This window comes from Rhizobium sp. CG5 (assembly GCF_023701945.1).
Taxonomy (GTDB): Bacteria; Pseudomonadota; Alphaproteobacteria; order Rhizobiales; family Rhizobiaceae; genus Allorhizobium.
Genome location: NZ_JABAEF010000001.1, coordinates 446951 through 504621 on the forward strand (window position 1 = coordinate 446951; position 57671 = coordinate 504621).

The window sequence follows — 57671 nt, forward strand, 5'->3', positions numbered from 1 at the left end:
CATTCTCCCAGTCGGCCGGCGGAATGCCGGGGCCATCGTCCTCCACCTCGACCCGGCCGAAGGCACCGTCGCTCGACACCCGGACCTCCAGGCGCGACAGAGTGCCGTGGCGCAGCGAATTGTCGATGACGTTGACGATCGCCTCGCGCAGGCTGAGCATGTCGCCGAGCACCATCACATCCTCATCCGGCGCCTCGAAGGAGACGATGATATCTGGATCGATGGTGATCGGGATCGCGGCGCGGTAGGCCTTGCGGGTGACGGAGGTCAGGCTGAGGGGCAGCAGTTGCGCCGAATCGAAGCGATGGATCACCATGGCATGGTTCAAGAGCTGGTTGGTAAAGCGGGCAAGCTCGGCGGTGCGGTTGCGCACCCGCGCCAGATGCCGTCGATCCTCCGGTGCCAGGCGCTCCTCGTCGATCAGGCTGACCTGTGCCGAAAGCGCCGTCAGCGGCGTGCGGATCTGGTGAGCGCTGTCGGCGATATAGCGCTGCAGCAGTTTTACCCGCTCGTCCAGGCGGTTCATGAAGTGATTGATCGACGAGACGAAGGGCGACAGCTCGCGGGGCACGGCGACGGTGAGCGGCGTCAGGTCATGGGGCTCGCGCAGCCTGAGCGCCCGCCCCAGTTCCGCCACCGGCTTCAGCGAATAGCGCACGGCCAATATCGTGCCGATCATGGCCAGCGCGCTCATCGCCGCCACCAGGATTGAGGCGCGGGTCGTCAGTTCGGAGGCGAGCGCCTGCCGCGCTTCGGTCGTCTGGGCAATGATCACATAGGCCCAGCCGGACAGAGCGGGATCGGACAGAGCCCGGCCGGTGGCCGCAACGCGCACCGGAACGCCGCGATAATTGGCCGACAGCAGGACCGGGCCGGCGCGGGCGACGGACAGATCCATATCGACCTGCAGGTCGTCATAGCCGGTCAGCGTCAGGCCTGCAGGATCGACGACCCGATAGAAGATCCGGTCGCGGCCGGCCAGTCCCAAAAGCTCGAAGGCTGAGGAGGGCAGGCTGACGGCCAGCCGACCGTCATCGACCACAAGGCTCTCGCGCATCTGGAATGCGGCGCCCAGCAGCAGGCGGTCATAGGCATCGTCGGCGGCGGTGCGGGCATAGAACCAGGCGCCGCTGACCAGCACGGCCGCACCCAGCGCCAGGACCAGCGCCATGCGCAGCACCAGCCGGGAGAAGAGCGAGGATTCACGGCGTTGCATCGGACACCAGTTGGTAGCCGATACCGCGCACCGTGACGATGCGTGCCTTGGCGCCCTCGAGCTTCTTGCGCAGCCGTCCGACATAGAGCTCGATGGCGTTTGGGCCTGCGGCCTCTTCGAAACCGAACAGCTGGTCCAGAAGTTCCTCCTTGCTGAAGACGCGGCCGGGCCTGGATGCAAGGATCTCCAGCAGGGTCATCTCGCGGCGCTTCAGCGTTATCTCCCGCTTGCCGACCCGCACATTGCGGTTGGCGCGGTCGAGGGTCACGTCGCCGCAGGCAATGATATTGGTCGCCTCGCCGCCGGCGCGGCGGCGCATCAGCACCCGGGCGCGGGCCTCCAACTCGCGGAAATCGAAGGGTTTGACCAGGTAATCATCGGCGCCGAGATCGAGCGCGCCGACCCGGTCGTCGATCTCCGAGCGGGCCGTCAGCACCAGGACCGGCACGGTGTTGCGCGCCTGGCGCAGGCGCTTGAGGATCTCGAACCCGTCCATTCCGGGCAGCATGACGTCGAGAATGACCAGGTCGTAGTCGGTAAAATCGAGAATCTCCGATGCCGCCCGGCCGTCCGTCTGCCAGTCGACCGTGTGCCCGATTGTCTCAAATCGGCGAGAGATCGCCTCGCCGACATCGTGAGTATCTTCCACCAGCAATATGCGCATGGGCGGAAGGTGGCACGGAAGATGACGGCAATCAAGCGCTGAGCCGCCCATTGTCGACCGCCGGCTCGACCCATGCGCTTTGTCGGTGCTCGCACCGATTTGCACGGAGAGGCAATTTTCCTGCACGCATCGTCATTTGCACTTAAGCACTTGACGAATTAAGCTGCCACGCGGGGCCGGCGACTTTGACCCGCGTTGACCCTGGCGTGCTTTTTTCGAGGTTTCACAGGTCAATGGCGGGAATTGCTCATGTCCAGGAACGGCGAAACCAACATGCTGTCAAAGGCCCTCTGTCCGTCCGAGACGGTGATCCGCGTCGAGCGCTACCCGGCGACGTCGCGCCTGCTGCACTGGTTGGTTGCCGCCCTCGTTCTTATCACATGGCCGCTCGGCTTCTTCATCCAGTTCACCAAGAAGGAAGTGTCGCTGGATTTCTACCTGATCCACGAGAGCTTCGGATTCCTGGTGCTGTGGCTGATGCTTTTGCGCGTCGGCAACAGGCTGATGGCCCGGCCGCCGCAGCCGCAGGGACCAGCGATCGAGCGCCTGGCGGCCTCCACCGTGCACGGCCTGCTCTATGTCTTCCTGATCGTCATGCCGGTCAGCGGTTTCCTTGCGACCAACGCCCACGGCTTTCCGCTCGTCTGGTTCGGCCTGGTGCCGGTGTGGAGCCCGCTGGACAAGGCGCCCGACATTGCCTGGAGCCTGTCGGCGATCCATGCCTGGAGCGCATGGATCCTTTTGCTGCTCTTTGCGTTGCATATCGGGGCTGTGCTGCTTCATCATGTGATCAAGCGCGACAACACCCTGTACCGGATCGTGTAGGGCTTACAATGCAAAGCATGGTGATGACAGAGACGATATGGCAGCGGTTGCTGGCCCTTCGGCAGGGAGCATCCAGCCTGGCCTCCAGCAGTGCGGCCGAAGACCTTTATGGGCCGATCGCCGGCGCGCGCGGTGCCTTCGTGCTGGCGCAGGTCGGGCAGTCGCTGGACGGTCGCATTGCCACGCCCGCGGGCGATGCGCGCGATGTATCGGGGCCGGACGGCCTTTCGCATCTGCATCGCTGCCGGGCACTGGTCGATGCGGTGATCGTCGGTGTCGGAACCGTGCGAGCCGACGATCCGAAACTGTCGGTCAGAATGGTCGAGGGGCCCGCGCCGGTGCGCGTCGTTGTCGACTGCCACGCGGTGCTGGAGGGTGATGAAAGCCTGTTCCACGACGGCGGGGCACCGGTCATCGTGCTGCGCAGCGCCAATGCGAAGGGCCGGCCGCTGCCGAAGGCGGAAGTGATCCGTCTGCAGCTCAAAGCTTGCGGACTCGACCCCAAGGACATGCTCGATGCCCTGGCGGAGCGCCACCTGCATCGGGTGCTTGTCGAAGGTGGGGCCCGCACTATCGCGCGCTTCATCGATGCCGGTCTCGTCGACCGGCTGCATGTAGCGATTTCTCCGATCATCATCGGCTCAGGTCCGAGCGGCATCACATTGCCGCCGATCGAGCGGCTGGCCGGCGCACACCGCCCGGTCACCGATGTCTACAGTCTCGGCAGCGATATCCTGTTCGACTGCCGGCTGGAACGGCGCCGCGCCTCAGAGCGGCAGAGCGAGCAGGTCCGCATGGCCCACCAGGCATAGGCTGCCGGCTTCGCCGACCATGTCCCGGCGGTAGCCAAGCCATTCGTCGATCTTGGCCTCAGGCAGATCTTTCATCTCCAGGAGCGGTTGGCGCAATCCGTTCAGCAATTCGATCTGCAGGGCGCGCGAATTGGCGTCCAGCCGCCAGGGACTGTCTTCAATCTTGACGCGGAAACCGCGCGCCGTCAGAACGCGGGTCAGGCAATCCGTGGCATCCGGGCCGAGCGCCGTCCCAAGCCCCTTGTCGGTGCGCTGATGCCGGTTGAACAGGTCGACGATCTCACCATCGAGCGGATGGGGCAGTGACCAGTGCATCAACCCATTATAGTTCAAAGCCGCATAAAGACCGATCCGCGCCGATGCGAGCCGGTCGGCAAGGTCGGTACACAGTTGCTCCGAACACAGATCGAACAGGGCAGATGCGGTGACGACGTCCACGCCGTCCAAAGGAAGGGCTGCGATGTCGTTCAGATCGTGCTGGAGGAACCCGACTTTGCTGTTTAAGCCAATCTGGCGCGCCGCCTCTTGCAGCAGGGTGGGATCGTAGTCGAGCAAGTGCCAGTTCACGTCTCCCGGGAGCCGATCGCTGAGGCTGCGCCAGGTCGAGCCCGTGCCACACCCGATGTCGAGAATGCGCGCATTCTCCAAACTGGCGAGATGGCCGGCCAGATCCTGCACCAGAGCGCCGTGCCGGGCCGCGATATCGGCCGGCTCGCGCAGCGCCAGCCAGGTCTTGTCAAATCCGCTCATGCCTGTGCTCTCAACGTGGACGCGATAATCTCTGTCGTTGTGTCCCAGCCTGGCAACGCCAACCCGGCGCGCCGTGCCGCTGCGGCCTTGGCGCGACGCAGGGGCTTGTCGGTCAGCAGGCTTTCAAGCGCCTTGGCAAAGGCGTCGATATCGTCGACCGGGACCAGGATTCCGGCGTCTTCCGGCACGACGTCGGGAATGGCACCGGTCCGGCAGGCGACGATCGGCAGGCCCTGCGACAGGGCTTCGGCGAAAACCATGCCATAGCCTTCGAAGCGGCTGGCCAGGGCGAAGATGTCGGCATCCGCCAGCAGTGCGCGCGGTTGATCGCATTCGCCGGCCAGCGAAATCCGATCGGCCAAGCCCAGGGCATCGACCTGCTGGCGCAGGCTCGCGGCGACCTCCGGGTTGAGGGTCTTGCTGCCGACGATCGTCGCCCGCCAGGCCAGATGCTTGACCTGCTTCAGCGCCGATATCAGCACGTCATGGCCCTTGCGCTGTATCAAGGTGCCGATCGACAGAATATGTGGCGGATCGTTGTCACCGGTGGCAGCCGCTGCCGGATCGGTGCCCGGAATAGCCACCGTGATGCGGTGCGGCTCCACGCCGAAATGGGTCTGCAGCTCGCGGGCCGTCATCGGCGAGGTCACGATGATATGGCGGGCGAAGGATAACGCGCGGCGTTCGCAGTCGTGAAGCAGGCTCTGCTGGCGCAGGTCAAGACCGGTCTCGAGCGCCAGCGGATGATGGACGAGCGCGACTATGCGCAGGCGTGCTGCTTCACGCTCGGCCCATTCGTCGAGCACGCCATAGGCAAGGCCGTCGATGACAACGAGCGCACCATCCGGCAGTGCCGACAGCCGGCGCTCCGCCTCCTGCTTTATCTTAAGGGAGGGAGCGGGAAAGCCTTCCCCTAACGGCAGGGCCTCGACCGTCCAGCCGCCTCTGCCGAGACCGTCGATCACCCGGCGATCATAGGCGTAGCCGCCGGTATTCAGAGCGAGGTCGCCGGGATAGGCAAAGGTCAGGCCAGCGCTCAAAGGTCGGCCTCGTACCAGCCGCGGGCAGCATGGGATTCGTGCAGGGTCACTTTGAGCCGGCAGATGCGGTGGCTTCCCGGTCCGAGCCGCTTGTCGGCAACGGCCTGGGCCAGTTCGTCGAAAATATGCTTGGCGATCACCTCCGTCGTGGTGATCTTGCCGGTGAAGACAGTGACCTCGTCGAGATTTTTATAGTTGAGCGGCTTCAGCACCTCGCCCAGAACCGTGGTGGCGGCGCCAATGTCGACCGCCAGCCCGTCCTCGTCGACATCGCGGGTGAAAAAGGCGGCATCGACCACGAAGGTGGCGCCATGCATGCCCTGGGCGGGCCCGAAAACCGGGCGGGCCAGACTGTGGGCAATCATGATGTGATCTCGGACTTCAACGGCAAACATGGTGTCTCACTCTTCGCTATGACTGTCAGTAACGGATACGATGACAAAGGGTTTCCGGATCGGCCAGGATGGCCGGATAGGCGTTCTCAAGCTCGTTAAAGACGGTTTCGCCGGAGATCAGGGTATCGAGGCAGGCGTCACGCAACAGGTCGAGCGCCTTGGCAAGCCGTCTGGCATAGGTCCAGCGGGCCCGCCTTGCCGGCGGCACGGAGCCCACCTGCGAGCTGACGATGGTCAGCCGGCGGGCATGAAAGGCGCCGCCGAGCGGCAGGCTGACGGGCCTGTCGCCGTGCCAGCTTGCCTCGACGATCCGCGCCTCCTGCCCGGCCAGCTCAATGGCCTGGGCCAGCGCTTCGGCGGATCCGGACGCATTGATGGCCACGTCGAATTCGCCAGCCACCTGTTCGCCATAGGAAAAGCCGATGCCGAGCCGATCGGCCAGGGTTTGTCTCTCCGGGTTGGGATCCATCAGCAGGACGTCGGTGCCGACGATCCGCGATGCGAGATAGGCCACCAGCGCACCAACCACGCCGGCGCCGAAGACGGCCACCCGGTCTCCCGGCAGAATATCGGCGTCCCAGACAATGTTCAGCGCCGTCTCCATATTGGCGGCCAGCACGGCCCGGGCGGGCGGCAAACCGTCGGGCAGGGCGGTCACGCTAGCCTCACCGACGGTAAACAAATCTTGATGGGGATGGAGGCAGAATACGGTCTTGCCAATCAGCGCTGCACTGCCGGCCTCGACCCGCCCGACGGCCGAATAGCCGTATTTTACCGGAAAGGGGAATTGTCCGGCCATATGGGGGCCGCGCATGCGCTCGAATTCGCTCGGGGGAACGCGGCCGTTGAACACGAGGTTCTCCGTGCCCCGGCTGATGCCGCTGTACAGCATGCGCACCAGCACCTCGCCTTCTTTCAGCGGCGGCAGGCCCTCCTCCTGCACTTGGCACGTGCCGGCGGCCGGAAACCACAAGGCGCGTGCGCTTTGCGCCTGCGCCATGCCGGCTGCCTTTGTGTCGAGGTTCATCGGTCGTCTCCTTGGGCATGCGGATACGAGGCCTCGCATTCGCACATGGCGCTACGGCTGTCGCGCCGGCCGCTGGGATTAGGTATCACGGCCTACCGGGTCGGCAGTTGGGTATCCGTGCATATGTCTTGTCATTTCGTGCAGGGATCGAGATTGTCCATAGCAGTCGGCCGTAAAAAATCCGACATGTAAGACGCAACTTAAATGATCCGGCAGGGGTTTCCCCTCGTAAGGCTTCGTGCTGGACATTTTGGAGGATATGAATGACACCGCCTGACGATTATGGTTTTGGGTTTGTCTCGCCTGCAATGCAGGTCGAACGCGCCGTTGCCGAGTTGCGGTTCGGGCGACCGGTCATCTTACGGGATGGCTCAAAGCATTTGGCTGTGCTGGCGCTCGATAGCGCTGCACCGTCGCTCTACGATCAATTCGCCGCCGCAGTCGGTGGCACGCATTCGCTGTTTCTCACATCGCACCGCGCCGCCCGGCTGTTGCCGGCGGCGCGCGGCGACATATCGGTACCGCTCGACGGGGTTTCGTTTGCGCAGGCGTCGCGGCTCGCCTACGGGCTTCGGGCTCGGGCTCCCGCCGTCTGGCATGAGGCCGGCCCTTTGATGGGCGCCTCGGCCGAACTGGCGCGGCAGGCCCTGCTGCTGCCGGCCATGGTCTGCGCCGAAATCGACGGTCTCGACAGCCGCTTTGCAGCCTGCTGCACGCTGGACAGGCAGCACCTTGCCGCCACCGATACCGCCCGCCAGACCTTCAACATCGTCGTGCGCACCCGCGTGCCGCTGCGCGATCTCGGCGATGCCGAATTCGTCGTCTTCCGCGGTGGCCTGGCGCAGAAGGACCAGGTCGCCATCGTGGTCGGACAACCCGATTTCAGCGCCCCGGTGCCGATCCGCGTGCATTCGTCGTGCATCACGGGCGACCTTTGCGGCTCGCTGAAATGCGATTGCGGCGATCAGTTGCGCAACGGGCTTGCGGACATGAAGGCACTGGGCGGCGGCGTGCTGCTTTATCTCGATCAGGAAGGTCGCGGCACCGGTATCGGCGCCAAGATGCGGGCCTATGGATACCAGCATCTCGGGCTGGATACGATCGATGCCGATGCGGAACTTGGCTATGGCAGCGATCACCGCCGCTACGAGGCGGCAATCGCCATGCTGCGCTTGCTCGGCATCGAAAAAACCATCATCTTCACCAACAATCCGGCCAAGATCGCAGCGCTTGCCGAGGGCGGTATCGAGGTGCACAGCCGCATGGCGGTGACCGGCGAGGTCACGGTTGAAAATGCCGGTTACTTGGCGACCAAGCGGGCGCGCGCCGGTCATATGCTGGAGATCGAGAAGCTTCTGGCCGCGGAATAGGACATAAGGATGCTGTCGAACAAACGATCCGCCGCGCGTGCCGCTGTGATGGCGCGTGCACCATCGCCAGCGCTCAAGGCCAGTGCGCTGATCGTTCTCGGCAGCATCTTTGCCGCGGCCTGCGTCAGCTATCTTGTGGCCGCGACCCAGCTTTCGCTTGGCAGCAAGGCGGTCGTCGCCGCTCTGGCGCTTCTTCTGCTGATCTTTGCACTGGTCATCAAGGGTCTGCATCTCCACCGCTTTGAACGCTTCGGTCTTGCCAATGCGATCACGGCGATCCGCGCCGCGCTGGTCTGCATGGTCGCGGCGGCGGTGTGCTTTGCCGGCCTGCCGCAGAGTGCCGAATCGACGCTCTGGGCCTTCATGTTCATCGTGCTCGCGGCCTTTGCGCTCGATGGGGTCGACGGTTACCTGGCCCGCCGCTATGGCCAGGAATCCGAGCTCGGGGCGCGGTTCGACATGGAAGTGGACGCGCTGCTGATCCTCTGCCTGTCGGCGGCGGCGTGTCTGCTCGGCAAGGCAGGATCCTGGGTGCTGCTGATCGGATTGATGCGCTACGGTTTCGTGCTGATGCAGGTCGTGCTGCCGCATCTCAATGCACCTTTGCCGCCGTCGTTTCGTCGCAAGCTTGTCTGCGTCATCCAGGTCGGCGTCCTGTGCCTGGTCCTTGTTCCGGGCATCGCTCCCCCGGTCTCGTCATGGTTTGCCGCCATGGCACTGCTTCTGCTCGGCTATTCTTTTCTCGTCGATGGCCTCTACCTGCTGAAAACCGCGAATGCGCGCCGCTGAGCGGCCTTGCCGGAGCGAGGCCATGAGGCCGCTATTTGCGCCGTTGCCGCCCACCGATCAACGAGACCGCCAGCACACACAGGCCGGGAAGGGCGGTGCCGGCGAGCGAGAAGATTCCATAGAGCAGACTTGCGGCGAGGCCCTGAGCAGCGGTGAAACCGAAGAGCGGCCAGAGGGCGGCAGCGGCCGCTTCACGGCCTCCCCAACCGCCGATGCCGATCGGGATCAGCATGGTCAGCAGGCAGAGCGGCACCGCGGTGACGGCAGCGATCGCCGGCAGCGGCGCGCCGACCGCATCGGAGGCAATCAGGAACGTGCAGACATAGCTGGCGACGATCAGGGTGCTGAGGCCTGCCTGAACAACGAAGGCACCGTCTTTCCAGAAGGCTGCCTCGAGGTCGGGACCAAACTTGGCAATGCGGTTTTTCAGCGGCGCGCGGAACCAGGTGGCCGCGACGCCGAGCATCGCAAGGGCGACCAGCACCACCCACACCGCAGGCCAGGGATCCATCGGCAGTTGTCCCGGCAGAAAGACCAGCCAGGCAATCACGCCAAGGCCCGTCAGCGTAAAAAAGGCGAGCTGACCGGACAGCCGCTCCAGCACCACGGCGGTCGCCGCCCGTTTCCATCCGCCGGAACTGTCCTCTTTGATGCGGTAGACGCGTGCCGCATCGCCGGCGATGCCGCCCGGCAGGATCTGGTTCAGCACGCTGCCGAGATAATATTCGCGCACCGCAACCGCCACCGGGATGGCATGGCCAAGCCTGGTGGCGGTAAAGCGCCAGCGCAGCGCCGACAGCACGATCTGCACCTGGACCACCAGCATCGCGGCAAAAATGTGCCCCGGCGGCACCCGGCCGAGGGCGTCGATCACTCCGGCCGGATCGACGGCAAAAATCAGTCCAACCACCAGCAGCAGGCCGGCGATGATTGCCAAGGCTCTCAGCTTGCGCATGGCCGTCTCATCTCGGCATGGTCGGTCAACATGATTCTCCAGGCAAGACGGTGAGCTGAATGAGGCGGGATGGATTGAAAGATTGGCGCAAACCTGTCTCCGGCTGGAAGGGCGCGCTTTCGGTCGCCCTTTTCGCCGTCATCGGTTTTGCTTCCTGCACCATGCCCGACAATCCGGACGCCTTTCATCTCTTGGCGTTCTGGCGCCTGCCGATCGAACTGCCGCTGGTCGCACTGGCCTTGCTGCTGCTGCCGCGATGGTTGGCGGTTCCTCTCGCGGTTCTTGCCACGTTTGTGATCTTTTGTCTGCTGTTTCTGAAGCTTGGGGACATCGGCGTGCTGTCGGCATTCCAGCGGCGCTTCAATCCTTATCTCGACATGAAGATGCTGCTCGACGGCTGGAATGTGCTGTCCGGAGCGGTCGGCAAGCTCGGCGCCGGTCTGGCGATTGGCCTGGCCGCGGGCGCCATCGCAACGCTGATGGCCGCGTTCTGCTGGTCCTGCCTGCAGATGACGCGGCTCGGCCGGGGGGCACAGCGGGCAGCGGCTGCCGGATTTGCAATTCTACTCGCCCTGGGTTTCGGACTGGCGACGGCCGGATCGCGGGCCGGGCTGGCGGATATTGCCGAATTGCGGGTGGCACCTTATCTGCGAGAGCGTCTGTCGCTGGTCGCCCGCTCGATCGCCGATATAAGGGTCTTCGAGGCCGAACTCGCAGCCCGTCCCGGATATGCCGGCGGCGAGGGGCTGTTTGGCCGCATCAAGGGACGCGACGTGATCCTCGTCTTCATCGAATCCTATGGGCGCAGCGCTATCGAGGATCCGCGCTATGGCGGGCTGGTCAGGCCGCGCCTTGAGACCCTGGAGCGTCAGCTCCAATCGGCGGGTTACTCCACCGCCAGCGGCTGGGCACGTTCGCCAACCGTCGGCGGGCTGAGCTGGCTTGCGCACGGAACGCTGCTGTCGGGCCTGTGGGTCGATAGCCAGGCGCGCTATGATCTCCTGATGAAAAGCCAGCGGACAAGCCTCAACCGCTTGTTTGGCGATGCCGGATGGCAGACGGCGGCAATCATGCCGGCCATCACCATGGATTGGCCGGAGTCTGCCTATTTCGGCTATGACCGGGTCCTTGCGGCCAAAGACCTCGGCTATCGCGGCAAATCCTTCAACTGGGTGACCATGCCGGACCAGTATACGCTGTCGGCCTTTGAGCGCCTGGCCCTTGAGCCGGCTCGCAAGGATGGCAAGCCCGTGATGGCCGAGATCGCCCTGATTTCCAGCCACGCGCCCTGGACGCCGGTGCCGAAGCTGATCGATTGGCAAACCGTCGGCGACGGCACCGTTTTCAACGTCCAGGCCGATAGCGGCGATCCGCCCGAAGTGGTCTGGGCCGATCCCGACCGAGTCCGCCGGCACTATGCCGAAACCATCGATTACACGTTGCAGACCCTGGGCGATTATATCGCCCGTTTCGGCCGCGACGCTGTTTTCGTGGTGCTCGGCGATCACCAGCCCGCGGCGCTGGTCACCGGACCAGATGCTTCGCGCGCCGTGCCGATCCATATTGTCAGCCGCGATGCGGCGCTGGTCGAAGGTTTCGTCACGGAGGGTTTTGCCACCGGCATGATCCCGGATCCGGCCGCTCCCGAACCTTCGATGGCCGACATGCGCGAAAGCCTGATCCGGGGCTTCAGCGCACGGTGAGGCCTCATCGAGGCGCGAGATGTCAACGGGTGGTCCGCTCCATAGACCACGTTCTGTTCCTTCATTGTGACGCGCATGACAGCGCGGACGGCCTCGCTTGCGGTTTTATGGGCTCTCACGCCGCGAAGTCGGCAAGCCGGACGGAACAGAGGGAGCCATGATCATGGGAGCGCTGCAAACAAGGGGCCAGGACGTCGATTTGCCGATCAAGGACCGCTTCACCCCCTTCGTCCGACGAGACCATTCCGTCAGCCGGATCGAGACGGCCTGCCACTACATCGATGCGCATCTTGCCGCTGCGGATCTCGGGGCGGAGCGGCTCTGCCGGGTCCTGGCCGTGTCGCGCCGCAAGCTCTATTATCTGTTCGAACCCTTCGGCGGTGTGTCGAGGTTCATCCGTGAGCGGCGCCTGGCCGCCTGTCATCGTATCCTCAGGCAAGGAGAAGACGCGCGGCTGATCAGCACGCTTGCCTATGATCACGGATTTTCCGATCCGGCCCATTTCAGCCGGCTGTTTCGGGCGCGCTACGGCTATAGTCCAAAAGAGGCGCGCAGGACGACAGCTTAAACAGACCGGGCATCGGACGCTGACCAGACTGCGACCTCGATCGATTGCACGCGCCCCCTGATCTCGACCCGCTCGAACTGACGTCCTCCCGACAACAGTTCCGCCTCCAGCCCTGCGGCCCGAACCAGATCCGATGACAGCGCGACCGAGGCGGCGCGGGAGCGCGCGACCTCCATCAAGCGGCTCGCCACGTTGACGCAATCGCCGGTCGCGGCGATCTGCTGGTGGTTTTCATGGCCAAGACGCGACAGCACGACCGGTCCATAGTGGACGCCGACGCGAACGGTGCTGATGTCAGGGTCCATTGCGGTCGTGGCCAGCCATAAGCCGACCGCCCGAACGAGGCCAAACGCTGTCGACACGGCATTGGCTGCATCCTCAGCAGTCTGGTCCGGGATGCCGAAGCCGATCATGATGCCGTCGCCCATGAAATCCATCACCAGCCCATGGCGCCGCTCGGTCTCTTCAACGACGATGGTGTGGAAGGCCTTCAGCACATCGCGGGTTCGTCTCGGGCCGAGGCGTTCGCTGAGGCCGGTATAGCCGACGAGATCGATGAACAGGATCGCGGCAGGCTGTTCCCGCGGTTCGACAAGAAACGTCGGATCTCCGGCGATGCGCTTCGACAGGGTTCCCGCCTGGAAGCGTCCAAGCGCCGCCCGGCTGGATGCCAGTTGCCGCATTTCGGTGCGATCGAAGATCTGCCGGAGGACAGCCAAAGCGGCGACCGGCGGAAGGCTTGCGGCCAGGGGCAGGGCGGCGCTTAGCCAGTAGAACTGCCCGAAGGCCAGGGTGATGGCGGCAAACCAACTGACCAGAAGGCTGGCAAACACCATCGACGCGCCCGCCAGCGGCAGAAAGGCCACGACGGCGACACCGACAAGCGTGATCAGCATGGCGGTTGCCGCGTCGATCCGGCGAACCGTCCGGTCGCGCACCAGTGCCGATCCGTCGATGAGGTTCGAGACCCCCGTTGCCAGCACTTCGACACCCGGCAGGATCGGATCGAAGGGCGTCGAGAAGCGGTCTCCGACGCCGGTGGCCGTGACGCCCAGCAGCACCAGCCGGTTCTTCAGGCTTTGCCCGGCGTCCGGGTCGTTCATCAGGTCGAGCGCGCTGATGGTTCGGATCGTCCCGCTGCCGCCATAATAATTGAGTGGCAGATGCCAGCCGAGATCGAGCGCCATCGCGCGCTGGCGAAATCGCAAACCTTCTGCGGTCACGCTCGGCATCTGGCCCTCGTAGAGGCCGGCAGCGCGCAGGACAAGCGAGGGTTCTGGGCCTTCTGCCGTTTGAAACAGCATGGGAACATGGCGCGGCGTGCCGCCGGCGTCGGCCACGACATTGGCCAGACCGGCTGCCGCGGCATTGCTCAAGAGCGGCAGCGGTTTCAACACCTCGGTCGGGGCGGGGACATACAGGGTGTGGCTGTTCGCGTCGGAAAATTGCCCAGCCCCGGCCAATACGGCCGGCAGGCGGCTCAGGGCCGTGGCGAGCGCCGTATCGGCCTGGCCGTCCGTTGCGCCGACCAATAGCATGTCGACGGCCAGGGCCCGCGCCCCGGCAAGCCTGATCCTGTCGATCAGTGCGGCCAATTGCCGGCGGTCGAGCGGATAGCGTCCGGCATCGGCCACCATGGCATCGTCGACGGTGACGATCGCAACCGCGTCCGGCGCCGCGCGGCGGCCGGTCAGGGCGATCCGGGCGTCCAGGAAAATGGTTTCGGCCCGGTCCATGAGGCTCGCTCGGCCGGAAAGATGCACCATGGCCAGCAGCCCGGCCCAGACGCCTGCGGCGACAAATGCCGCAAGAATGACGCCGAGCGGCAGGCTGCTTTTCATCGCGCGAAGCGGGCAAGCAGACCGGCCACCCGTGGCTGACCCCAGACCCTCACCTGCAAGGGCTGTGCTGCCGATACATCCACGCCCTCGCCGGGGCTAAGGGAGACCGCCTGCGAACCGTCGGCGCGGGACACCGCAACCTCGCCACGCAGGACGAAGACCGACGTTGCCTCCCCCGTCACATCGACGGCATAGATTGTGCCGCGCACGGCGGCGATCGCATGGGGTGTCAGGATCTGGAACGGGCCACTGCCGGGCGCGACTTCGATCAGCACCGCCTTGCCCGACAGGCTGGCGGCGGCAGGGCCGGTGCTGCCAGGTTGCTGTTGCAGTTCGAGGTCGGCGGCGGCTTCCGCCTCGAGCACGAGGCCATTTGGGCAGCGATAGACGATGCGGGGCGGATCGAGCACATCTTCACGCTGGCAAGACGCGTCCTGGGCCATGGACGTGGCGGGCACCGAAAGGCAGGAGAATATCAACAATGCCAGCAGATTTGCACAGGACACGGTTCTCACGAGATTTCCTCAAAGTTGCCTGAAACGATCAGATGGTTATCGTGTTGCAATTCTGGAATGTCAATTTACGTGTAGGGAGGGCCGGTCCTTCGGCCGGCATCGATGGGGCGGATAAGACACGGATGAGCGATCTCGGCATCAACAAGGAAAAGCTGCTCGGCCAGAGCCTGGTGTTCAAGGCGCTGGATCCGCAGGCGCGGCGGGACCTTGCCGCTTTCGCGCTTGTCAAAACCCATGCGGCGGGCGAGGTGATCTTCAGCATGGGATCGCCTGGCCACAGCATGATGGCCATTGCCGAAGGTGTCGTCCGCGTGGAAATGGTAACGCCCGCCGGCCGCGATGTCATCCTCAGCGAATTGCGGGCCGGCGATGTGTTCGGCGAAATTGCCCTGCTCGACGGCGGCGAGCGGTCGGCAACCGTCCGGGCGGCGAGCAATTGCACGCTGGTCGTCCTCGAACGCCGCAGCCTGCTAGATGTGTTGCAACGAAATCCGGCATTTTCCATCCAACTGATCGCGCTTCTGTGCCAGCGGGTCCGGCGTTCCGACGCACGCATGCTGGAAATTGCCTTCACGGACCTGCCGACGCGGCTGGCACGGCTGTTGCTGCGGCTGACGGTCACGCCGCCGGCGAGCCCGGAGACGCCTGCCAGGCGGCTCTCCCTGTCCCAGTCGGAGCTGGCGAAGATGATCGGCATCACCCGCGAAAACCTGAACCGCTGCCTGCGCAAATGGCAGGAGGCGAAGCTGATCGACCTCAAGGACGGCTGGCTCATCCTGCGCGACCGGGCAGGACTCGAGGCACTTGCCGGCGGGGAGTGACGACCGCGGGCCCAGTCGATGTCGTAGGTTGCGTTTCAGGTTGGCGACCTTTCGCGCTGCACCACCACGCTCAGCAAAGCCAGGACGCCCGATCCCAGCATCAACACCACCGACACGGCATCGATGTCGCGGTGAAGGCGATGGGCAGCGGAGAAATCGCGGGTATAGACCCCGGCGACCAGCCCATAGTCGTGCCGTTGGCGAGCGCCAGCGCCTCCTCCTCAGTCTCGAAGGACTGGACAACCAGAACAGGACCAAAAATCTCCTGCTGAACCACCGCATCATCTGCCGGTGCCGCATCGATGATGGTCGGCTCGAAGAACCAGCCCTTGCCGGTTTGCGGATCGGCGGTGAGCCTGCCGCCGGTCAGACACCGGCCGGCAGGCCGGCGCGGTGCAGCCGTTCGGCCAGCAGCCGCGGAAATCCGGGATGGGTTGCCTGCGCTTTATGGCTGTCTCCGCAGGGTCGTTGCCCCGATCCGGCGCAACTCCGCGACCCGATTTTTCGCATCTGATTAATTCGTGCGCATTTTTTCTGACGGTTCAAGATTTGAGCAAAAAACCATCCATCTTGCTTGACAGAGGCCAGGGGTGGGGGCAGGATCGGGCATCGATATATTGGTATATTGCTCACTCGATGTGTCGCAAAGTGACGTCCGCAGGCAAACCATAAATCCATAAGGGGAATTTCATGCGACGACTGCTTTCTTCATCTTTTGCCCTTTTCATGACCGCGACTGCGGCCATTGCCCAGGCCGTACCAGGTGGCAAACTTAACCTCATTGTTCAGCCCGAGCCGCCAAGCATCATGATCGGCACCACGACCAACGCCCCGGCTCTGCTCGTCGGCGGCAATATCTACGAGAGCCTGCTGCGCTACGACGAGAACCTCAAGCCTGAACCGTCACTCGCCAAATCCTGGGCGATTTCCGACGATGGCCTGACCTATACGTTCACGCTGCAGGATGGCGTGACGTGGCATGACGGCAAGCCGATGACTTCGGCCGATGTGCTGTTTTCCGCCAACGATTATCTCGTGAAGATGCAGCCGCGCCATCGCAACCTGATGACCCATGTGGAAAGCGTCACGGCGCCGGATGACAAGACCGTCGTGTTCAAGCTGAAGGAACCCTTCGAGGCCTTCATCCGCGGTCTGGCGTTCTATACGATGCCGGTCCTGCCGAAGCATATCTATGAAGGCACCGACTACGCCACCAATCCGGCCAACGACAAGCCGATCGGTACCGGTCCGTTCAAGTTCAACGAATGGAAGCGCGGCAGCTACATCCACCTGGTCAAGAACCCGGACTATTACATCAAGGGCAAGCCCCATCTCGACGAGCTCTATTACCAGGTCATTCCGGATGGCGCATCGCGGTCTGTCGCATTCGAGACCGGCACTGTCGATGTGCTGCCGGGCGGCTCGGTCGAAAACTTCGACATTCCGCGCCTGAAGGATTTGCCCGGTACCTGCACGACGGAAAAGGGATGGGAATATTTCGCGCCGCTGTCCTGGCTGTGGCTCAACAACCGAAAGCCGCCAATGGACAACGTCAAGTTCCGCCAGGCGGTGATGTATGCGCTCGACCGTGAATTTGCCAAGGTTGTGCTTTGGAACGGCTATGGCAAGGTTGCTACCGGGCCGCTGTCGTCGAAGCTTCCGTTCTACAAGGATGTCGAGCCCAAATACGCGCATGATCCGGACAAGGCCAAGCGACTGCTCAAGGAAATGGGCTATGATGGCAAGCCGCTGAAGCTGCTGCCGCTTCCCTATGGCGAGACCTGGCAGCGCTGGGCGGAAGCCGTCAAGCAGAACCTTGAGGAGGTCGGCATTCCGATCGAAATCGAAGCGGCTGACGTTGCCGGCTGGAACCAGCGCACGGCCAACTGGGAATACGACATCGCCTTTACCTATCTCTACCAGAATGGTGACCCGGCAATCGGCGTGGACCGCAACTACAAGACCTCGCAGATCGCCAAAGGCAATCCGTTTAACAATGTCGAGGGTTATTCCAATTCCGAACTCGACAAACTGTTCGACGAAGCTGCCGTAGCCTACCCAGCGGCGAAGCGCCAGGAACTCTACGATCAGGCCCAGAACAAGCTGCAGGAGGATGTTCCGGTCGCTTGGCTGCTCGAGCTCGGTTTCCCGACGATCTACAACTGCAAGGTTCAGGACATCGTGACGACGGCCTCCGGCCTGCCGGAATCCATGCGCGACGCCTGGGTTAAGCCGTAACCGGCATTCAGGCGGAGATCCGTCTCCGCCTGGGTCATCCTGGACCTGAAAAACCAGTCGGGGCTATCAATATGCTGAGATTCATCTCGGGGCGGTTGCTGAAGGCAGTCATGATCCTGATCTGCATTACCGTGCTCAATTTCTTTCTCATCCATGCAGCACCGGGCGACCCGGCGGCGGTGATGGCGGGGGAGGCCGGTGATGCCGATCCTGCCTTTGTGCAGCAGCTCAGAGAACGCTTCGGCCTCGACAAGCCGCTTTACGTGCAGCTCTGGATCTACGTTTCCTCGGTGGTCCAGCTCGATCTCGGTTACTCCTATCGCCAGCAGTTGCCGGTCATCCAGTTGATCGGCGAGCGGCTGCCGGCAACCCTGCTGCTCTCGCTCTCGGCTTTCGTCATCTCGCTGGGGCTTGGGGTTCTGGCCGGGGCCTTTGCGTCGGCCAGGCAGGGCAAATGGGCCGATACGATCATTTCCTTCGTGGCGTTGATCTTCTATGCCACGCCGCTGTTCTGGCTCGCCTTGATGGCCGTTCTGCTGTTTTCGGTACAACTGGGCTGGTTGCCCGGCTTCGGATACGAGACGGTCGGTGCAAACTACACGGGCGTCGCGCGTGCCCTTGATATCCTGCAGCATCTGATCCTGCCGGCCATGACGCTCGGGCTGTTCTTCATGGCCGTTTATGCCCGGATGACGCGGGCATCTATGCTGGAAGTCAGCCGGCTTGATTTTGTCAAAACGGCAAAAGCAAAGGGGCTGCGTCCGGGTGTGATCCAGCGCCGGCATGTCTTGCGCAACGCGCTGCTGCCGGTTGTCACGCTGGCCGGTCTCCAGGCCGGACAGCTTGTCGGAGGTGCCGTGCTGATCGAGACGGTCTTTGCCTGGCCGGGCATTGGCCGGCTGATGTTCGATGCGCTTTCACAACGCGACTACAACCTGCTTCTCGGCGTGTTCGTCGTCTCGGCCGCGATGGTGCTGTTGTTCAACCTCATCACAGACGTGCTCTACCGCCTCGTCGACCCCCGCATCAAGGTGACCTCATGACGGATTTCTGGACGCGCTTTTCGCAAAACCGCGGCGCCGTGGTCGGCCTTGTCATTCTGATCGCGGTGGTCATTCTCTCGTTCTCCGCTCCGTTCATCTTCACGCGCTCGCCCTGGGCCATGGTGCAGCGGCCGTTCATTCCGCCCTTCACCATGGATGCCTTCCTTCTGGGCACGGATCCGTTGGGCCGCGATCTGGCCGCGGGCCTTGCCCATGGAGCCGGCATTTCCCTGCTGGTCGGCCTCGTCTCCACCGTTGTCGCGCTGTTGATCGGCATCCCGATCGGTGCGGTCGCCGGCTATTTCGGCGGCTGGGTGGACGATGTGCTGATGCGCTTTACCGAGTTCTTCCAGAGTGTGCCGAGCTTTGCGCTGGCGGTGGTGCTGGTGGCGATCTTCCAGCCATCGATCACCTCGATCGTCATTGCCATTGCCGTCGTGTCGTGGCCACCCGTGGCACGACTGTTGCGCGGCGAAGTGATGTCGCTGCGATCGCGGGAATTCGTCGAGGCTGCCGTGCTGTCGGGGCAGACCCATGCGACGATCATCTGGCGCCAGATCCTGCCGAATACGCTGTCGCCGATCATCGTGCTGGCCTCGATGATGGTTGCCGCGGCAATCCTGATCGAAAGTTCTCTGTCCTTCCTCGGGCTTGGCGATCGCAACATCATGTCCTGGGGCTATATCATCGGGGCCGGACGCACCGTCATCCGCCAGGCCTGGTGGGTCAGTTTCTTTCCCGGACTGGCAATCCTGCTGACCGTTCTCGCGCTCAATCTGGTGGGAGAGGGGCTGAATGACGCCCTCAATCCACGCCTTGCCCGCAAGGGGAAATAGACCATGCCAGACGTGACAGCGGCAGATGCCGTCATTCATCCCGGGGCAGCCCGTGAACAGGATCGCGGCGCGCCGGTCGTTCATATCGACCGGCTCAGCGTCGCCTTGCCGCAGGGCGGCGACAGGCCGTACGCCATCGATCGGGTCAGCTTCAAGCTGTTCCCCGGCGAGTTGCTGTGTGTGGTTGGGGAGAGCGGTTCCGGAAAGTCGATGTCGGCCAATGCGCTGATGGGCTTGCTGCCCGAAGCCGTGCGTGTTGCCGAGGGCCGTATCCTGCTTGACGGCCAGGATCTCATCACCCTGCCGCCCGAGGCGCTTTATGCCATTCGCGGGCGCCGGGTCGCGATGATCTTCCAGGAACCGATGTCGGCGCTGAACCCGTTGATGAAGGTGTCCGCGCAGATCGAGGAGGTCTTCGAGGCGCACGGGCTCCTGACGCCCAGGGCACGCAAACAGAGGGCGCTGGCGCTGCTGACGGAGGTCGGTTTGCCGGATCCGTCGCGTGCCGCAGACAGCTACCCGTTCCAGCTGTCTGGAGGCCAGCGTCAGCGCGTGGTGATCGCCATGGCGCTGGCGCTCGAGCCCGAGGTTCTTGTCGCCGACGAGCCGACCACGGCCCTCGACGTGACCACCCAGGCGCAGATCCTGACGCTGATCAAGGGCCTGCAAACCAGGCGCAACATGGCGGTGATGTTCATCACTCACGACTTCGGTGTCGTGGCCGAAATTGCCGATTACGTGACCGTGATGCAGCTTGGCCGGATCGTCGAGCAAGGTACGGCCGACGAGGTGCTTTTCTCGCCGCAGCATCCCTACACGAAGAAACTGATCGCGGCCATTCCGCGGGTCGGGCAGGGGATGGCCGGCACGACACCCCGCGAACCTCTGCTGACCGTGGAAAACCTGTCAAAGACCTATCGCTCGGGCGGCGGACTGTTCTCCAGGGCGCGATCCGTGCAGGCCGTCAAGGATGTGTGGTTCCAGCTGTCGCGTGGCGAGACCCTGGGCATCGTCGGCGAGAGCGGCTCCGGCAAGTCCTCGGTGGGGCGGTGCCTGGTGCGACTGCAGGATCCGGACGCCGGCCGTGTTCTTCTGGGCGGCCATGACATGGCCCATCTGAAGGGTGCTGGACTGCGGGCCATGCGCCGCCGGATGCAGATGATCTTCCAGGATCCCTATTCGTCGCTCAATCCGCGCGAGAAGGTCGGGCGCATCATAGCGTCCGGGCCGATCGCCTATGGCGAAGACGAGAGAAAGGCGCTCGCCCGCGCTGCCGGCTTGCTGGAAATGGTCGGACTGGATGCCAAGAGTGTCGACCGTTTCCCCCATGAGTTTTCCGGCGGACAGCGGCAGCGCATCGGGATCGCCCGGGCATTGGCGCTCGAACCGGAGATCATCATCGCCGATGAGGCCGTCTCGGCCCTCGACGTGTCGATCCAGGCGCAGATCCTGGACCTCCTAGACCAGCTTAAGAAAGACCTCGACCTGTCTCTTGTCTTCATCACGCACGACCTGCGTGTCGCGGCGAAGATATGCGACCGGGTGCTGGTCATGCAGAAGGGGGAGGTCGTGGAATCGGGAACCGGCGCTGCGATATTCGGCGCACCCGAACATGCCTATACAAGAAGCCTGATCGAGGCCATTCCCGGTCGGGCGAAGGAAGCACTGATGACGGCGTGAGCCGTCGGTCACCATGATATCATCCCGGGGCTGAACGGCCCGACCTGCCAATGGAGAGACACCGATGACGATCGTCCCCAATTCGATGGAAGGCCGCGACATTGCCTACCAGATGCATCCGAACGTCAACCTGCGCAAATACGAGAAATCGGGCGGACTTGTGATCGAGAGCGGCGATGGGATCTACGTCACCGATATCAACGGCAAGCGCTACATCGAAGGTCTTGCCGGCCTGTGGTCGGTGGCACTCGGCTTCGGCGAGAAGCGGCTGGCGGAAGTCGCCAAGGCGCAGATGGAGAAGCTGCCCTACTATCATACCTTCTCCTACAAGACCCATGGCCCGTCGATCGAGCTTGCCGAGATGCTCATCAAGATGGCGCCGGTGCCGATGTCGAAGGTGCATTTCACCTCGTCCGGCTCCGAGGCCAACGACCTTGTCGTCAAGATGGTCTGGTACCGTTCCAACGCGCTCGGCCTGAAGGACAAGAAGAAGATCATCGGTCGCATCAAGGGATACCACGGCGTGACGATCGCCTCCGGCTCAATCACCGGCCTGTCGCGCAACCACGACAGCTTCGACTTGCCGCTCGACCGGATGATCCACACATCCTGCCCGTCCTATGTGCATTTTGCGCAGGACGGCGAGAGCGAGGCGGACTTTACCAAGCGCATCCTTCAGGATCTGGAAGATCTGATCCTCAAGGAAGGTCCGGAGACGATCGCCGCCTTCTGGGGCGAGCCGGTCATGGGGGCGGGCGGGGTGCTGGTTCCGCCGGACGGCTACTGGGCCGGCGTCCAGGAGATCCTCAAGAAATACGATATCCTGCTGGTGGCCGACGAAGTGATCTGCGGATTTGGCCGCACCGGCAAGATGTTTGCCTGCCAGACGCTGGGCATCGAGCCGGATGTGCTGGTTCTGTCGAAGCAGATTTCGTCGTCCTACATGCCGCTGTCGGCGATCCTGATGAACGATCGCTTCTATCAGCCGATTGCCGAGGAATCCGATCGTCTCGGCGTTTTCGGCCATGGCTACACGGCATCCGGCCATCCGGTGGCGACGGCTGTCGGGCTTGAAAACCTGAAGATTATCCAGGAGCGGGATCTGGTCGGTCACGTGGCGCGTCTCGAAGAGCAGTTCCTCGGCGGACTGGCGGAGCTTGCCAAGCATCCGCTGGTGCATTCCTCGCGTGGCCTGGGTCTGATCGGTGCGCTGGAGATCCACCCGAAAACCGACGGCAAGCCCGGCGATGCTGCCGCAGCCGTCGCGGCCGCCTGCGAGGAAGAGGGACTGATCATCCGCAACATTGCCGAGGCGATCTGCTTCTGCCCACCGCTGATCATCACCTCCGAGCAGGTCGACGAGATGTTTGCGGCGGTCAAGCGGGCACTGGACACGTTGCGGGCGGCGCAAGCCTAACCTTTGAGGACATGACATCATGAGCAGCATGGAAAAGACCGATCTCGGCGAAATGACCGCCGCACAGCTTTCGGACCTGTTTGCATCGGGCAGGGCCTCTCCGGTCGAGGCCGCCCGGGCATCGCTGGCGCGGATCGAGAGGTTCAACCCGAGCGTCAACGCTTTTGCCTATGTGGTGCCGGACCTGGCGCTAGCGGCGGCAAGGGAGTCCGAGGCCCGCTGGCAGAGGGGCGAGCCGCTCAGCCCGATCGACGGTGCGCCGACGACGATCAAGGAACTGACGCCGGTCAAGGGCATTCCCTGGCGCCGGGGTTCGGCGCTGGGCGCCAAGGAGCCATCGCAGGTCGAGTACCTGATCATGGAGCGGCTGCGGGCCGCGGGTGTCACCGTGCTCGGCACCACCGCCTCGCCCGAATTCGGCTGGAAGGGCGTGACCCATGGGCCGGCCTTCGGCAATACGCTCAACCCCTGGCGCACGGATCGTGCGTCGGGCGGCTCGTCTGGCGGCGCGGCGGTGGCCGCAGCGCTCAACATGGGCGTGCTCCACGAAGGTTCGGACGGGGCCGGATCGATCCGCATCCCGGCATCGTTCTCCGGCACGTTCGGGATCAAGCCGACCTATGGCTGGATCCCCTCCGATACGCCGACGCCGCTGTTCGAGCTGGCCCATCGCGGTCCGCTGACCCGCACGGTCGAGGATGCAGCCTTGTTCCTGAACGCCACGACCGGGCCGACGGCGCGCGCCATGTATGGCTATTGCCCGACGCCGGTGCCCGATTGGCGCGCGGCAATCCAGGGGGGCAGCGTCAAGGGCCTGAGGATCGGCTATAGCCGCAATCTGGGATATGCCGAGGTGCAGCCGGATGTCGCGTCGGCCATCGAGCGCGCCGCCCGTCGACTGTCCGACATGGGCGCCATCATCGAAGAGGTCGACCCCGGTTTCTCCAATCCTCAGGATGCCCTGCTCACTCTCTGGTATGCTGCGGAAGCCCGCACCGTGGAACTGGCGAACCCGACCGCGGAGCAGAAGACGCTGATGGATCCGGGTCTCATCCGCATCTATGAACAGGGATGTACCTATACCGCCCGCGATTATGTTGCAGCCGAGCAGGTCCGGGCCGATCTCAAGGTTACCATGGCGCTGTTCCATGAACGATACGATGCGCTGATGCTGCCGACCATGCCGGTGACGGCGATCGCGGCAGGTGTCGATTTCCCGGATGGCAAGCAGGGCAAGGACTGGTCCGACTGGTCGCCCTTTACCTATCCGTTCAACATGACCGGCCAGCCGGCGGTGTCGGTTCCTTGCGGTTTTGACGGCGGCGGGCTGCCGATCGGACTACAATTTGTCGGTCCGCGTTTTCGCGACGACATCGTGCTGACACTTGCTGCGGCCTATCAGAGTGCCTATCCGGAAGAGGTTCTGTCTTCACCGCGCTTGGCGTGAGACTGGGATAGCAGGCGGCAGGCGCTAAAACCTGGCGCCATGTCCGCGCAAATCAAAAAGACTGGCAGAGGGGGAAACAGGGCAATGACTGCAGGCAAAGCAAGAGGGGATGGCCTCGGCGCTGAACTCAAGACCGGCGTGGCCAGCGTTCCGCCGGAACAGGCGCAACGGATTGCACGGGACAGATACGGACTTGTCGGACAGGTCGAGTGGCTGTGGGGCGAGAAGGACAGCAATTACCGGCTGACCCTCGACGACGGCACCGCCTATCTGCTGAAGATCCTCAACCCGGCCGAACCTCCTTTGATGACCAGCATGCACAGCCAGGCGCTGCTGCATGTGGAGGCGGCAGACCCCGGTCTACCGGTCCAGAGGATCATCCGCACGCTGGACGGCGAAGCCGATTTCCGCATGACCGATGCGGACGGCGGAACGCGCGGCGTGCGCCTCGTCACCTTCGTTCCGGGCGCATCGCAGACATCGCAACCCCATTCGCCGCTGCAGCGCTATCGTGTCGGTGCGCTGCTTGGCCGTCTGCAGACGGCGCTTTCCGGATTTACCCACGAAGCGGCGCATCACCGCATCACCTGGGACATGACCCATGCCGCGGGGCTCCGGGATCTGCTCGGCGCCTTCACCGATCTTGCGCAGCGTACCCGGCTGGAGCAGGCCATGGAGGATTTCGAGGCCCATATCCTGCCCCGCCTGGATCATCTGCCAGCGCAGGTGGTTCACAACGATTTCAACATGGAGAATATTCTCGTCAGCGAGACGGCGCCGGATACCATCACCGGCATCATCGATTTCGGCGACATGGTGCATGCGCCGCGGCTGTTCGACGTTGCGGTCGGCGCCGCCTACCAGTTGGGTGTCGCTCAAGATCCGGTCGGGGCCATGGGTGATTTTCTGGAGGGGTATACAACGCAAAAGACCCTGAGTGCTCCGGAGATCGACTTGCTGTTGACCGCCGTGCGGACGCGCATGCTGATGCGCGTCGTTATCCCGGAATGGCGGTCTCGGCTGTTTCCCGAGCAGCGGGACTTCTACACCCGTAACAGTCCGACGGTGTGGGGGCAATTTGCCCGCCTCGACGCCATATCAGATGACGACGCCATGGCGCGTCTGGCAGCCGCCTGCGGCCGAGGGAGAGAGTGATGAACAAGCCAGCCAACACGATGATCAACGGGTTTGATCCGGCGCGGCTTGCCAGCCTGCCCGAACGGGAGCGGACGCTGATCGAGCGGCGTCAGGCGGTGCTCGGACCGTCCTACCGGCTGTTCTACGAGAACCCATTGCATCTGGTGCGCGGCGAGGGCGTCTGGCTCTACGACGCCGACGGCAATGCCTATCTGGACGCCTATAACAACGTGCCGTCGGTCGGCCACTGCCATCCGAGAGTGGTCGCGGCGATGAGCCAGCAGGCGGCCGTGCTGAACACCCATACCCGTTACCTCGACGAGAAGATCCTCGATTATTGTGACAAGCTGCTCGCGACCTTTCCGGACGAGCTCAGCCGGGTCATGTTCACCTGCACCGGCAGCGAAGCCGTCGATCTGGCCCTGCGCCTTGCGCGTTACTACACCGGCGGGACCGGCATCATCATCACGGACAATGCCTATCACGGCGTCACGGCGGCGGCAGCGGAGATTTCGCCGTCGCTTGGTCCCAACATGCCGCTCGGTGTGCATGTCGTGACCGTGCCGGCACCGGACGCCTATCGGGCCGGTGGCCAGGACGTTGAGACCGCCTTTGCCGACGGCGTCGCCAAGGCGATCGCCTTCCTGCGGCGCCATGGCATCAAGCCGGCCGCCTTCATCGCCGACAGCATCTTTTCGACGGACGGAATTTTTTCCGAACCGGCAGGCTTCCTGAAGAAGACGCTGGAGATCGTGCATGAGGCCGGCGCGCTCCACATTGCCGACGAGGTGCAGCCAGGCTTCGGCCGGCTCGGCTCGCATATGTGGGGCTTCCTGCGGCACGGCATCGTTCCCGATATCGTCGTGATGGGCAAGCCGATGGGCAATGGCCTGCCGATTGCCGCCGCCGTCATGAAGGCCGAGGTGCAGGACCGGTTCGGCCGCGACATTCGCTATTTCAACACGTTCGGCGCCAATCACGTCTCGATCGCTGCCGCCAATGCCGTTCTCGACATCATCCGCGACGAGGATCTGATGGGCAATGCGCTGTCGACCGGCGACCATATGCTGGCGGGAATGCGCCAGTTGCAGCAGAGCTTCGACTGTATCGGCGACGTGCGCGGCGCGGGCCTGTTTCTCGGCCTGGAATTCGTCAAGGACCGCCAGAGCCGCGAGCCCGATGGCGGCCTGGCGCTTGCCGTCGTCAATCGCATGCGCGATCGGAAGGTTCTGATCAGCGCTGCTGGCATTCATGGCAATACCCTGAAGATCCGGCCGCCGCTGCCGTTCGGCAAGGAGCATGCGGATATCTTCCTCGATACGCTGGAAGAGGTTCTTCGCGCCATGCACTGACCTCTTGATCTGCGGCTCGCGAGAGGCTCTTGCATCGGTTACAGCGGCGTATAATGCATATATGATCATAGACGGTAGTGGTTGCGGACGGGGCTCCAAGTGAACATACATTCCAAGCTGGTGCAGGATGATACGGGGGCCGGGCTGCCGAAGGCGCTTTGGGCCTACAATGTCATTCGCGATGCGATCATCACCATGAAGCTTGCGCCGGGCGAAACCCTCAACGAGAAGGCAATCTGCGCCGAACTTGGCATATCAAGAACGCCTTTGCGGGAGGCCGTTCTTCGCCTGGCCCAGGAAGGACTGGTGAGCATCGTTCCCAGCGGCGGTACCTTCGTCAACAAGATCGTCATGCGCAAGGTTATCGAGGGCCATCTGGTGCGCTCAAGCCTGGAACTGCGAACGGTGCGGCTGGCGGCGCGCAATTTCGATCCGGTCTACAATAAAGATTTCGACCTCCTGATCTTCCGACAGCAGGATGCTGCAAAACGCCGCGATGTCGACGAGGCGTTCAAGGTTGATAACGAGTTTCATCAGCTTCTTTGCCGGATTGCCGGATTTCCGAATATCTGGCAGACGATCCATACGGCAGCGGGTCAGCTTGATCGGGTGCGTCGCCAGGCGTTTCCGAAGACGGGATATTTCGAGGAAGTCATCGAAGATCACGTGGCGCTTTATGCCGCCATCAGTCGGCATGATGAGGATGAGGCTGCAAGACTGCTCGACCTGCATCTCGGCGGTATTCTGGCCGTCGTGGAATATGCTCTCCAAACCAATGCCGACATGATCTCCGGAGAGGATGAAATCGTGCTGTTGAAGGATTTTGCGAAACTGTGAGGGCGTTTCGCGCCCGCTGCCACCGGGGATAGCGTCCGGTCCGGTCACGGCAAGCGCTTGCGGGAATTCACACGTGCTGCCCACCATTGATATGAATCTCCGCGCCGTTGATGTAGGAAGACCGCTCGCTGCAGAGAAACAGGATCGTTTCGGCGACTTCCTGGGTCGTTCCGAGCCGCTTCATCGGGACTTCGGCCTCCACCAACTGGTCGGTTCCGGGCGACAGGATGGATGTCGCGATCTCGCCAGGGGCGATAGCATTGGCCCTTATGCCGCGCGCCCCGAATTCGTGGGCGAGTTCGCGGGTGAGGGCCGCCAGTCCCGCCTTTGACGCCGCATAGGCGACGCCGGCGAAGGGATGGACCCGCGAACCGGCAATCGACGTGACATTGACGATCGATCCGCCGGCCCTCTCCAGTTCCGGCATCAGAGCGCGGGCCAGAAGGGCGATCGACACCAGATTGACATTCAGAACCTTCGTCCAGACGTCGGCATCGGTTTCGGCGACGCCGAGGCGGCCGCCGTCCGCTGCCTTGGGCGAGATCCCGGCATTGTTGACCAGGGCGTGCAAGGGGCAGCCGTTCAGGCGCTCGCGGACGGTTGCGGCCAGCCGATCGATTTGCGAGAGATCGGCCAGATCGGCCTGGATGTGGCTTTCGCGGGCCGAGGGCCACAGGCAATCCTCGGAAAACGGCTGCCTTGAGACGGTGAGCACACGCCAGCCCTGTCCCAGGAACATCTTCACCGTCGCATGGCCGATGCCGCGGCTGGCACCGGTCAGCAGCATGAAGCGGGGAGCCGGTGGTATTGTCTGCTTGGAAGGTTCGTTCATGGGCTCTTTCCAATTTTTGGGGCGGCGCAATGGATCCGCTTGCCGATCGTCGCGAGCAAGATCGGTCTCACGCCTCTTCTGTGTCCAATGGGGCTTTGTCCGGCCAGAATCGCACACCCGGCCGTGCAAGGCCACCGCCCAGCGCCACAACCGTGCCATCGGCGCGCCAGCAGGCGGCCCCAGTTGCTGTTTCACCAAACACGATCGCGTTCATTCCGCCGCCGATATGGGGCATGATGCGAACCTCGTGGCCGAGTTTCTCAAGGGCTGCAGCCTGCGGCGCATAGGCAGTCTCGATTTCGACTTCCTGGCCCTGGGTCCAGATCCTGGGGGCCTCCATGGCCTGCTGCAGGCTCATGCGGTGATCGACGAGATTGACGATCGCCTGCATGGCCGAGGGGAAGATGCGCAGACCGCCGGGCAGGCCGAGTGCGAAGACCGGTGCGCCGTCCTTCATGACGATCATCGGCGCCATCGAGGTCGGCACGCGCTTTCCCGGCTGCACGGAGAGCGCCTGTCCCGGATGGGGATCGAAATTGCTCATGTAGTTGTTGGGGATAATGCCGGTGCCCGGCACCGCGAACCGCGCCCCGAACAGACCGTTGATCGTGTGGGTGGCGGTGACGATATTGCCGTCACGGTCGGTGACCGTCACATGGGTGGTGTCGTGGCTCTCGTATCCGGGACTGCGCGGCGCCGGAATGCCCGCCGCATTGCGGATCTGTTCCCGGCATGTCGCGGCATAGGCCTTGGAGGTCAGCCGTTCCACCGGCACGTCGACAAAGGCCGGATCGCCGGAGTATTTCTGGCGGTCGGCAAAGGCAATCCGGATGACTTCCGCCATCAGATGCAGGGTTTGCGGGCTGCCGAATCCCAGCTCTGCCAGGTCATAACCCTCCAGCATGTTCAGCATCTGGGTGACATGCACGCCGGACGAGGCCGGCGGCGGCGGTCCGGCGATCTCGAAGCCGCGATAGCTGCCGATGATCGGCTGGCGCTCGATCGGGCGGTAGTCGCGCAGGTCGGCTTCGGTGATCCAGCCGGCATCGTCGCCGCCGGTCTGCATGCGGGCGGCAAGCGCTGCACCGAGCGGGCCGCCATGCAAGGCGCTCGCGCCCTCACGCTGGATCAGCGCCAGGCTCTGCGCATAGTCGCCCATCACCAGGCGCTCGCCCGGAGCCGGGGCCCGTCCGCCCGGCAGGAGAATGCGGGCGATCTCGGCATCTTGGCTGAGTTCACCGGCGGCCTCGGCAATGGCGCCGGAGAGATAATGGGTCACCGCGAAACCGCGGGCCGCCAGCCGGATCGCCGGCTCCACGACGTCTGCGAACGGCAGTTTGCCGTAGTCTGCCTGCATCTGGCACCAGCCGGCGAGATTGCCGGGCACCGCGACAGACGAGGCGCCGATGATGTTGCGGCGTCCCTTGGCTTCCATATAGTCGGGCGGATCGTTGGACACCGGCTCGTAGATTTCGGCATGCATCGACGCTGCCGCCGTTGACAGGGCATCGATGACGACGTGGCGTCCGTCACTCAGCCGCAGATGCGACAACCCGCCGCCGGCAATGCCCACCATCATCGGCTCGACCACGGTCAGTGCCAGCAGCGTCGCCACGGCCGCATCGACCGCGTTGCCGCCTGCAAGCAAGATCTCGGCACCAGCCGCAGATCCCAAGGGATGGTTGCTCACCACGATACCGCCGGACCCAGAGGCCGGGTGTTTTTCGCAAGCGAAGGGCAGAGGGGCAGAGGTCACGGCAGGTCTCGCATATGGTCTTGTGGCGCAAAGCGGGAGCACGGCGTCGTGGTCCCAGCCTATCTATCATGGCTCAGAGCAATTTCGCCATCACCTTCTCCGTTGCGCCTGATATGTCGCCAAGCTTCACACCGGTTTCGCGAACGCTGGCCTCGCGGGCCTTGCCGCGGACTTGCGTATCGATGGCTTTCTGCGCTTCCGAGGCGACTTCGTCTGGGGAGAGAACAATGACGCCGCTTTCATCGGCCAGCACCGCATCGCCCGGCATCACGACGGTATTGCCGACGGAAACGGGGATGTTGATCGCCCCGCCGAGATCGTAAAGCCTGGTGGTGATCGGCGAAATGCCGCGGCACCACATTGGAAAATCGGACTGTTCGATCTCTTCGAGATCGGTGCAGGGGCCATCGACCACGGCACCCACCGCACCGGCGGCCTTGGCCCCGACCGTCACGCCGCCGCCCCAGCAGGCGTAGCGGTCGTCATGCAGACGATCGACAATGACGAAGTCGCCGGGACGCAGCAGGCTCAGCAGGTGGTGCAGAAGGGTGGAATCGGGACCGGGGATGGCGATCGTCACCGCCGTGCCGACGACGCGACGCCTTGGGATCAGCGGTTGGATCTGCCGGCTGAGAAAGCCGAAATGCCGCCAGTGGCCGAGCGTGGCCGTCTCGACCTGGGCAAGAAGGGCAAGATCGGCCGCGGCGATCTGTTCGGGCATGGCATTGATTTTATAGGTCATGGAAGTGTCCTGTCTGGGATGGCAAGGAGATTAGCGGCCAAAGGCCTTGGAGAAGCCGATACTGCGTTCGACGATCAGGATGACGGAGAGCGAGATGGCGATCATCAGCACGGCCAGAACGGCGACCATCGGGTCGGTCCGTTCGTCGACATAGCGGTAGATTTCAACCGGCAGGGTCTGCAGCCTGGGGCCAACGATGAAGAGCGACAAGACGATCTCGTCGAAGGAGAGGATGAAGGCGATGGCCGAGGAGGCGAAAATGCCGGGCAGCAGCCGCGGCAGGGTAATGGCGGTAAACGCCTTCAACGGCGGGGCCCCGAGCGTCATGGCGGCTTCCTCGACGTCCGTGCCGAGATTGCCAAGGGCCGTCTGCAGGATGCGGACGCTGAAAGGCAGCGTCATGATGAGATGGGCCAGCACCAGGCCCGGATAGGTGGCAACCAGCCCGGCCGGGGTGAAGACCATCAAGATGCCAAGCCCGAGCATCATGGCCGGCAGGATCAGCGGCGCCAGGATCAGGTTGCGGATCAGGTTATGGCCGGGGAACGCCAGCCGCACCAGCGCGTAGGCCGCCGGCAGGCCGCAGGCAAGGCTCAAGGCGGCAACGATCACCGCGATTACCAGGCTGTTGCGCATGCCTTCCATGAAGGCGGTGTTGCTGAGCACCGTGCCATACCATTTCAGGCTCCAGCCGGACGGCGGGAATGACAGATAGCTGTCGGCGCTGAAGGAAATGACGAGAATGATCGCCATCGGCATGAAGACGATGCCGAAGATCATCGCCACGTAGAGGCGCGCCAGAACGGAGAGGGTCTTGGTCAGGATCATCGTATCCTCCGCATCAGGATCCGCAGCAGGAGGCTCGACAGCACCATGGCCATGACGAAGAAGGCGAGCATCAAAAAGGCGAGTGCGGCAGCGGTCGGCCAGTCCAGCGACATGAGGGCCAGATCGTAGACTTCGGTCGCCAGCAGGAAGACACGACCGCCACCCAGCAGCGATGGCGTGATGAAGGACGACACCGAGAGCACGAAGCCGATGGTCAGCCCGGCCATGATGGCCGGCAGGCTGAGCGGCAGGGTGATTTTCAGGAAGACCATATGCGGCGGTGCGCCGAGCGACATGGCGGCATCGTCGAGCCGTCGGTCGAGCTTGCCCAGTCCTGCGGCAATCGTCAGGAAGATATAGGGCATGATGCTTTCGGACAGGCCGATGACCACGCCGGTGTAATTGTTGACGAGGTGCAGCGGTTCGACCACCAGGCCTGCGGCGCGCAGCAGATAATTGAGCAATCCGTCGTCGCCAAGCGTGATCATCCAGCCGAACGACCGCACGACGGCGGAAATCAGCAGCGGCGAGGCGGCCAGCACGGTGAGCGGGGTCCGCCAGCGCGATGTCATCCGCGACAGGGACAGCGCCATGGGATAGGCGAGCAGCATGGCGATGACGGAGCAGGTGACGGACAGCCGCAGGGTGCGGCCGAGAAGATCGAGGTAATAGCTGTCCTGCAGGATGGTGGCATAGGTCCTGAGGCTGATCGCTTCGGTGATCGCGCCGAAATCGGAAATGTTCAGCGACATGCGGAACAGCCAGGCGATCGGCGCGATGAAGGAGACCGTCAGGACCGCCAGCGCGGGTGCCAGAAGCAGCCAGGGGGTGAAAGGCGTCGAGGTGCCGGGGATCGCGAATTTGCTCATGCGGCGAAGATCCGCATGTCGGAACTCTGCCAGTCGAGCTGTGCCTCGAAGCCCAGTTGGGCGAGTGCCGCCTCCTCGCTATTGGGCCGCAATTCCGCCACCAGGCTGCGGCCCCCCGGCAGCTCAACCTCCACTTCGATGATGTTGCCGACATAGACGCGACGGGTCACCCGTCCGGTCAGCCCGCCGCCGCCAGCCTTGAGACGGATGGCATGGGGCCGCACCATGACCGACAGTTCGGATCCCTCGGAGGCGCCTGGCGGCAGATCCGTCGGGCCGGGAGCCGGCAAGGCCATGCCCTGGTGGATCAACTGGGGAGCGCCAGCAGCCTTGGCCAGCACGGCCGGCAGCATGTTGGCGCGACCGATGAAATTGGCGACGAAGGGGGTTTCGGCGCGGTCATAGACCTCGGCTGGCGTGCCGATCTGCTCCAGCCGTCCGGCATTCATCACCGCGATGCGATCGCACATGGTCAGCGCTTCCTGCTGGTCGTGGGTGACGAACAGGGTGGTGATGCCGGTGCGGCTCTGGATGTCGCGGATCTCGAAGCGCATCTCGTCGCGCAGGCGCGCATCGAGATTGGACAGCGGCTCGTCGAGCAGCAGGATTTCCGGTTCGATGACGATGGCGCGGGCAATCGCCACGCGTTGCTGCTGCCCGCCCGACAGTTCGGAGGGCCGCCGTGCGGCAAAGCCCTCCAGCCGGACGGCCCGCAAGGCGCTCGCGACGCGGGAGGCCACCTCTTCCTTGCCGACCTTGCGCAGATGCAGGCCGAAGGCGATGTTCTGGGCGACCGACATATGCGGGAAGAGCGCATAGGACTGGAACACCAGGCCGAGATTTCGCTTCCACGACGGGCGGGACACGATGTCCTGCCCGTCGATCAGGATCTTGCCCGCGGTCGGCGCAAGCAGGCCGGCAAACATCCGGAGCGTGGTGGACTTGCCGCAGCCGGAGGGACCGAGGAGCCCGATGAATTCGCCCTTTTCTATATCGAAGGACAGGGCATCCACGGCCGGGCGAGCGCCTCCGTAGTCGAATGTCAGGCTGTCGATGCGGATATGAGCGGGAGATGCTGGCGGGTTCATCGGATCATCCTGACCGTTCAGTTGCCGGCCGAGATGATCTGACGCTTCCAGATCTGGTTCCAGGCGTCGGATTTGGTCGCAGCCCAGCCCCAGTCCAGCGGCAGCATCTTGTCGAGCTGTCCGGCAACGGTGCGGGCGGTCGCCCCATCGCTGACCTTGGCCTTGGCGTTGACCGGCGCGTAGAACATCGCCTCGGTGAAGGCGGCCTGGGCCTCAGGCGACAGCGCGTAGTTGATGAACGCCTTGGCGGCCGTCGGATTCTTGGCCCCTTCGACCAGATTGATGGTGTTGATCTGCAGAATGCTGCCCTCTTTCGGCAGCATGACGCCGAGCTTGCCGCCGGATTGATCGGCATAATACTGGCCGCGGGCATTCCAGCCGGTGGCAAGCACGTCCGTGCCGTTGATAACCAGCGTATAGGCGTCAGGCTTGGGGTCGAAGGTCTGGACGTTTGGCGCCATTTCGGCGAGCTTTGCGGCGGATGCCGTCACGGACTTGGTGTAGTCCTCGCCGAGCATCGCCGAGGTCATCACCATCAGGCCAGAGCCGAGAATCGACGGCATGGAGGTAATCGCCATCTTGCCGGCATAGGCCTTGTCCCAGAGCACCGACAGCGAGGTCGGCGGCGTCGGGAAGGCCTCGGTGTTGTAGAGCACGACGAGATTGTCGAAGGTCACGGCCGGACCATAGCCCTCCTTGACGATGGCCTGCGGCACCAGGTCGGCCAGGTTCGGCACGTCGGCGGCGCTCAAGGGTGCGAGCAGGCCTTCCTTGTCGCCGATCAGCGAGGTCGATACGTCGAAGATCACCACGTCGGTCTGGGGATCGCCTGCCTGGGAGCGCAGATTGCCGAGCATGCCCGAAGATGCACCAACGGGAAAAAAGTTCACCTTCACACCAGGGAACTTGGCTTCGAAGGGCTTGATCACCGCCTCCACATATTTGTCCTGGAAGATGCCGGAATAGGCGCTGAGGGTGATCTCGCCCTTCACTTCGGCGGATTGTGCCTGGGCGTGGCCGGCAAGGAGCGCTGTCGACAGAATGGCGGGAAGAAGACATTTATTCATCTGCAAATTCTCCTGTTGGGGCCAAGTCAGGGCGGTTGAAAAGTCCAAAATACTCCCGCCGCTGCGACCGGCTGCGACACAGCGATATCAGGGTCAGGGCTTTGTCCGTGGTGCTTGATCGGATCTGCGTCGGGGCTCCAGCAGGGCTTCCGGAACGCCTGTTGCCTTGCGATGCAACGATTTCAGGGCCTCAAAGTCCAATCGAATTTTCTGACTGCCGCCATCAAAGAAATTTGGGGTAAGCCTGTGGCCTGCCAGTGCGGGCGGTGCGAAAAATGCACGAAAAAGCCCTCCGGGCGGGCAAGCGCCGGAGAGCTGCAATCGGGGCGGGATAGGAGCTTAGGACTGGGCTCAGTAGCCGCGTTTGGCGTCGGCCAGGTCCGGGACCGTGCCGGTTTCCTCGAAGATGCGAATGTTTTTCGCGACGATCTTGCTGCCGGTCGGAGCATCGATCATCGAGGCGATATGCGGCGTGACGGTGATTTTGGGATTGGACCAGAAAGGATGGGTGTCCGGCAGCGGCTCGACATGGAAGACGTCGAGGGTGGCGGCGCCGATCTGTCCGGAGTTCAGGGCTTCGATCAGGTCGCTGTCCACCATGTGGGGACCGCGGGCGGCATTGATGATGGAGCCGCCGCGTTTCAACTGATTGAAGGTATCAGCGTTCAGGATGCCCCGGGTGCTATCGGTCAGCGGCAGCAGGCAGACGAGGATTTCCGTGCCTTCCAGGAAGCTCTTGAAACCGTCCGGGCCGGAATAGCACTGCACGCCTTGCAACTCCTTCGGCGAGCGCGACCATCCGACGACCGGGAAGCCGATCTGCGACAGCAGTTCGGCAGCCGCCGAGCCCAGATTGCCGAGACCCATGACGCCAACGCGCCGCTGGGTTGCCGGAGGTACGATGATCTGCTCCCAGAGCTTGCGGCCCTGGTTTGCCTCAATGGCCGGCATTTCGCGGTGATGGCGCAGCACATGCAGCGCCACATATTCCTTCATCCGCTGGGTGAGATCGGTGCCGACGGTGCGGATGATCGGCACGTCCTGCGGCAATTGCTTGTCGGCCAGCACATGGTCGATGCCGGCGCCGAGCGACACGATGGCCTTGAGGTTGCTGAATGGCGTCATGGCGCCGGTGGCCGGACGCCAGACCACGGTATAGGTCACGGCGTCAGGATCCTCGACCTTGTCAAGCGGCTCGATCTTCCAATCCGGCATCAGATCCCGCAGCATCTGGCACCACCATTCCGTCTTGTCTTCGGCGGGCAGGGAGACAGCGATTGTCATGGGAAATCCTCGGTTGGCACGAATGGCGTTTTCTCCATTCACCGCAACTGCGCTTCCAGGTCAAAACAAAAATTCTGGTGTCGTCCATAGAGAATTTTTATGTGGATTTATGCCCAAGTTGCATTAGGCTTGCTCCATGAACTTCAAACAATTGGAAGCCTTTTACTGGCTGACCCGTCTTAAGAGCTATCAGCGTGTGGCCGACCATATAGGCCTGACCCAACCCGCTGTTTCTGCACGAATCTCCGGGCTTGAGGAGAGCTTCGGCATACCGCTCGTGGACAGATCCCAGTCCGATTTCACCCTGACCGAACAGGGTCATGAAGTGGCGGAATATGCCGAGACGTTTCTCAATCTCAGCGAAACGCTGACCAGTCGCCTGAAGCTCAAGCAAAAAAGGCGTTATACGATCGGCATCGTCTCGATGGTGACGGTCACCTGGGCGATCACCTTGCGGCACAAGATTGCCAACCTGCCGGATGCGCCGCTGGTCGACTTTTATTCCGGTGCCAATGTCGACCTGCGGCCGCTGGTGAAATCCGGCGCGCTGGATATGGCGTTCGTCACAGGCGAGGCCGGCTTGCCGCAGATTGCCGACAGTTTTTCCGTACTCTATCACGTCGGTTGGGTCGCTCGGCCCGACGTCGTCGGCGAGATCACCCGACCGCTGACGCCGGACGAATTGCGGGAACTGCCGCTGGTGCTCTATCCCCATACCTCGCCGCTGTTCGGCCCGGTCGCCGAATTGATCGAAGAGACCAAGCGGCGTCCGAACTCCCGCCATACCGGTAATTCGCTCAGCACGATCTGCGACCTGGTCAAAGCCGGATATGGTGCGTCGGCCGTGCCGCTGGCCGCCCTGGAACAGGAGATTTCCACCGGAATGCTGGTCGAAATCCCGACCACGGTGCAATTGGCGCCGCTCGATATCCGATGCGTGCACCAGAACAAGGCGCGCCGGGCCCAGACCGAGGCCATCTTCAAGCTGGCTCGTCAGGCCGCCGAAGAATGGGCGGAAGCCCATCCGCGCTATGTGAGCTTCCGACCGACCTGATCCGGCCCGGCTTCGTCCTCGATTTCAGGGGCGGCCAGGTCTGCCCGCCGCCCCGTTCCAAATGATGTCAGGCTGCGAAACGCTTTGACACGTGATCGCGGATGAAGCCCGCGCCGATTTCGACCAGACGCGCCGTCAGAGCACTGCCGGTCTCGGCCGAGCAATAGACCGGATCGCCGCCCCACACGCCGTGCGGCGCGGTTTCGATCGCCTCGATCGGCGCCTGCAGACGGGCGCCGGCATATTTGAGGGCCGCAAACCCCGCCACCTCGACACCCATGGCCTTTCGACCCTTCGGTGGCGACTGGGCGAGGTCCATGCGCAGGAGATCGGGATAATAGTGCAGGCCGACGGAGGTCAGCGGATCGCCGCCATGGCCGGAGGACTTCGCCGCTGCCTCGGGGCCGAGGATATCCTTCAGCAATTCGTAGCTGCCCTGCCACAGATACATCGAGGCGACGAACATGCCATTGGTCTGGCGCCATTTCAGCGAAACGTCGTTGATCGCGGTGACATTGCCGCCGTGTCCGTTGATCACCATGACCTTGGTGAGCTTATGGCGTGCCAGGCAGGCGAACATGTCGTCGAGCAGGGCAAACAGCGTCGATTGGGTGAGTGATATACCGCCATGGGACGAGCCGAAATAATCGGCGCCGCCAAAGGGGATGACCGGCGCGATGAAGGTCGGCACGCCCTCGGCGCGGGCGGCGCGGGCAATGTCGAGGGCGACGGCTTCGGCAGCCAGGTAATCGCCCATCGGCGCATGGGTGCCCTGGTCTTCGAGCGAGCCCATCGGCAGCAGCACGACGGCGTCATCGTTCAGATATTGCCGGGCTTCCTCGCTGGTCAGTTCGGCGATCTTGATCTTGGGTGTCAGCATGTCATTTTCCTTTAGAGAAGAATATCGTCGCGGATGCAGGCCGACTGATGCCGATCGCCGACCGTCTTGAGCGGCGGGACGGTGTCGGCACAGGCGGGCTGGGGATAGGGACAGCGGCTGCGGGACACGCAGCCGGAGGGTGGATGAAGCGGCGAGGGGGTCTCGCCGCTCAGGCGGATGCGGCGGCTTTCGTGATGCAGGCCGGGCTCGGCCGAGATCAGCGCCGCGGTATAGGGGTGTTTCGGCGCAAAATGCACCGCGTCGGCCGGACCGACTTCCATCACCCGACCGAGATAGAGCACCATGACCCGATCGGAGATGAAGCGCACGACGGACAGGTCATGGCTGATGAAGAGAAGCGAAATGCCGGTCTTCCGGCGCAGCTCGGCCAGAAGATTGAGCACCTGCGCCTGGATCGAGACGTCGAGGGCCGAGACGGCTTCATCGCAGACGATGAAGCGCGGCTCGACCGCCAGCGCACGGGCGATGCCGATCCGCTGGCGCTGTCCGCCGGAGAATTCGTGCGGGCGACGGTCGAGAAAGCTCGGGTCGAGACCGACCAGCCCCATCAGCTCTGTCAGGCGTGCAGCCCGTCCGGCGCCCTTGTGCAGCCCATGGGCGTCCAGCGCTTCCGACAGCACGGCGCGAATGGTCTTGCGCGGATCGAGGCTGGCATAGGGATCCTGGAAGATGATCTGCATGCGCCGGCGCAGGTCGCGCAGTTGCGGACGGGAGATCGTGTTGAGATCGATGCCGTCGAAACGCATCGTCTGGCTCTGCGAGCGGATCAGACGCAGGATCGCCCTGCCGATCGTGCTCTTGCCAGAGCCGCTTTCGCCAACCAGACCGAGCACTTCGCCGGGCGCGACGCTCAGATTGACATCGTGCAGCACCTGCATGGTGTGCTTGCCGAACAGCCCGCGCCGACCGACGGGATAGCTCTTGTTGAGGCTCTCGACCTCGAGAAGTGGTGGGGCGCTCATGCGGCTTGCTCCGATGTGTCGTCCGGAACGACAGGTATTCCGGGCGCCAGCAGACAGCGCACGGATCGCTGCCCGTCCGCGGATGGCAAAAGGGCGGGCCTTGTTGCCGCGCAGGCCGTCACCGCGATCGGACAGCGGTCGCGAAAGGCGCAGCCGGAGGGGCGGGCGTCGGGTAGGGGCGGGGTGCCCGATATGGCCGGCAGGCGGTCACCGCGTGTCGAATGCAGCCGCTCATGGGACGACGGCATGCTTTCGATCAAGGCGCGCGTATAGGGGTGATGGGGATCGCGCAGGATCAGGTCGGCCGGTCCCTCTTCGACCACCAGGCCGGAATACATCACGGCGACCCGGTCGGCGATATCGGCGACGATGCCGAGATTATGGCTGATGAACAGGAGGCTCAGGCCATCGGCCTGATTGTGGCGCAGGCTCTGCAGCAGTTCGATGATCTCGGCCTGGATCGTCACGTCGAGTGCAGTCGTCGGCTCGTCGGCGATCAACAGGCGTGGCGCACAGGTTAGCGCCATGGCGATCATCACCCGCTGGCGCATGCCGCCGGACATTTCGTGCGGATAGCCGTCGAAACGCCGCTCGGCCTCGTTGATGCCGACCTGTTGCAGCAGTTCGATGGCATGGCGGCGTGCGTCGGCTGAAGACATCGGCCGATGGGCAAGGATGGCCTCGACCATCTGCGCGCCGACCTTGTGGATCGGATTGAGCGCGGTCATCGGTTCCTGGAAGATCATGGCCACGTCATTGCCGCGGATTTCTTCCAGCGCCCGTGCTGTCTGCTGGCCAAGATCGATCATCTCGCCGGACTTTCGACGCAGCCGCAGCGTGCCGCCGACCTGCCGGATCGCGCCCGGCAGCAGGCCCATGAGGGCCAGCGACGACAAGGATTTGCCGGAGCCGCTTTCGCCGACGAGTGCTGTGCACTGGTTGGCGCGCAGGGTCAGGGACACGTCCTCGATGACGGAGACGGCCGCGCCGGGCCGCGCGATATCGAGGCGCAGGTTGCGGATCGTCGCCACCACGTCGGGGTCCTCGTCGACGGGCGCATTCGCCAGGGAGAGCGGCACCGAGGTCTGGTCCTTGCCGTCTGCGGCTCCCCCCTTCGGATCGAGCGCGTCGCGCAGCCGGTCGCAGAAGAAATTGATCACATAGATCGTCAGCACCAGCGCCACGCAGGGAATGATGATGCCAAGCGGATCCTGGTTCATGAACTGCCTTGCGCCGCGGATCATCTGTCCCCAGGAGGGGGCCGGCGGAACCACGCCGAGGCCGAGGAAGGACAGACCGCTTTCAATGGTGATGGCGGCGGCGGCGGTCAGGGAATATTGGACCGAGACGGGGCCGGCGATGTTCGGCAGGATGGTGCGTAGCACGATGCTGCCGGAGGGGGTGCCGAGCGCGCGGGACGCTTCGACGAAATCAAGCGCCGAGACGCGCATGGCCTCCGAATAGGCGATCCGGGCAAAGCTTGGAAAATACAGCACCGACAAGACGGCAACCAGCGTGGTCGCTCCGGGGCCGAACAGCGTCACGACCAGCAGCGCCAGCAGGATGGGCGGAAAACACAGCACCACGTCGGCGAGCTTGGTGCTGATGAAGGAGAAAGGTCCGCGAAAATAGGCGCCGACCAGGCCGAACAGCGTTCCGACGATCCCGGCAATGGTGGTGGCCACAAAGGCGACGGTCAGCGAGACCTGGCCGCCATAGAGCACACGGGCCAGGCGGTCGCGGCCGAACTCGTCCTGCCCCAGCCAATGCGCGAGGCTTGGCGCAGCCAGCCGGTTGCGCACGGCGATCTTGATCGGGTCGGCGTCGGTCAGCAGCGGCGCTGCAAACGGGATCAGGATCAGGGCGACCAGCAGGATGCTGGGCAGGATCATGGGCCTGGGGATGTGGAACAACCGGTTCATTGCAGACGGATCCTCGGATCGATGAGCGATGACAGGATGTCGATCACCAGATTGATGCCGATGAAGATCGCGGCGACGGTGAGAATGATGGCGCGAACGGTCGGGTAGTCGCGCTGTTCGACGGCCGAGACCAGAAGGCCGCTGATGCCGGGCCAGTTGTAGACGAATTCGACGAGGACCGTCGAACCCAGCAGAATGCCGAGCTGCAGGCCGACCACCGTGATGATCGGTCCGAGCGCATTCTTCAGCACATGGCGGCGCACGACCAGCGATCGGCGCAGTCCTTTGGCGGCGGCGGTGCGCACCCAGTCATGGCCGCGCATTTCCAGCACGCTTGCCCGCGTCATGCGGAAAATGATGGTGCCGAGATGCAGGCCGACGGTCAGCGCCGGCAGGATCAGCATCTGCAGATGCTGGCCGGGATTGGAGGCAAAGGCGACATAGCCACCCGCCGGCAGCCAGCCCAGTTGCTGGGCAAAGAAGTAGATGAACAGGGTGCCGATCACGAAGCCGGGCACCGAGGTGATCAGGGCATTGAGGCCGGAGGCGGTGATATCGAACCGTCCGCCGGCTTTTAGTCCCGCAATGGTGCCGGCCGGAATCGCCAGGCCGAGGGCCAGGATGGCGCCGACGATGATCAGTTCGAGCGTGCGCGGCAGGCGCAGGGCGATGGCGTCCGAGATTGCCCCTTTGTCGACGATTGACCGGCCGAAATCGAACCGCACCGTGTTGTAGAGGAAGGTTCCGTACTGCTCGAGAACCGGCTGATCGAGCCCCATTTCGGCCCGGACATTGGCGATGGCCTCGGGTGTCGCCGACCCGCCTCCGGTGGACAGAAGCAGTTCTGCGGGATCGCCGGGCACGATGAGCAGGAGCGAGAAGATGATCGTGCCGATGACCAGCAGCATGGCGGCTGCGGCCGCCACGCGGCGTATCACAAAGGCCAGCATGCAAAACCCCTTATGCCAGTTTCGTCTCGTCGAGCGCGTAGGCGGAGGAGCCGCTGAGGAAGCCTGGTAGCTGTTCGAAGCCCGAGACCGCCTTGCGCATCGCATAGGCCTGGACGCGCCAGTTGAGCGGCACCTGCGGCACTTCCTCGAAATAGGCGACAACCAGCTCTTTGTAGATGGCCTTGCGCTTGGCCGGGTCGATTTCGCTGCGGCCTTTTTCCAACAGACCGTCGATCCGCTCACTCTTGAAGCCGAAGGACTGCAGATAGGACGGATTGCCCGAATAGAGCAGCGACCACAGCGCATCGGGATCGTTATAATTGCCGGAGGTGCCGTGGACGGCGATGTCGTATTTGCCTTCCTTGCCGGCGGTAACGCGCGTTCCCCAGTCGGGCAGATCCAGCGTTGCGGTGATGCCAATCATGGCGAGATAGGCCTGGACCACGGAGGCGGTATCCTGGTGCATGCCATAGGTGGCGGTGGCCAGCAGCCGGCACTCGAAGCCGTTCGGATAGCCCGCCTCCGTCAGCAGGGCTTTTGCCTTGTCGATATCGAATGTCCATTGATGGGCGGGGTCGGTCAGGTCGAAGGGCGAGCCCTGCGGGTTTGGCAGGCCGTAAAGCGGCACGCCACGGCCGGCAAAGGCCGCATCGACCACATCTTGCCGCTCGATCGCATAGCCAACGGCCTGGCGAACCTTGGGATTGGCGAAGGGACCATCGGTGACGTTGAACAGCAGGAACATGAAAGGCCCGAGCGTGCTCTTCATCGTCAGCGTGCTCGATGCCTCGACGGCGTCGAACTGGGTCCAGGGCAGGTACTCGATCAGATCGACATCGCCGGCTTCAAGGGCTGCATAGCGCAGGTTCTCGTCGGCATAGGCTATGAAGCGGATGCCGTCGACATTGGGCTGATCCGCCATGTAATAGTCGGGAAAGCGCGCCAGTTCGATATAGACGCCTTTTTCGCTGCCCTTCATGGTGAAGGGACCGGCGCCGATGACGTTTTCCGGGGTGCTCTTCGTCGAGATGATCGGGCAGCAATAGCTGGCCATCAGGTCGAGGAAGATGGCGCTCGGTGCGTTGAGCGTGATCTGCACGGTTTTGTCGTCCAGCGCCTTGACGTCGGTGATGATCTTCAGGTCGCTCTTCAGATAGGCGCTGGAGCCTTCCTTGGTGATTTCTCCAAGCGAGTAGATCACATCGGCTGACGTCACGGGGCTGCCATCATGAAAGACGGCATTGCTGCGCAGCTTGAAGACGGCGGTATTCGGGTTGCTCCATTCGACGCTTTCGGCCGCCTCGGGCTGCAGCGTGCCCGCCGCATCATAGCCCATCAGCCCGCGATACATCATCAGCTTCACGGTATTGGCGGCGCCGCCGGTATTGTCGAAAGGCTTGATCGTCGGGGGAAAGGTCGACAGGCCGAACTTCAGCACGGAGCCAGCGGCCTGAGCGCTCAGACGGTGCGGCAATCCCAGCGCTGTGATACCGGCGCCTAGACCCAGCAGGACGGCACGTCTTGTGGCCATTGTACCCTTGTGGAAGGAGCTCGTCATGGAAACCTCGAAACGGTTGGAGGGCAGAGCGGAGAGCTTTTAAAGAATTTGCCTGGTGATCGAACTATCTGCAGCCCGTGGCTGTCCAATCAAAATTTTCTTTATGAGATATAGATTTCTTTTCCCTGACGCTGCGCTGCAGCATGAATTGTATGCGATCACATTCTATTCTCTCTGGAATTACAACGATCAAGCGCGCGGCCGGAATTGCAAATACAGCGTCAGCTTGTGCCGATTCCGTCTTCAACCGATGGCAGTTTTGTGACGATTTTTGATTTTGGTGGCGCGCGGGATAAAATTGCGCAGCAGCGGCGCGATCAAAATTTCCGAACAGCGATCAAAATTTTTTCGATTGGACCGTCTGTTGCGCGGTCGGCTATGCCCGTGGGTGAGCCTGTTTTACAGCGTCGGCTCGCATCAGGGAGTGCCAGATGACATTGAAGATCCGCCTTGCGGTCCGCGACTGGGATTACGTCACGCCGCTGCTGCTGGGAGACGTCTCTTCGGATTTGCTGGCGCTCAAGGTCGAACGGGTCGATACGCTGGTCTCGGATGTTGCCGGCAGCGATGTTTACGATGCAGCGGAGGTCTCCTTCAGCCGCTATGCACAATTGCGCCATGACGGCGACGACAGCGTCGTTGGAATTCCGAACTTCATCATGCGGGGATTCCGGCATCGCTGCATCATCACCACGAAAGACAGCACGCTTCATCAGCTGTCGGACCTTAAGGATAAGAAGATCGGCGTGACCGGCTGGCGCGATTCCGGAAATGTCTGGACGCGCGCCGCGTTGAGACGGGCCGGCGTCGGCATCGAGGATGTCCGGTGGTATGCCGGGCGCCTGACGGCGGCCCATCCGATCGTCGACCGGCTGGACGGTTTCGGCCGGGCGGGGCGGATCGAGGCCTGTCCGGGCGAAAAGCCGATGGTCGATCTGTTGCGCGAGGGGTTTCTCGATGCGATCTTCACGCCCTTCATGCCGGACGGTTTCTTCGATCCGGCCTCCGACCTGCGGCCGCTGCTCGACCATGTCGTTTCGGCCGAAATCGATTATGTCAACGCTGTCGGCTATATGCCCGGCATGCACGTGATCTCCGTCAAGGCGCCGATCGTTGCGGCCCATCCCTGGGTCGTCGGGGAACTCAGCCGCATGGTCGATGCGTCGCGCAGTCTCTGGCTTGCCAAGCGCCGCAAGTATGCCGATACATCTCCCTTCATGCTCGATGAGCTGCGCCGGTCCGCGGCGGGTCTGCCGGAGACATGGGCGGCCTCCGGCATGGCTGCGAACCGCAAGATGATGAAGGATTTCGCCGATGAACTCTATCAGCAGCAGATCCTTTCCCGCCTCCTGACGGTCGAGGAGCTCTTTCCCCATGGCTTCGATTGAGCGAAAACCGTGTCGGTTTCAAACAGGTCGTGTCAGCGATGGAGAGCGTCATGACGGGTGAGCCATCAAGCGGGATCAGCCAGCTGGCGGAGGCGCTACGGGCCGCGCGTTTTGCCGGCGAGATCGAGACGGACAGCGCGCTTCGTGCGGCCATGTCGACCGACAATTCCGTCTACCAGATCTTTCCCGACCTGATCGTCGCACCGCGCGATGCGGAGGACGTCATCCGTCTGCTGGGGGTTTTGGATCTGCCCGCCTTTACCGGCATCGGGCTCACGGCACGCGGCGGGGGCACCGGTACCAATGGCCAGGCCCTGAACCGCGGCGTCATCCTAGATTTTCGCCGGCACATGAACCGGCTGATCGAGGTCAACGCCGCCGAGCAATGGGCCGATGTCGAGCCGGGCATCGTGCTTGATGACCTCAACGAGCAATTGCGGCCGTTGGGGCTGTTCTTCGCGCCTGAGACCTCCACATCGACGCGCTGTACGGTGGGCGGCATGGTCTCGACGGACGCTTCGGGCAAGGGATCGCGCGTCTATGGCAAGACGTCAGACAATATTGTCGGCCTGGAGATTGCCCGCGCGCAAGGCCTGCTTGCCTCCTTCGCGCCGGCGCCTGTCTGGGCGGGCCCGATGCTGGCGCGCGCTGAAGCGGTAGCGCGGTCGGGCCGGGACGCCTTTGTCACTGCGACGCCAAAACTCAACCGCCGCTTTACCGGCTATGACCTGGAGCGCGCCTGTCCCGACAAGGGTGGTTTCGAATGGTGGCGGCTGTTTCTCGGCGCCGAAGGCACGCTTGGGCCCATCACCCGCGTTCGGGTGCATCTGCACCGCATCGAAACGGAAAAGCGCCTTGTCGTGGTGGGCTTCGGCAGCTTCTCGCAGGCCCTGGCCTCCGCCCTGCCGCTGCTTTCCGACGCGCCAACCGCCATCGAAGTGATGGATGAGCGTGTCCAGCAGCTGGCGCAGGCCGCCGGAATTCTGTCGCGTCTGCCGGAAGCGCTTTGCCCGAAGGGCGCGGCGCGCGTGGCCTATGTCTTCCTGGAGTTCAATGGTGACGATGCAAGCCTGCTGGACGGGCGCGTTGCTGCCAGCCTTGCGCGCCTTGCCACACTGCCAGGCATAGGTGCTGTCCATGTGGCAAAGGACAAGGCGGAGATCCGGGACCTGTGGGCGATCCGCTCGGCCGGCGTCGGACTGCTCGGCAAGGTCGATGGCCTGGCCCGACCCGTCGCTTTCGTGGAGGACTGTGTCGTTCCGCCGGAACATCTTGCAGCGTTCGTGGAGGAATTCCTGGCGGTGCTGTCGGCCCACGGGCTCGGCTTCGGCATGTATGGCCATGTGGATGTCGGCTGTCTGCACATTCGCCCGGCGCTCAACATCGACCTGCAGAAAGATCGCGACACGCTGGTGTCGATCTCTAAGGCGGTGTTCGAGCTGACCCGCAAATATGGCGGCATATTCTGGGGCGAGCATGGCAAGGGCGTGCGGGGTGCGTTTCTGGCCGAATGGATCGGCCCCGAGGCCTATCGGGCGCTGCAGGGCGTGAAGGCCGCCTTTGATCCGAAGGGCCAGTACAATCCCGGCAAGCTGGTGAGTGTCGACGGCGAGATCATGGGCATTGCGACGACGGCCTTCCGGCCGTTCAACACGACAGAAGGCCATGCCCTGGAGCGGGCCTTCCGCTGCAACGGCAATGCCCAGTGCCTCAGCTATCAGGCGACTGCGCCGATGTGCCCGTCGTTCAAGGCAAGCGCCGACCTTCGCCAGTCGCCGAAGGGGCGGGCCGATGCCTTGCGCGCCTGGAAGGCGGCGCGGGATCGCGGCACGCCAGAGCGGGTCGACGAGGCTGATCTTCTCGGTGTTCTCGACACCTGCCTCGGCTGCAAGGCCTGTGCTTCCTCATGCCCGGTGCAGGTCGACATTCCGCATATGCGGTCGGCTTTCTACGCCGACTATTATGGACGCAAGGGCCGACCGCTTGGCGACCGCTTGACGATACTGGCGGAACGGTGGAGCCGGCTTCAGGTTCGCATGGCGCCGATCGTCAGGCCGGTCTGGCCGCTTGTGCGCATGTTTGCCGGGCCCTTGCTGCAGGCGACCGACCTGCCAAAACACATCGCCCGGCCCATGCCGAAGACCGACCGCATCGGCCTGGACGAACTCGGCAAGCCCTTGCCCGACAAGACGGTGCTGCTGTTTCAGGACTGGTTCACGGCCTTGTTCGACGAGGATGTGCAGCGCGATGCTCTGGCCGGCTTCAAGGCGCTCGGCTACCGGCCGCTGCTGGTCGAGATGCTGCCGGCCGGCAAGGCGGCGCTCAATCTCGGGGCCATGGCTGATTTCAAGGCTATGGCAACCGCGCTGGCGCAAACCCTCCACCGCGCGGCCGCCTCCGGTGCGCCGTTGATCGGGCTCGATCCTGCCTTTGTGATGATGCTGCGGGAGGATTATCCCAAGGCCGGGGTCGATGTGCCCGACATGCTTTTGCCGCAGGAGTTTCTGGCGCGGGAGATCGCTGCCGGGTGCCGTCTGCCGACATCCCGACACGAGTTCTCCGCAACGCTGCTCAGCCATTGCACGGAGGCGACGTCCTTGCCGCAGGCCGGGTCCCTATGGGGGGAGGTCTTTGCGGCGATCAGCGTCACCCTGTCCACACCTGCCACCGGTTGCTGCGGCATGGCCGGCCTGTTCGGCCATCAGAAACGCCATCAGCCGGTGTCGCGCCGCTTGTTCGAGATGTCCTGGGCACAGCACATGCGGCACGAAAGGCCCGTCGTTGCGACCGGGTTTTCCTGCCGCTGCCAGGCGGAACGCCTGGACGGACGCGCCTTGCGCCATCCCCTCGGCCTGATCGCCGATCTGTTGGGATCAAGTGGTGCGAAGGGAGTGGACGACCTGATGATCGGCAGCTGACTAAACGATATGCACTCTGTCATCGCGTTCACTGACGCCATTGCCAAGCAGCAAAACATGGGAGAGGGGGAGATGATGGATCTTTCCCTATTCGAAGACGATGCGCGGGAAATAGAAGCTCACCACCCAGTTTGGCAGGTCGACGATTTCGCTGATCCTGAGATCGGCGCAAACCGAGCACAGCATATAGGCATCGACCGGGTTCAGTCCGTGTTCGGCCGAGAGGAGATCGACCATGCGCGACACGGCCTCGCGTGCGGCCGCCATCAGATCGGGACCGATGCCGGTCGTCACCTCGTAGCCGGCGCCGTCGAGATGGCGGGTCACCGGTCCGGGCGTCGTAAACCGGGGGGCGGGCAGGCGGGCATCCTTCAGAAGTTCCACCGTCGCCTCGACATTCATCTGGCTTTCGATGGCCGTGCCGCAGACCTCGCCGTCGCCCTGGGCGGCATGGGTGTCACCGATCGACAGCAAGGCGCCGTCCACCTCGACCGGCAGGTAGAGCGTGACGCCGCTGGTCAGATCCCGGATATCGAGGTTGCCGCCGACGCGGCGGGGCGGCACGACGGAATGCAGGCCCGGTTCGGCCGGGGCGACACCGATCGTGCCGGCAAAGGGTTTCAGTGGAACGCGGCCTTTCGGGCCGTAGAGGGCCGGGGCCATGGCTGTAGCGTCATAGGACCAGAGATGCAGCGCCGGATCCTTGAACTGCTCCGCCAAGAGCCCGAAGCCGGGAATATTGGCGGTCCAGCCGGTCCCTGAGGGATGGAAGGCGCGCAGCGTGATCTTCAGCGCATCGCCAGGCTCTGCCCCTTCCACATAGACCGGTCCGGTCACCGGGTTGATGCGGCCGAAATCGAGCGCTGCAAGGGTTTGGAGCGTCGCGTCGGGCCCGATCTGGCCGCCGGAGGAATCCAGGCATTCGAACAGGATCGTTTCGCCTGATTTGGCGACGATCGCCGGATCGAAGGCCCTGTTCCAGCCGAAGTGACTTTGGGCGCGGTGGATGGTGTGGGTGCAGGCGACGCACATGGAAGATTCCTTTCTCGGTGAGGCTACCGTCGGGAGGACGGTGTTCAGTCCAGAGGAAAATGGCAGGCCACCTGCCGGTCCGGCGCGATCGTGGCCAGTTCCGGCCTCGTCTCGCGACACAAGTCCTTGGCATAGGGGCAGCGGGTGGAAAACTTGCAGCCGGAGGGGGGCGAGAGCGGGCTCGGGATTTCGCCGGACAGCAGGATCCTCTCGCGTTTCCCCCTTATATGCGGCTGCGGAATGGCCGAGAGCAGGGCGCGCGTATAGGGGTGGTGCGGCCGGGCATAAAGTGCATCCGTCTCGCCGGTCTCGACGATCGAGCCGAGATACATGACGGCCACCCGTGTCGAGACATGGCGCACCACGGCCAGATCATGGGCGATGAAGACATAGGTGAGGTTCAGCCTGTCGCGCAATTCGCCGAACAGGTTGACCACCTGCGCCTGCACCGAAACGTCGAGCGCCGAGACCGGCTCGTCGGCGACGATCAGCTTCGGCTCGACCGCCAGCGCCCTTGCGATGCCGATGCGCTGGCGCTGGCCGCCGGAAAACTCGTGCGGGTAGCGGTCGAGATATTCGCGGCGCAGGCCGACCAGTTCCATCAGTTCATCGAGCCGTTCCTCGACGGCCGCACCCTCGCGGATGCGATGGACGGTGAGCACTTCCGCCAGCATGTCGCGGACGCGGCGGCGCGGATTGAGCGAGGCGGAGGGATCCTGGAAGATCATCTGCATCTTGCGGCGCACCGGTTTCAGGGCGACGGTGCCGGCGGTCGCGATGTCCTGCCCGTCGAAGGTGAGTTTCCCCGAGGTGATGTCGTAGAGGCGGGTCAGGCAGCGTCCGAGCGTCGACTTGCCGCTGCCGGATTCACCGACGAGACCCAGTGTTTCTCTCGGATACACTTCCAGGTCTATGGCATCGACCGCATGCAGCACCCGACCGGAGCCGGGGAGCATGGTCTTGCCGACGGTGAAATTCTTGGTCAGCCCGCGGGCCTTCAGCAGCGGCGCATTTTGGGTGGTTTCGGCGCTCATGCGATCTCCTCCAGGGGAAGGGCGGATTGCCGAAGGGCGGGACGCTCGTCGTTGCCGATGACGCAGAGCACTGTCTGCTCACCGACTTTCCGCAGCGGCGGGCGCTCACAGCAGGCGGGACGCGCGAAGCTGCAGCGCGGCGCGAAACCGCAGCCGTCGGAAATGGTTTCGGGCGTCGGCGGCATGCCGGGGATCGACCGGAGCTTGGCCAGTCGCGGGCCGGTCAGCGGCGGGATCGAGGCCATCAGCCCCCAGGTATAGGGATGCATCGGCGCGGAGAACACGTCCTCCGTACTGCCGCGCTCGACGATGCGTCCGGCATACATCACCGCCACCTGCTCGGCGACTTCCGCCACCACGCCCATGTCGTGGGTGATCAGGATGATGGCGGAGCCGAAATCCTTGCGCAGCCGCAGAAGCAGGTCGAGCACCTGCGCCTGCACGGTCACGTCAAGCGCCGTGGTCGGCTCGTCGGCCACCAGTAGGGCCGGATTGCAGGACAGCGCCATGGCGATCACGGCGCGCTGGCGCATGCCGCCGGACAATTGGTGCGGATAGCGGTCGACCGCTTCACCGGGATTGGAGAGGCCCACTTCGCCTAGCAATTCGACGGCGCGGCGGCGGGCGATGCGCGCGGAGAGATTCTCATGGGCGCGGATCTGCTCGGCGATCTGCCAGCCGATGGTATAGACCGGGGTCAGCGCCGTCATCGGGTCCTGGGAAATCAACCCGATCTGCCGCCCACGGATCGCCCGCATCTGGCTTGCCGGCAGATCGAGAAGCGATTTGCCTCTGAACGACACGGCGCCGTCGACGCGGGTGGTCTTGGCGTCGTGCAGCCCCAGCAGCGACAGCAGTGTCACGGATTTGCCGGAACCGGATTCGCCGACGATGGAGAGGATCTCGCCCTCGTGGACGCGGAAGGACACGTCGCGCACGGCCGGCACGATGCCACAGTCGGTGGCAAACGACACCGACAGGCCGCTGACGTCGAGGAGGATCTTTTTTTCGGTCTTGATCATCGCTCAGTTCCCCCTGACGCGCGGGTCGATCAGCACATAGACCAGGTCGACCAGCGCATTGGCGATGACGACGAAGAAGGAGGCATACATGACGGTGCCCAGAATCATCGGCAGGTCGAGGTTGAGCAGCGCCTGATAGGTGAGGCGGCCGACGCCGTTGAGGCCAAAGACCACTTCCGTCAGCAGTGCTGCGCCGCCGACCAGCACGCCGAAATCGAGCCCGAACATGGTCACGAAGGGAATGAGCGAGGTGCGCAGCGCATGGCGCAGCATGACGCGGGCCGGAGACAGGCCCTTGGCACGGGCGGTGCGGATGAAATCCTCCTGATAGGCTTCCACCAGATTGGCCCTCAGCACCCTGCCATAGATGCCGATATAGAGGGCGGCGAGCGTGAACCACGGAATGACCAGCGTCTTGAACCAGCCGGCCGGGTCCTGCATCAGCGGCTTGTAGCCGAGCGCCGGCACCCAGGAAAACAGCCAGGTATCATGAAAGCGACTCTGGCTCATCAGGTTCATCATTTCGCCCAGCCAATAGACCGGCATGGAAACGCCGATCAGCGCCAGAGCCATCAGGCCGCGGTCGACCAGCGTATCGCGGGTCAGCGCCGCCAGCACGCCGACGAAAATGCCGCCGACGATCCACAGCACCGCCGCACCCGCGACCAGCGACAGCGTGACGGGAGCGGCGGCGACCACGGCCGGCACGACGCGGTAGCCACGATTGACGAAGGAGGTGAGGTCCTGCGTCACGAAGAGCTTCGTCATCATCACCCCGTATTGCACCGGCAGCGGCCGGTCGAAGCCGAATTCGCGGCGGATGGTCTCGACGGTTTCCGGCGAGGCATTGCGGCCGGCCAGGCGGGCGGCCGGATCGGAGCCGGGCGTGGCGAAGAAGATCAGGAAGACAAGCGCGGAGATGCCGAACATGACGAAAAGCATCTGGCCGAGGCGCTGCAGGACGGCGAAGATCATGAACCTCTCCTCAAACCAGTTTGGTGCGCGGATCGAGCGCGTCGCGGAGGCTATCGCCCAGCACGTTCAGTGACAGCACGGTGAGCACGATGGCGATGCCGGGCGCCAGCGCCACGATCGGCCGCGTATAGAGCAGGGTCTGGCCGTCCTGGATGATCGTGCCCCAGCTCGCATCCGGCGCCTGTACGCCGATCGACAGGAAGGACAACGAGGATTCGGTGATGATGTTGAGCCCCATCATCAGCGGCACGAAGACGATCAGCATGGTGGCGACATTGGGCAGGATATCGTGCAGCAGGATGCGCCAGGCGGGAATGCCAAGGCCGCGCGCCGCCAGCACGAATTCGCTTTCCCGGAGCGCCAGCACCCGGCCGCGCAGCGGGCGCGCCACATAGGGCACGTAGATGATGCCGATGATGAAGATCGGCAGAGCCAGGCTGTCTGCACCGATCTCGATCGGCCCGATGACGATGCCGTTGGAGATCAGCACGATCGACAGCGAGATGGCCAGCAGGTAGACGGGAAAGGCCCAGAGAATGTCGAGGATGCGCGACAGGATGTTGTCGACCCAGCCGCCGAAGAAACCGGCGGAAATGCCGACGATGGCGGCAAGACAGAGACAGATGAGGGTGGCCGATGCGGCGATGAACAGCGAGTTGCGGCCGCCATAAAGCAGGCGGGCGGCAACGTCGCGCCCCTGCGTGTCGGCGCCGAGTAGATATTGCGGGCTCCAGGTCGGGCCGATCGGCGTCACGCCGAGGCCAAGCCCTTCGGTTGAAGCCTGCATGACCTTGACCCGCTTGCCGTCGATCATGATGCGGCCGCTGAGATTGGAGCGGAACGGGTCGCTCGCCGCAATGTGGCTGGCATAGAGGGGGGCTGCCAGCGTCGACAGCACGATCAGCAGCAGGACGGCCGCTGCGGCAAGCGTCACGCGGTCGCGCTGCAGGATGTGCCAGGCGCGCCCCCACGGGCCTCTCGACGGGCGGGAGGCGAGAGCCGGCGCCTCAAGGCTGGTGATCTGTAGAACGTCGGTCATCGCTTCCCCGATCGGCGTCATTGGGCTGGCTGGCGGCACAACTCTGCGCCGCCCGCCGGATTACGTCAGCCGCGGCTCACTTGACCCAGGACTGGGAGGTGATCCAGCGGTTCTGCTTGTTGAACAGGTAGTTGCCGAGCCGGGCCGAGGCGAAGTTGACGCTTTTCGGGGTGAAGAGCGGGGCCACCGGGGCCTGTTCCATGAAGCCCTTGTCGACCTCGGCCCATTTGGCATTGGCGGCTTCCGGATCGGTCAGCGCCAGGGTCATCGCCTCCTTCATCTTGGCGTCGAGATCCTTGTTGCAGTAGCCGGCGATGTTGATCGAGGCATCGGTGCCGGGCGTGAACGAGGCGCAGGACAACAGCACGTTCAGGAAGTTCGAGGCTGCGGGATAATCCATGTACCACTGCGTCACGCTGATCTGGACGTTGTTGCTGGTGTTCTGGATGTAGGTGAACTGGATGTTCGGCGAGATTGCCTTCATCGAGGCGTCGTAGCCGAGTTCGGAGAGTACGCTCTGGATATAGGTGCCGATGCCGCGCGAGGTGGCGTTGTCCTCAGCGATCACGGTGACCTTCTGGCCCTTGGTGCCGGACTCCTCGACCAGCTGCTTGGCCTTGTCCATGTCGGCACCGGCCCATTGCGGACCGGGCTCGGAACTATAGAGGCAATCGTCGACATGGCCGGGGAAGTCCGGCGGCAGGATCTGGCAGGTCGGCTGAGCGAGAACTTCGCCGCCGAACAGGCCGACGAGCGCGTCGCGGTCGAGCGCGTAGTTGACGGCCTGGCGCACCTTGACGTTATCGAAGGGGGCCAGATTGGTGTTCATCGGCGCGTACCAGAAGGCGGCCAGCGGATCGAGATGGATCTGGCTTGCATATTTCGCGCCGATTTCCGGCAGGCGGTCGGCCGGCGGCGTGTCGTACATCCAGTCGATCTGGCCGTTGATGACGGCATTGATCGTTGCCTCTTCGGTCAGGCCGAACTTGTAGACGATCTCGTCGACATACCCGTCCGGCTGGGCATCGACGCTCCATTCCTTGAAATGCGGATTGCGCTTGATGACCAGCTGTTCGGTCGGGTTGTAGCTGTCGAAATAATAGGCGCCGGTGCCGGGGATCGGCGTGGTGCCGGCATCGGCGGTGGGTGCGTCGGCCGGCAGGATCGAGGCATGCGGGACGGCGAGCTTCGAGAAGATTTCCGAGTCCGGCGCGACAAGGTTGATCGTCACGGTGCCGGCGGCATCGTCGCCGACGACCCCGCCGTCGAGCGTGCAGCTGGCGGCGTCGGCGATGCATTTGTCGGCGCCGATGATGCCGTTGTAGAAGCTGCCCATGGTCGGGCCCTTGACCTTGAAGATGCGCTGGAAGGAGGCGACGACGTCGGAGGGCGTCACGTCCTTGCCGTTCGAGAACTTGATGCCCTTGCGGATCTTGAAGACATAGGTCTTGCCGTCATTGGTCGGCTCGGGGATGGCCTCGGCAATCGACGGGACGATCTCGAAGCCGTCCGTGCCGCCGGCTTGGCGGAACTTGACGAGGCCGTCATAGGTCATCTGGTAGATCTGCCAGAACTGGGCGGTGTAATTGATCATCGGATCGATCGTGCCGGCGGCCGAAACGGCGGCAAGCGTCATGGTGCCGCCGCGATGCTTGGCCATCAGCTCGGCGCGGTCCTCGGCGTGGGAGACACCGGACAATGCCGTCTGGGCAAGCAGGGCGCCGGCGGCAAGCAGGCCGGCGCGGCGCACGATAGGTTTCAAGTGTAGCGTCATGATTTGTTTCCCTCTGGTTTTTTTCGTGGTTGTAGGTCGCGCCCTTGGCTGGACGGCTTGTTCTTGTGGAATGGGTCAGGGCGCCTTGGCGTCAAGGAACCCGGCGACTTCCGCCATGCAGGCGTCGCGTTCCTCGACATGCGGCATGTGGCTCGATTGCTCGAAGATGCGCCAGCGCACGTCCGGGATCTCGTCGGCATAGGGCTGCACGCAGGCCTCCGTGGCCTCGTCGTAGCGGCCGGAGATCAGCAGCGTCGGGACGGTGATGGTGGAGAGGCGGCCGACGATCGACCAGTCCTTCATCGTGCCGATGACGTGGAACTCGTTCGGGCCGTTCATGGTGTAATAGACGGTCGGGTCTGTGGCGATCGCGTCGAAGGTGCGCTGGACCTCGGGCGGCATCGGCACGATGCGGCAGACATGCCGCTGGTTGAAGACATCGGTCGCCGCCATGTATTGCGCGCTGTCGGTGGTGCCGGCCTGTTCGTGGGCGAGCAATGTCGCCTGCACGTCCGCGGGCAGGGCGTCGCGCAGCCGGTTGGCTTCCGAGATCCAGGTCTTCATCGCCGCCGGAGAATTGGCGATGATCAGCGCTGTGAGACCTGCGGGATCTTCCACGGCAAACTCGGCCGCCAGCATGCCGCCCCAGGACTGGCCGAGCAGGCAATAGCCGCCGCGGATGCCGAGATGGTCGATCAGGTTGTGCAGTTCGCAACGGAAGAAGGCGACGGTCCAGAAGTCGCCGCCCTTGTCCGGCAGGTGGGTCGATTTGCCATTGCCGACCTGGTCGTAGTGGATCACCGCCCGGCCGGTCGCGGCGATGTCCTTGAAGCTGTCGACATAATCATGGGTGCAGCCCGGGCCGCCATGGGCGACGATGAGCGGCGGCTTGCCGGAGGCCAGATCTCCGGTGATCCGGTACCATGTCCTGTACTCCCCATAGGGGGCAAAGCCTTCAGTGATGGACACGCGTCATGCTCCTTTTCTGTTTCAATCTCTGTCAGGCGCCGCTTTTGGTACGGCGATCGTCGCGGCAGATGGCTTCCGCCGTCTCCTCGATGGTCATGCCCCAGTCCATGGCGATCTTGCGCAGCCGTTTCCAGGCGCCGGCCTCGTCGAGCCCCTCCTGCTGCAGGAGCTTGAGGATCGCGCGAACGACGATCGGTCGCTGGCGCAACCGGTCTTCGAGCGCCCGGATGTCGTCGGCCTGGCTGCGGGTGATCTGGTAGGCATGAGCGGCGATCAGCAGGGCGCTGTAGGCGCCGGTCGAGCCGATCGGTTTCAGCAGATGGGCGTTGGAGCCCTGGGCAAGCGCCCATTCGATGCGGCCGGGCGCCTCCGAACCGATCAGGGCGATCATCGGCATGGGCGCAAAGCCGCGCGGCCAGGGAAACTGGCCGTCATGGCCCATGTCCGCATCGAAAAACACGACGTCGCACGAGGCGTCGGCGCCGTCGATCTGCGGCCAGACGGTGCTGACGCGGATATGCAGCAGTTCCAGCTGGCGCTTCAGGGCATCCACGGAAGGATGTTCCCGGTGCAGGATGACGGCATGCCAGGTGGCAAGCGGAAGGCGCTGGGCGCGGCTCATTTGATCACCTTCAGCATAGAACCGGCCAGAGGTGCTGCGGGATCCGCGTCCGCTCCGCCGCCGCCGAGCGGTCGGCCGAGCGAGCGCACCAGATAGGGATCGGCAGCCACCGGCGCCGGTGCACTGTGGAAGATGTCGAATTCACCATCGCTGTTGGACAGCGCCAGATGGGGGCGCAGCGCCGCGTGATGGGTGCGGGGGTCCACGGTGATCGGCCCGAGCGGTGTCTCGAACAGCCGTGACGTGACGATCCGCCGGATTGCCTCTGGCGCGTCGGTCGCCGCATCCTCGATCGCCCGGGCAAGGATCGAGACGCTCATATAGGCGGCAACGAAGGAGGTGGTCAGCCGCCGGTCGCTGCCGTGGCGAAGCGCCATGCGCGCCTTGAAATCGCGGTTTTCGGCGCTGTCCAGCCGGTTGAAATAGGGCGCGGCCGACATATGCCCGGACCGGGCGGACGGTGTCAGACCTTCCAACTCGGTTTCCGACAGGTTGCAGGCCACCACCGGCGGCGCGTCGGGCGTAACTCTGCGCAGGCTATCATAGGCAGCGAGGAAGGCCGTTACCGACTCTCCGACCAGGTTGCTGAGGATGAAATCGGGCCGCTTCTGGGCAATTTCCGCGATCAGGTGGTCGACCTCCGTGGAGCCCAAGGGAACGAACCGCTCCGACACTACCTGGCCGCCGGCACCCTCGGTGATCTCGCGGGCGATGCGGCTGATCTCCCAGCCCCAGATGTAGTTGGAGCCGACGATGAAGGGGCGGCGCCCGTAGCGGGGCAGCACATGATCGAACAGCGGCAGCAGGTGCTGGTTGGGACAGGCACCGAGATAGATGGCGCTGTCGCTCGCCTCGTAGCCCTCGTAGGGAAAGGCATACCAGAGAAGCGCACCATGGCGCTCGATCGCCGGCAGCACGTCCTTGCGGCTCCAGGAGGTGATGGTGCCGATCACATGGCGGCAGCCGTGCTGGCGGATCGCCGCCTCGCACAGAAGCGCATAGCGTTCCGCCCGACCGGCCGGATCGTCGATCTTCGGTTCGATGCGGAAGGAGAAGCGGGTATCGGCATTGACTTCGGATATGGCGGCCATGGCGCCGGCGACGGCGTCCCGGCCGAGCGAGGCATAGGCCCCGGTCGTCGAATAGAGGATGGACACCGGCACCGTCTCGCGCTTCATCACGCGTGCCCCCGATGCTGCGACTTTTCATGTCCCTTTGCATTCATGATCATATCCCCAAGGCTTCATTGCCCGGTTCCATTCCCGCTTGGCGCCCCGAAACACCTGTTCGTCATGGTTCGGAACAAAAAAAGCCCCGCACCGCGGCTCTCGCGGTATCGGGGCTCTTTTGCCGTTGGCAGCTTCTGCCGTTTTCAAAGGTGAAGCTAGTTTATGGCTGCATTATAGTCAATTGGTTTGTCTGCCCAAATATTGACCATGCGGAATATTGGACAAGTCTGTCGCGCTCGACGTCTTGATGTTCGGCTGATGTGCCTTCGTCAGTCGGGCCTCGGTCCATGAGCGCAGCCCCGGCCCTAGCTGCGGGATGTCCTCAAGAGCTTTCCTTCATCGACAAATCGTGCTTATATTGAATGAACGTTCAGCAAATAAGAGGGCGCCATGAACGAGCATATCAGGGATATCGCCGTTCCGAGGGACTGGGACAGACGGGGGCTTCCGGGGTGGTGTTACCATTCCGACGCGCTGCTGGAGCTGGAGAAGGAGCATGTGTTCCGCAGCCATTGGCAGATCGCCTGCCATGTACAGGATCTGGCCGAGCCGGGGAGCTACATCACCATCGACATGGT

At 63.6% G+C, this 57671-nt stretch carries 52 protein-coding genes (2 of these 52 running past the window's edge); 20 read left to right on the forward strand and 32 right to left on the reverse strand.

From position 1 onward, the window contains the following. Positions 1-1216, reverse strand: the 5' portion of a protein-coding gene (locus tag HGO38_RS02245) for a sensor histidine kinase (protein ID WP_250954281.1). The gene continues 176 nt to the left of window position 1, outside the view; the window shows 1216 of its 1392 coding nt (coding positions 1-1216); it begins with the start codon at positions 1214-1216; its stop codon lies off the left edge, out of view. After that, entirely contained in the window at positions 1203-1880 is a 678-nt protein-coding gene (locus HGO38_RS02250; protein ID WP_250954282.1) for a response regulator transcription factor, read from the reverse strand. Before HGO38_RS02250 ends, HGO38_RS02245 begins: the two co-directional genes overlap by 14 nt. Before the next feature lie 273 nt (positions 1881-2153). Here HGO38_RS02250 and HGO38_RS02255 point away from each other — a divergent pair, with 273 nt between their 5' ends. Together HGO38_RS02255 and HGO38_RS02260 are read left to right on the forward strand one after the other, a co-directional pair. After that, positions 2154-2705 carry a cytochrome b gene (locus HGO38_RS02255; protein ID WP_250954508.1) on the forward strand — a complete coding sequence of 184 codons (552 nt, stop codon included), beginning with the start codon at positions 2154-2156 and terminating at the stop codon, positions 2703-2705. A gap of 23 nt (positions 2706-2728) precedes the next feature. Then, the gene (locus HGO38_RS02260; protein ID WP_250954283.1) at positions 2729-3517 is read left to right on the forward strand and encodes a RibD family protein; all 789 of its coding nucleotides are present in this window, start codon (positions 2729-2731) and stop codon (positions 3515-3517) included. Here the strand turns inward: HGO38_RS02260 and HGO38_RS02265 are convergent. Genes HGO38_RS02265 through HGO38_RS02280 form a run of 4 tightly spaced genes read right to left on the reverse strand, consistent with a single transcriptional unit; the run spans position 3473 to position 6729 of the window. Beyond that, positions 3473-4267 carry a class I SAM-dependent methyltransferase gene (locus HGO38_RS02265; RefSeq protein ID WP_250954284.1) on the reverse strand — a complete coding sequence of 265 codons (795 nt, stop codon included), beginning with the start codon at positions 4265-4267 and terminating at the stop codon, positions 3473-3475. The two genes, HGO38_RS02260 and HGO38_RS02265, sit on opposite strands and share 45 nt — an antisense overlap. Then, entirely contained in the window at positions 4264-5307 is a 1044-nt protein-coding gene (locus tag HGO38_RS02270; protein WP_250954285.1) for a glycosyltransferase family 4 protein, read from the reverse strand. The genes HGO38_RS02265 and HGO38_RS02270 overlap by 4 nt, the downstream gene beginning before the upstream one ends. Beyond that, positions 5304-5702 (reverse strand): 6-pyruvoyl trahydropterin synthase family protein, encoded by a 399-nt coding sequence (locus HGO38_RS02275; RefSeq protein ID WP_250954286.1) that lies wholly within the window; start codon positions 5700-5702, stop codon positions 5304-5306. The genes HGO38_RS02270 and HGO38_RS02275 overlap by 4 nt, the downstream gene beginning before the upstream one ends. Positions 5703-5727: 25 nt before the next feature. Next, positions 5728-6729, reverse strand: coding sequence for a zinc-dependent alcohol dehydrogenase (locus HGO38_RS02280; RefSeq protein ID WP_250954287.1), 1002 nt, complete (start codon positions 6727-6729; stop codon positions 5728-5730). Between the two features lie 263 nt (positions 6730-6992). Between HGO38_RS02280 and ribA the strand changes: the two genes are divergently transcribed. Together ribA and HGO38_RS02290 are read left to right on the forward strand one after the other, a co-directional pair. Then, complete coding sequence (gene ribA, locus HGO38_RS02285; RefSeq protein WP_250954288.1) at positions 6993-8099, forward strand: GTP cyclohydrolase II RibA; 1107 nt, start codon at positions 6993-6995, stop codon at positions 8097-8099. Positions 8100-8108: 9 nt separating this feature from the next. Further along, positions 8109-8888: a CDP-alcohol phosphatidyltransferase family protein gene (locus HGO38_RS02290; RefSeq protein WP_250954289.1), complete on the forward strand. Its 780-nt coding sequence runs from the start codon at positions 8109-8111 to the stop codon at positions 8886-8888. A 31-nt stretch (positions 8889-8919) separates the two neighbouring features. Here the strand turns inward: HGO38_RS02290 and HGO38_RS02295 are convergent, their stop codons facing one another. Continuing rightward, entirely contained in the window at positions 8920-9843 is a 924-nt protein-coding gene (locus HGO38_RS02295) for a lysylphosphatidylglycerol synthase transmembrane domain-containing protein (RefSeq protein ID WP_250954290.1), read from the reverse strand. 74 nt (positions 9844-9917) lie between these two features. On the opposite strand from HGO38_RS02295, the gene HGO38_RS02300 reads away from it, so the two are divergent. Then, positions 9918-11546, forward strand: coding sequence for a sulfatase-like hydrolase/transferase (locus HGO38_RS02300; RefSeq protein ID WP_250954291.1), 1629 nt, complete (start codon positions 9918-9920; stop codon positions 11544-11546). Positions 11547-11709: 163 nt separating this feature from the next. Further along, positions 11710-12114: a helix-turn-helix domain-containing protein gene (locus HGO38_RS02305; protein ID WP_250954292.1), complete on the forward strand. Its 405-nt coding sequence runs from the start codon at positions 11710-11712 to the stop codon at positions 12112-12114. On the opposite strand, the gene HGO38_RS02310 is transcribed toward HGO38_RS02305, so the two are convergent. Further along, positions 12111-13955 carry a CHASE2 domain-containing protein gene (locus HGO38_RS02310; protein WP_250954293.1) on the reverse strand — a complete coding sequence of 615 codons (1845 nt, stop codon included), beginning with the start codon at positions 13953-13955 and terminating at the stop codon, positions 12111-12113. The genes HGO38_RS02305 and HGO38_RS02310 overlap by 4 nt on opposite strands. After that, positions 13952-14470 carry a FecR domain-containing protein gene (locus HGO38_RS02315; RefSeq protein ID WP_250954294.1) on the reverse strand — a complete coding sequence of 173 codons (519 nt, stop codon included), beginning with the start codon at positions 14468-14470 and terminating at the stop codon, positions 13952-13954. Before HGO38_RS02315 ends, HGO38_RS02310 begins: the two co-directional genes overlap by 4 nt. Before the next feature lie 122 nt (positions 14471-14592). Between HGO38_RS02315 and HGO38_RS02320 the strand changes: the two genes are divergently transcribed. Then, complete coding sequence (locus tag HGO38_RS02320; protein ID WP_250954295.1) at positions 14593-15291, forward strand: Crp/Fnr family transcriptional regulator; 699 nt, start codon at positions 14593-14595, stop codon at positions 15289-15291. A 100-nt stretch (positions 15292-15391) separates the two neighbouring features. Here HGO38_RS02320 and HGO38_RS02325 read toward each other — a convergent pair whose 3' ends face one another. Continuing rightward, a complete protein-coding gene (locus HGO38_RS02325; protein WP_352230456.1) occupies positions 15392-15715 on the reverse strand; it encodes an aldehyde dehydrogenase family protein in 324 nt (107 codons plus the stop codon). 266 nt (positions 15716-15981) lie between these two features. Between HGO38_RS02325 and HGO38_RS02330 the strand changes: the two genes are divergently transcribed. The 9 genes from HGO38_RS02330 (at position 15982) to HGO38_RS02370 (ending at position 27278) form a co-directional block, all read left to right on the forward strand. Next, complete coding sequence (locus tag HGO38_RS02330; protein WP_250954296.1) at positions 15982-17529, forward strand: ABC transporter substrate-binding protein; 1548 nt, start codon at positions 15982-15984, stop codon at positions 17527-17529. Between the two features lie 71 nt (positions 17530-17600). Then, complete coding sequence (locus HGO38_RS02335; protein ID WP_250954297.1) at positions 17601-18572, forward strand: ABC transporter permease; 972 nt, start codon at positions 17601-17603, stop codon at positions 18570-18572. Beyond that, positions 18569-19408, forward strand: coding sequence for an ABC transporter permease (locus HGO38_RS02340; RefSeq protein ID WP_250954298.1), 840 nt, complete (start codon positions 18569-18571; stop codon positions 19406-19408). The genes HGO38_RS02335 and HGO38_RS02340 overlap by 4 nt, the downstream gene beginning before the upstream one ends. Before the next feature lie 3 nt (positions 19409-19411). Next, the gene (locus tag HGO38_RS02345; RefSeq protein ID WP_250954299.1) at positions 19412-21088 is read left to right on the forward strand and encodes an ABC transporter ATP-binding protein; all 1677 of its coding nucleotides are present in this window, start codon (positions 19412-19414) and stop codon (positions 21086-21088) included. 64 nt (positions 21089-21152) lie between these two features. Continuing rightward, on the forward strand, positions 21153-22505 hold the full coding sequence (locus tag HGO38_RS02350) for an aspartate aminotransferase family protein (protein ID WP_250954300.1): 1353 nt from the start codon (positions 21153-21155) through the stop codon (positions 22503-22505). A gap of 19 nt (positions 22506-22524) precedes the next feature. Beyond that, entirely contained in the window at positions 22525-23952 is a 1428-nt protein-coding gene (locus tag HGO38_RS02355) for an amidase (protein ID WP_250954301.1), read from the forward strand. Positions 23953-24036: 84 nt separating this feature from the next. Continuing rightward, a complete protein-coding gene (locus HGO38_RS02360) occupies positions 24037-25107 on the forward strand; it encodes a phosphotransferase (protein ID WP_250954302.1) in 1071 nt (356 codons plus the stop codon). Further along, positions 25107-26441, forward strand: coding sequence for an aspartate aminotransferase family protein (locus tag HGO38_RS02365; protein WP_250954303.1), 1335 nt, complete (start codon positions 25107-25109; stop codon positions 26439-26441). Before HGO38_RS02360 ends, HGO38_RS02365 begins: the two co-directional genes overlap by 1 nt. 99 nt (positions 26442-26540) lie before the next feature. After that, positions 26541-27278, forward strand: coding sequence for a GntR family transcriptional regulator (locus HGO38_RS02370; protein WP_250954304.1), 738 nt, complete (start codon positions 26541-26543; stop codon positions 27276-27278). 67 nt (positions 27279-27345) lie between these two features. Here the strand turns inward: HGO38_RS02370 and HGO38_RS02375 are convergent, their stop codons facing one another. The 8 genes from HGO38_RS02375 to HGO38_RS02410 form a co-directional block, all read right to left on the reverse strand. Continuing rightward, positions 27346-28065, reverse strand: coding sequence for an SDR family NAD(P)-dependent oxidoreductase (locus HGO38_RS02375; RefSeq protein WP_250954510.1), 720 nt, complete (start codon positions 28063-28065; stop codon positions 27346-27348). Between the two features lie 112 nt (positions 28066-28177). Continuing rightward, the gene (gene ggt / locus HGO38_RS02380) at positions 28178-29866 is read right to left on the reverse strand and encodes a gamma-glutamyltransferase (protein ID WP_250954305.1); all 1689 of its coding nucleotides are present in this window, start codon (positions 29864-29866) and stop codon (positions 28178-28180) included. 73 nt (positions 29867-29939) lie between these two features. Then, complete coding sequence (locus HGO38_RS02385) at positions 29940-30608, reverse strand: RraA family protein (protein WP_250954306.1); 669 nt, start codon at positions 30606-30608, stop codon at positions 29940-29942. A gap of 30 nt (positions 30609-30638) precedes the next feature. Beyond that, positions 30639-31436, reverse strand: coding sequence for an ABC transporter permease (locus HGO38_RS02390; RefSeq protein ID WP_250954307.1), 798 nt, complete (start codon positions 31434-31436; stop codon positions 30639-30641). Continuing rightward, the gene (locus tag HGO38_RS02395; protein ID WP_250954308.1) at positions 31433-32305 is read right to left on the reverse strand and encodes an ABC transporter permease; all 873 of its coding nucleotides are present in this window, start codon (positions 32303-32305) and stop codon (positions 31433-31435) included. Before HGO38_RS02395 ends, HGO38_RS02390 begins: the two co-directional genes overlap by 4 nt. Then, positions 32302-33393 carry an ABC transporter ATP-binding protein gene (locus HGO38_RS02400; protein ID WP_250954309.1) on the reverse strand — a complete coding sequence of 364 codons (1092 nt, stop codon included), beginning with the start codon at positions 33391-33393 and terminating at the stop codon, positions 32302-32304. The genes HGO38_RS02395 and HGO38_RS02400 overlap by 4 nt, the downstream gene beginning before the upstream one ends. Before the next feature lie 17 nt (positions 33394-33410). Next, the gene (locus HGO38_RS02405; RefSeq protein ID WP_250954310.1) at positions 33411-34460 is read right to left on the reverse strand and encodes an ABC transporter substrate-binding protein; all 1050 of its coding nucleotides are present in this window, start codon (positions 34458-34460) and stop codon (positions 33411-33413) included. A 351-nt stretch (positions 34461-34811) separates the two neighbouring features. After that, positions 34812-35744: a 2-hydroxyacid dehydrogenase gene (locus HGO38_RS02410; RefSeq protein WP_250954311.1), complete on the reverse strand. Its 933-nt coding sequence runs from the start codon at positions 35742-35744 to the stop codon at positions 34812-34814. 136 nt (positions 35745-35880) lie between these two features. On the opposite strand from HGO38_RS02410, the gene HGO38_RS02415 reads away from it, so the two are divergent. Further along, on the forward strand, positions 35881-36798 hold the full coding sequence (locus HGO38_RS02415; RefSeq protein WP_250954312.1) for a LysR family transcriptional regulator: 918 nt from the start codon (positions 35881-35883) through the stop codon (positions 36796-36798). Between the two features lie 67 nt (positions 36799-36865). On the opposite strand, the gene HGO38_RS02420 is transcribed toward HGO38_RS02415, so the two are convergent. Genes HGO38_RS02420 through HGO38_RS02440 form a run of 5 tightly spaced genes read right to left on the reverse strand, consistent with a single transcriptional unit; the run spans position 36866 to position 43064 of the window. Beyond that, positions 36866-37678 carry a creatininase family protein gene (locus HGO38_RS02420; RefSeq protein WP_250954313.1) on the reverse strand — a complete coding sequence of 271 codons (813 nt, stop codon included), beginning with the start codon at positions 37676-37678 and terminating at the stop codon, positions 36866-36868. 11 nt (positions 37679-37689) lie between these two features. Continuing rightward, entirely contained in the window at positions 37690-38661 is a 972-nt protein-coding gene (locus HGO38_RS02425) for an ABC transporter ATP-binding protein (protein WP_250954314.1), read from the reverse strand. Then, a complete protein-coding gene (locus tag HGO38_RS02430; protein ID WP_250954315.1) occupies positions 38658-40583 on the reverse strand; it encodes a dipeptide/oligopeptide/nickel ABC transporter permease/ATP-binding protein in 1926 nt (641 codons plus the stop codon). Before HGO38_RS02430 ends, HGO38_RS02425 begins: the two co-directional genes overlap by 4 nt. Further along, a complete protein-coding gene (locus tag HGO38_RS02435) occupies positions 40580-41533 on the reverse strand; it encodes an ABC transporter permease (protein ID WP_250954316.1) in 954 nt (317 codons plus the stop codon). The genes HGO38_RS02430 and HGO38_RS02435 overlap by 4 nt, the downstream gene beginning before the upstream one ends. A gap of 10 nt (positions 41534-41543) precedes the next feature. Beyond that, a complete protein-coding gene (locus tag HGO38_RS02440; RefSeq protein ID WP_250954317.1) occupies positions 41544-43064 on the reverse strand; it encodes an ABC transporter substrate-binding protein in 1521 nt (506 codons plus the stop codon). A 458-nt stretch (positions 43065-43522) separates the two neighbouring features. On the opposite strand from HGO38_RS02440, the gene HGO38_RS02445 reads away from it, so the two are divergent. Further along, positions 43523-44479 carry a nitrate ABC transporter substrate-binding protein gene (locus tag HGO38_RS02445; RefSeq protein ID WP_250954318.1) on the forward strand — a complete coding sequence of 319 codons (957 nt, stop codon included), beginning with the start codon at positions 43523-43525 and terminating at the stop codon, positions 44477-44479. A gap of 50 nt (positions 44480-44529) precedes the next feature. Beyond that, entirely contained in the window at positions 44530-47397 is a 2868-nt protein-coding gene (locus HGO38_RS02450; protein ID WP_250954319.1) for an FAD-binding and (Fe-S)-binding domain-containing protein, read from the forward strand. 87 nt (positions 47398-47484) lie between these two features. Here HGO38_RS02450 and HGO38_RS02455 read toward each other — a convergent pair whose 3' ends face one another. From HGO38_RS02455 to HGO38_RS02495, 9 genes are all read right to left on the reverse strand, one after another. Continuing rightward, entirely contained in the window at positions 47485-48429 is a 945-nt protein-coding gene (locus HGO38_RS02455) for an acetamidase/formamidase family protein (protein ID WP_250954320.1), read from the reverse strand. A 44-nt stretch (positions 48430-48473) separates the two neighbouring features. Beyond that, complete coding sequence (locus HGO38_RS02460) at positions 48474-49463, reverse strand: ABC transporter ATP-binding protein (RefSeq protein WP_250954321.1); 990 nt, start codon at positions 49461-49463, stop codon at positions 48474-48476. Continuing rightward, positions 49460-50485, reverse strand: coding sequence for an ABC transporter ATP-binding protein (locus HGO38_RS02465; RefSeq protein ID WP_250954322.1), 1026 nt, complete (start codon positions 50483-50485; stop codon positions 49460-49462). The genes HGO38_RS02460 and HGO38_RS02465 overlap by 4 nt, the downstream gene beginning before the upstream one ends. A 3-nt stretch (positions 50486-50488) precedes the next feature. Next, a complete protein-coding gene (locus HGO38_RS02470) occupies positions 50489-51460 on the reverse strand; it encodes an ABC transporter permease (protein ID WP_250954323.1) in 972 nt (323 codons plus the stop codon). Positions 51461-51470: 10 nt separating this feature from the next. Then, positions 51471-52499 carry an ABC transporter permease gene (locus HGO38_RS02475; protein WP_250954324.1) on the reverse strand — a complete coding sequence of 343 codons (1029 nt, stop codon included), beginning with the start codon at positions 52497-52499 and terminating at the stop codon, positions 51471-51473. A 76-nt stretch (positions 52500-52575) separates the two neighbouring features. Further along, positions 52576-54273: an ABC transporter substrate-binding protein gene (locus tag HGO38_RS02480; RefSeq protein ID WP_250954325.1), complete on the reverse strand. Its 1698-nt coding sequence runs from the start codon at positions 54271-54273 to the stop codon at positions 52576-52578. 75 nt (positions 54274-54348) lie between these two features. Further along, positions 54349-55242 carry a proline iminopeptidase-family hydrolase gene (locus HGO38_RS02485; RefSeq protein ID WP_250954326.1) on the reverse strand — a complete coding sequence of 298 codons (894 nt, stop codon included), beginning with the start codon at positions 55240-55242 and terminating at the stop codon, positions 54349-54351. 31 nt (positions 55243-55273) lie between these two features. After that, entirely contained in the window at positions 55274-55864 is a 591-nt protein-coding gene (locus HGO38_RS02490) for an ANTAR domain-containing response regulator (RefSeq protein ID WP_250954327.1), read from the reverse strand. Then, a complete protein-coding gene (locus HGO38_RS02495) occupies positions 55861-57042 on the reverse strand; it encodes a transporter substrate-binding domain-containing protein (protein WP_250954511.1) in 1182 nt (393 codons plus the stop codon). The genes HGO38_RS02490 and HGO38_RS02495 overlap by 4 nt, the downstream gene beginning before the upstream one ends. A gap of 441 nt (positions 57043-57483) precedes the next feature. On the opposite strand from HGO38_RS02495, the gene HGO38_RS02500 reads away from it, so the two are divergent. Beyond that, positions 57484-57671, forward strand: the 5' portion of a protein-coding gene (locus HGO38_RS02500; protein ID WP_250954328.1) for an aromatic ring-hydroxylating oxygenase subunit alpha. Its footprint extends 1195 nt past the window's final position; only the first 188 of its 1383 coding nucleotides appear in the window; the start codon lies at positions 57484-57486; the stop codon falls past the right edge of the window.

Bases quoted from the DNA above. Each gene is read 5' to 3' on its own strand.
- HGO38_RS02250 (WP_250954282.1), bottom strand. From the start codon at position 1,880: ATGCGCATATTGCTGGTGGAAGATACTCACGATGTCGGCGAGGCGATC.
- HGO38_RS02255 (WP_250954508.1), top strand. From the start codon at position 2,154: ATGCTGTCAAAGGCCCTCTGTCCGTCCGAGACGGTGATCCGCGTCGAG.
- HGO38_RS02260 (WP_250954283.1), top strand. From the start codon at position 2,729: ATGACAGAGACGATATGGCAGCGGTTGCTGGCCCTTCGGCAGGGAGCA.
- HGO38_RS02265 (WP_250954284.1), bottom strand. From the start codon at position 4,267: ATGAGCGGATTTGACAAGACCTGGCTGGCGCTGCGCGAGCCGGCCGAT.
- HGO38_RS02275 (WP_250954286.1), bottom strand. From the start codon at position 5,702: ATGTTTGCCGTTGAAGTCCGAGATCACATCATGATTGCCCACAGTCTG.
- HGO38_RS02280 (WP_250954287.1), bottom strand. From the start codon at position 6,729: ATGAACCTCGACACAAAGGCAGCCGGCATGGCGCAGGCGCAAAGCGCA.
- ribA (WP_250954288.1), top strand. From the start codon at position 6,993: ATGACACCGCCTGACGATTATGGTTTTGGGTTTGTCTCGCCTGCAATG.
- HGO38_RS02290 (WP_250954289.1), top strand. From the start codon at position 8,109: ATGCTGTCGAACAAACGATCCGCCGCGCGTGCCGCTGTGATGGCGCGT.
- HGO38_RS02295 (WP_250954290.1), bottom strand. From the start codon at position 9,843: ATGCGCAAGCTGAGAGCCTTGGCAATCATCGCCGGCCTGCTGCTGGTG.
- HGO38_RS02305 (WP_250954292.1), top strand. From the start codon at position 11,710: ATGGGAGCGCTGCAAACAAGGGGCCAGGACGTCGATTTGCCGATCAAG.
- HGO38_RS02310 (WP_250954293.1), bottom strand. From the start codon at position 13,955: ATGAAAAGCAGCCTGCCGCTCGGCGTCATTCTTGCGGCATTTGTCGCC.
- HGO38_RS02320 (WP_250954295.1), top strand. From the start codon at position 14,593: ATGAGCGATCTCGGCATCAACAAGGAAAAGCTGCTCGGCCAGAGCCTG.
- HGO38_RS02330 (WP_250954296.1), top strand. From the start codon at position 15,982: ATGCGACGACTGCTTTCTTCATCTTTTGCCCTTTTCATGACCGCGACT.
- HGO38_RS02335 (WP_250954297.1), top strand. From the start codon at position 17,601: ATGCTGAGATTCATCTCGGGGCGGTTGCTGAAGGCAGTCATGATCCTG.
- HGO38_RS02340 (WP_250954298.1), top strand. From the start codon at position 18,569: ATGACGGATTTCTGGACGCGCTTTTCGCAAAACCGCGGCGCCGTGGTC.
- HGO38_RS02345 (WP_250954299.1), top strand. From the start codon at position 19,412: ATGCCAGACGTGACAGCGGCAGATGCCGTCATTCATCCCGGGGCAGCC.
- HGO38_RS02350 (WP_250954300.1), top strand. From the start codon at position 21,153: ATGACGATCGTCCCCAATTCGATGGAAGGCCGCGACATTGCCTACCAG.
- HGO38_RS02355 (WP_250954301.1), top strand. From the start codon at position 22,525: ATGAGCAGCATGGAAAAGACCGATCTCGGCGAAATGACCGCCGCACAG.
- HGO38_RS02360 (WP_250954302.1), top strand. From the start codon at position 24,037: ATGACTGCAGGCAAAGCAAGAGGGGATGGCCTCGGCGCTGAACTCAAG.
- HGO38_RS02365 (WP_250954303.1), top strand. From the start codon at position 25,107: ATGAACAAGCCAGCCAACACGATGATCAACGGGTTTGATCCGGCGCGG.
- HGO38_RS02375 (WP_250954510.1), bottom strand. From the start codon at position 28,065: ATGCTGCTGACCGGTGCCAGCCGCGGCATCGGCCATGCGACGGTGAAG.
- HGO38_RS02385 (WP_250954306.1), bottom strand. From the start codon at position 30,608: ATGACCTATAAAATCAATGCCATGCCCGAACAGATCGCCGCGGCCGAT.
- HGO38_RS02390 (WP_250954307.1), bottom strand. From the start codon at position 31,436: ATGATCCTGACCAAGACCCTCTCCGTTCTGGCGCGCCTCTACGTGGCG.
- HGO38_RS02395 (WP_250954308.1), bottom strand. From the start codon at position 32,305: ATGAGCAAATTCGCGATCCCCGGCACCTCGACGCCTTTCACCCCCTGG.
- HGO38_RS02400 (WP_250954309.1), bottom strand. From the start codon at position 33,393: ATGAACCCGCCAGCATCTCCCGCTCATATCCGCATCGACAGCCTGACA.
- HGO38_RS02405 (WP_250954310.1), bottom strand. From the start codon at position 34,460: ATGAATAAATGTCTTCTTCCCGCCATTCTGTCGACAGCGCTCCTTGCC.
- HGO38_RS02410 (WP_250954311.1), bottom strand. From the start codon at position 35,744: ATGACAATCGCTGTCTCCCTGCCCGCCGAAGACAAGACGGAATGGTGG.
- HGO38_RS02415 (WP_250954312.1), top strand. From the start codon at position 35,881: ATGAACTTCAAACAATTGGAAGCCTTTTACTGGCTGACCCGTCTTAAG.
- HGO38_RS02420 (WP_250954313.1), bottom strand. From the start codon at position 37,678: ATGCTGACACCCAAGATCAAGATCGCCGAACTGACCAGCGAGGAAGCC.
- HGO38_RS02425 (WP_250954314.1), bottom strand. From the start codon at position 38,661: ATGAGCGCCCCACCACTTCTCGAGGTCGAGAGCCTCAACAAGAGCTAT.
- HGO38_RS02430 (WP_250954315.1), bottom strand. From the start codon at position 40,583: ATGAACCGGTTGTTCCACATCCCCAGGCCCATGATCCTGCCCAGCATC.
- HGO38_RS02435 (WP_250954316.1), bottom strand. From the start codon at position 41,533: ATGCTGGCCTTTGTGATACGCCGCGTGGCGGCCGCAGCCGCCATGCTG.
- HGO38_RS02440 (WP_250954317.1), bottom strand. From the start codon at position 43,064: ATGGCCACAAGACGTGCCGTCCTGCTGGGTCTAGGCGCCGGTATCACA.
- HGO38_RS02445 (WP_250954318.1), top strand. From the start codon at position 43,523: ATGACATTGAAGATCCGCCTTGCGGTCCGCGACTGGGATTACGTCACG.
- HGO38_RS02450 (WP_250954319.1), top strand. From the start codon at position 44,530: ATGACGGGTGAGCCATCAAGCGGGATCAGCCAGCTGGCGGAGGCGCTA.
- HGO38_RS02455 (WP_250954320.1), bottom strand. From the start codon at position 48,429: ATGTGCGTCGCCTGCACCCACACCATCCACCGCGCCCAAAGTCACTTC.
- HGO38_RS02460 (WP_250954321.1), bottom strand. From the start codon at position 49,463: ATGAGCGCCGAAACCACCCAAAATGCGCCGCTGCTGAAGGCCCGCGGG.
- HGO38_RS02465 (WP_250954322.1), bottom strand. From the start codon at position 50,485: ATGATCAAGACCGAAAAAAAGATCCTCCTCGACGTCAGCGGCCTGTCG.
- HGO38_RS02470 (WP_250954323.1), bottom strand. From the start codon at position 51,460: ATGATCTTCGCCGTCCTGCAGCGCCTCGGCCAGATGCTTTTCGTCATG.
- HGO38_RS02475 (WP_250954324.1), bottom strand. From the start codon at position 52,499: ATGACCGACGTTCTACAGATCACCAGCCTTGAGGCGCCGGCTCTCGCC.
- HGO38_RS02480 (WP_250954325.1), bottom strand. From the start codon at position 54,273: ATGACGCTACACTTGAAACCTATCGTGCGCCGCGCCGGCCTGCTTGCC.
- HGO38_RS02490 (WP_250954327.1), bottom strand. From the start codon at position 55,864: ATGAGCCGCGCCCAGCGCCTTCCGCTTGCCACCTGGCATGCCGTCATC.
- HGO38_RS02495 (WP_250954511.1), bottom strand. From the start codon at position 57,042: ATGAAGCGCGAGACGGTGCCGGTGTCCATCCTCTATTCGACGACCGGG.